Origin of the sequence: Halorubrum sp. AD140, from assembly GCF_034497445.1 — an archaeon.
Taxonomy (GTDB): Archaea; Halobacteriota; Halobacteria; order Halobacteriales; family Haloferacaceae; genus Halorubrum.
Genome location: NZ_JAXRUU010000027.1, coordinates 1 through 41,296 on the forward strand (window position 1 = coordinate 1; position 41,296 = coordinate 41,296).

45 protein-coding genes and 1 tRNA gene are annotated in these 41,296 nt (G+C 69.3%); 22 read left to right on the forward strand and 24 right to left on the reverse strand.

The window, feature by feature from the left end; genetic code table 11:
* Positions 1-588: MFS transporter (locus U4E84_RS08645; RefSeq protein WP_322531696.1), on the forward strand; the 588-nt coding region annotated here is incomplete at its 5' end.
* A gap of 1,255 nt (positions 589-1,843) precedes the next feature.
* Here the strand turns inward: U4E84_RS08645 and U4E84_RS08650 are convergent.
* From U4E84_RS08650 to U4E84_RS08665, 4 genes are all read right to left on the reverse strand, one after another.
* On the reverse strand, positions 1,844-3,007 hold the full coding sequence (locus U4E84_RS08650) for a hypothetical protein (protein ID WP_322531697.1): 1,164 nt from the start codon (positions 3,005-3,007) through the stop codon (positions 1,844-1,846).
* Between the two features lie 79 nt (positions 3,008-3,086).
* Entirely contained in the window at positions 3,087-3,779 is a 693-nt protein-coding gene (gene queC / locus U4E84_RS08655) for a 7-cyano-7-deazaguanine synthase QueC (protein WP_322531698.1), read from the reverse strand.
* 108 nt (positions 3,780-3,887) lie between these two features.
* Positions 3,888-4,664, reverse strand: a complete 777-nt coding sequence (locus U4E84_RS08660; protein ID WP_322531699.1) for a 7-carboxy-7-deazaguanine synthase QueE — start codon at positions 4,662-4,664, stop codon at positions 3,888-3,890.
* A complete protein-coding gene (locus U4E84_RS08665) occupies positions 4,664-5,125 on the reverse strand; it encodes a 6-pyruvoyl tetrahydropterin synthase family protein (protein ID WP_322531700.1) in 462 nt (153 codons plus the stop codon). The genes U4E84_RS08660 and U4E84_RS08665 overlap by 1 nt, the downstream gene beginning before the upstream one ends.
* Before the next feature lie 103 nt (positions 5,126-5,228).
* On the opposite strand from U4E84_RS08665, the gene U4E84_RS08670 reads away from it, so the two are divergent.
* Both U4E84_RS08670 and U4E84_RS08675 read left to right on the forward strand, forming a co-directional pair.
* Positions 5,229-5,912: a haloacid dehalogenase type II gene (locus tag U4E84_RS08670; protein WP_322531701.1), complete on the forward strand. Its 684-nt coding sequence runs from the start codon at positions 5,229-5,231 to the stop codon at positions 5,910-5,912.
* Positions 5,913-5,918: 6 nt separating this feature from the next.
* Positions 5,919-6,734, forward strand: a complete 816-nt coding sequence (locus U4E84_RS08675) for an SDR family NAD(P)-dependent oxidoreductase (protein WP_322531702.1) — start codon at positions 5,919-5,921, stop codon at positions 6,732-6,734.
* 65 nt (positions 6,735-6,799) lie between these two features.
* Here U4E84_RS08675 and U4E84_RS08680 read toward each other — a convergent pair.
* Positions 6,800-6,873: transfer RNA gene (locus tag U4E84_RS08680), tRNA-Val, on the reverse strand.
* Positions 6,874-6,934: 61 nt separating this feature from the next.
* Between U4E84_RS08680 and U4E84_RS08685 the strand changes: the two genes are divergently transcribed.
* The 3 genes from U4E84_RS08685 to U4E84_RS08695 all read left to right on the forward strand — a co-directional run bounded on the left by U4E84_RS08685 (position 6,935) and on the right by U4E84_RS08695 (position 8,637).
* A complete protein-coding gene (locus U4E84_RS08685; protein WP_322531703.1) occupies positions 6,935-7,414 on the forward strand; it encodes a DUF192 domain-containing protein in 480 nt (159 codons plus the stop codon).
* 104 nt (positions 7,415-7,518) lie between these two features.
* Entirely contained in the window at positions 7,519-7,935 is a 417-nt protein-coding gene (locus U4E84_RS08690; protein WP_322531704.1) for an SHOCT domain-containing protein, read from the forward strand.
* A gap of 42 nt (positions 7,936-7,977) precedes the next feature.
* Positions 7,978-8,637 (forward strand): DUF4013 domain-containing protein, encoded by a 660-nt coding sequence (locus tag U4E84_RS08695; RefSeq protein WP_322531705.1) that lies wholly within the window; start codon positions 7,978-7,980, stop codon positions 8,635-8,637.
* Between the two features lie 27 nt (positions 8,638-8,664).
* Here the strand turns inward: U4E84_RS08695 and U4E84_RS08700 are convergent, their stop codons facing one another.
* Genes U4E84_RS08700 through U4E84_RS08715 form a run of 4 tightly spaced genes read right to left on the reverse strand, consistent with a single transcriptional unit; the run spans position 8,665 to position 13,167 of the window.
* Positions 8,665-9,825, reverse strand: coding sequence for an ABC transporter ATP-binding protein (locus U4E84_RS08700; RefSeq protein ID WP_322531706.1), 1,161 nt, complete (start codon positions 9,823-9,825; stop codon positions 8,665-8,667).
* Entirely contained in the window at positions 9,825-10,709 is an 885-nt protein-coding gene (locus U4E84_RS08705; protein ID WP_322531707.1) for a carbohydrate ABC transporter permease, read from the reverse strand. Before U4E84_RS08705 ends, U4E84_RS08700 begins: the two co-directional genes overlap by 1 nt.
* On the reverse strand, positions 10,706-11,794 hold the full coding sequence (locus tag U4E84_RS08710; RefSeq protein ID WP_322531708.1) for a sugar ABC transporter permease: 1,089 nt from the start codon (positions 11,792-11,794) through the stop codon (positions 10,706-10,708). The genes U4E84_RS08705 and U4E84_RS08710 overlap by 4 nt, the downstream gene beginning before the upstream one ends.
* Before the next feature lie 5 nt (positions 11,795-11,799).
* Positions 11,800-13,167, reverse strand: coding sequence for an ABC transporter substrate-binding protein (locus tag U4E84_RS08715; RefSeq protein ID WP_322531709.1), 1,368 nt, complete (start codon positions 13,165-13,167; stop codon positions 11,800-11,802).
* A gap of 282 nt (positions 13,168-13,449) precedes the next feature.
* Here U4E84_RS08715 and U4E84_RS08720 point away from each other — a divergent pair, with 282 nt between their 5' ends.
* From U4E84_RS08720 to U4E84_RS08740, 5 genes are read left to right on the forward strand one after another with little or no spacing between them, the layout of a single operon-like run.
* Positions 13,450-14,499 (forward strand): AAA family ATPase, encoded by a 1,050-nt coding sequence (locus tag U4E84_RS08720; protein WP_322531710.1) that lies wholly within the window; start codon positions 13,450-13,452, stop codon positions 14,497-14,499.
* Positions 14,500-14,501: 2 nt separating this feature from the next.
* Positions 14,502-15,134 carry a protein sorting system archaetidylserine decarboxylase gene (locus U4E84_RS08725; protein ID WP_322531711.1) on the forward strand — a complete coding sequence of 211 codons (633 nt, stop codon included), beginning with the start codon at positions 14,502-14,504 and terminating at the stop codon, positions 15,132-15,134.
* A 52-nt stretch (positions 15,135-15,186) separates the two neighbouring features.
* The gene (locus U4E84_RS08730; protein ID WP_322531712.1) at positions 15,187-15,876 is read left to right on the forward strand and encodes an HVO_2922 family protein; all 690 of its coding nucleotides are present in this window, start codon (positions 15,187-15,189) and stop codon (positions 15,874-15,876) included.
* A gap of 7 nt (positions 15,877-15,883) precedes the next feature.
* Entirely contained in the window at positions 15,884-16,342 is a 459-nt protein-coding gene (locus U4E84_RS08735) for a DUF5518 domain-containing protein (protein WP_322531713.1), read from the forward strand.
* 54 nt (positions 16,343-16,396) lie between these two features.
* The gene (locus tag U4E84_RS08740) at positions 16,397-17,641 is read left to right on the forward strand and encodes a DNA primase (protein WP_322531714.1); all 1,245 of its coding nucleotides are present in this window, start codon (positions 16,397-16,399) and stop codon (positions 17,639-17,641) included.
* Positions 17,642-17,674: 33 nt separating this feature from the next.
* Here the strand turns inward: U4E84_RS08740 and U4E84_RS08745 are convergent, their stop codons facing one another.
* Positions 17,675-17,887, reverse strand: coding sequence for a hypothetical protein (locus U4E84_RS08745; RefSeq protein ID WP_322531715.1), 213 nt, complete (start codon positions 17,885-17,887; stop codon positions 17,675-17,677).
* Between the two features lie 169 nt (positions 17,888-18,056).
* On the opposite strand from U4E84_RS08745, the gene U4E84_RS08750 reads away from it, so the two are divergent.
* Positions 18,057-18,848, forward strand: a complete 792-nt coding sequence (locus tag U4E84_RS08750) for an SWIM zinc finger family protein (protein ID WP_322531716.1) — start codon at positions 18,057-18,059, stop codon at positions 18,846-18,848.
* A 39-nt stretch (positions 18,849-18,887) separates the two neighbouring features.
* Here U4E84_RS08750 and U4E84_RS08755 read toward each other — a convergent pair whose 3' ends face one another.
* The 4 genes from U4E84_RS08755 to U4E84_RS08770 all read right to left on the reverse strand — a co-directional run bounded on the left by U4E84_RS08755 (position 18,888) and on the right by U4E84_RS08770 (position 21,227).
* Positions 18,888-19,079 (reverse strand): hypothetical protein, encoded by a 192-nt coding sequence (locus tag U4E84_RS08755; protein ID WP_322531717.1) that lies wholly within the window; start codon positions 19,077-19,079, stop codon positions 18,888-18,890.
* 124 nt (positions 19,080-19,203) lie between these two features.
* On the reverse strand, positions 19,204-19,536 hold the full coding sequence (rpl12p, locus tag U4E84_RS08760; RefSeq protein WP_322531718.1) for a 50S ribosomal protein P1: 333 nt from the start codon (positions 19,534-19,536) through the stop codon (positions 19,204-19,206).
* Between the two features lie 18 nt (positions 19,537-19,554).
* Positions 19,555-20,592, reverse strand: a complete 1,038-nt coding sequence (locus U4E84_RS08765; RefSeq protein ID WP_322531719.1) for a 50S ribosomal protein L10 — start codon at positions 20,590-20,592, stop codon at positions 19,555-19,557.
* Complete coding sequence (locus U4E84_RS08770) at positions 20,589-21,227, reverse strand: 50S ribosomal protein L1 (RefSeq protein ID WP_008001601.1); 639 nt, start codon at positions 21,225-21,227, stop codon at positions 20,589-20,591. The genes U4E84_RS08765 and U4E84_RS08770 overlap by 4 nt, the downstream gene beginning before the upstream one ends.
* 291 nt (positions 21,228-21,518) lie before the next feature.
* Between U4E84_RS08770 and U4E84_RS08775 the strand changes: the two genes are divergently transcribed.
* Positions 21,519-23,063: an acyl-CoA carboxylase subunit beta gene (locus U4E84_RS08775; RefSeq protein WP_322531720.1), complete on the forward strand. Its 1,545-nt coding sequence runs from the start codon at positions 21,519-21,521 to the stop codon at positions 23,061-23,063.
* Positions 23,063-23,419: a hypothetical protein gene (locus U4E84_RS08780; RefSeq protein ID WP_322531721.1), complete on the forward strand. Its 357-nt coding sequence runs from the start codon at positions 23,063-23,065 to the stop codon at positions 23,417-23,419. Before U4E84_RS08775 ends, U4E84_RS08780 begins: the two co-directional genes overlap by 1 nt.
* A gap of 190 nt (positions 23,420-23,609) precedes the next feature.
* Here the strand turns inward: U4E84_RS08780 and U4E84_RS08785 are convergent, their stop codons facing one another.
* Positions 23,610-23,828, reverse strand: coding sequence for a hypothetical protein (locus U4E84_RS08785; protein ID WP_322531722.1), 219 nt, complete (start codon positions 23,826-23,828; stop codon positions 23,610-23,612).
* A 127-nt stretch (positions 23,829-23,955) separates the two neighbouring features.
* On the opposite strand from U4E84_RS08785, the gene U4E84_RS08790 reads away from it, so the two are divergent.
* Positions 23,956-25,830, forward strand: coding sequence for a biotin carboxylase N-terminal domain-containing protein (locus tag U4E84_RS08790; protein ID WP_322531723.1), 1,875 nt, complete (start codon positions 23,956-23,958; stop codon positions 25,828-25,830).
* 18 nt (positions 25,831-25,848) lie between these two features.
* Here the strand turns inward: U4E84_RS08790 and U4E84_RS08795 are convergent, their stop codons facing one another.
* Entirely contained in the window at positions 25,849-26,691 is an 843-nt protein-coding gene (locus tag U4E84_RS08795; protein ID WP_322531724.1) for a 3-keto-5-aminohexanoate cleavage protein, read from the reverse strand.
* A complete protein-coding gene (locus tag U4E84_RS08800) occupies positions 26,688-26,909 on the reverse strand; it encodes a hypothetical protein (RefSeq protein ID WP_322531725.1) in 222 nt (73 codons plus the stop codon). The genes U4E84_RS08795 and U4E84_RS08800 overlap by 4 nt, the downstream gene beginning before the upstream one ends.
* An 88-nt stretch (positions 26,910-26,997) precedes the next feature.
* On the opposite strand from U4E84_RS08800, the gene U4E84_RS08805 reads away from it, so the two are divergent.
* The 3 genes from U4E84_RS08805 (at position 26,998) to U4E84_RS08815 (ending at position 28,576) form a co-directional block, all read left to right on the forward strand.
* On the forward strand, positions 26,998-27,345 hold the full coding sequence (locus U4E84_RS08805; RefSeq protein WP_322531726.1) for a hypothetical protein: 348 nt from the start codon (positions 26,998-27,000) through the stop codon (positions 27,343-27,345).
* 125 nt (positions 27,346-27,470) lie between these two features.
* Positions 27,471-27,947: a TRAM domain-containing protein gene (locus U4E84_RS08810; RefSeq protein WP_322531727.1), complete on the forward strand. Its 477-nt coding sequence runs from the start codon at positions 27,471-27,473 to the stop codon at positions 27,945-27,947.
* Positions 27,948-28,072: 125 nt separating this feature from the next.
* Complete coding sequence (locus U4E84_RS08815) at positions 28,073-28,576, forward strand: Tfx family DNA-binding protein (protein WP_322531728.1); 504 nt, start codon at positions 28,073-28,075, stop codon at positions 28,574-28,576.
* Between the two features lie 36 nt (positions 28,577-28,612).
* Here the strand turns inward: U4E84_RS08815 and U4E84_RS08820 are convergent, their stop codons facing one another.
* Complete coding sequence (locus U4E84_RS08820; RefSeq protein WP_322531729.1) at positions 28,613-29,641, reverse strand: succinylglutamate desuccinylase/aspartoacylase family protein; 1,029 nt, start codon at positions 29,639-29,641, stop codon at positions 28,613-28,615.
* A 139-nt stretch (positions 29,642-29,780) separates the two neighbouring features.
* Here U4E84_RS08820 and U4E84_RS08825 point away from each other — a divergent pair, with 139 nt between their 5' ends.
* Positions 29,781-30,608, forward strand: a complete 828-nt coding sequence (locus tag U4E84_RS08825) for an MBL fold metallo-hydrolase (protein ID WP_322531739.1) — start codon at positions 29,781-29,783, stop codon at positions 30,606-30,608.
* A gap of 82 nt (positions 30,609-30,690) precedes the next feature.
* Entirely contained in the window at positions 30,691-31,812 is a 1,122-nt protein-coding gene (locus tag U4E84_RS08830; protein WP_322531730.1) for a molybdopterin-dependent oxidoreductase, read from the forward strand.
* 6 nt (positions 31,813-31,818) lie between these two features.
* Here U4E84_RS08830 and U4E84_RS08835 read toward each other — a convergent pair whose 3' ends face one another.
* The 3 genes from U4E84_RS08835 to U4E84_RS08845 all read right to left on the reverse strand — a co-directional run bounded on the left by U4E84_RS08835 (position 31,819) and on the right by U4E84_RS08845 (position 34,932).
* Positions 31,819-32,211, reverse strand: coding sequence for a PIN domain-containing protein (locus tag U4E84_RS08835; RefSeq protein WP_322531731.1), 393 nt, complete (start codon positions 32,209-32,211; stop codon positions 31,819-31,821).
* Positions 32,208-32,420 (reverse strand): antitoxin VapB family protein, encoded by a 213-nt coding sequence (locus tag U4E84_RS08840; RefSeq protein WP_322531732.1) that lies wholly within the window; start codon positions 32,418-32,420, stop codon positions 32,208-32,210. The genes U4E84_RS08835 and U4E84_RS08840 overlap by 4 nt, the downstream gene beginning before the upstream one ends.
* Positions 32,421-32,490: 70 nt before the next feature.
* Positions 32,491-34,932 (reverse strand): DEAD/DEAH box helicase, encoded by a 2,442-nt coding sequence (locus U4E84_RS08845; protein ID WP_322531733.1) that lies wholly within the window; start codon positions 34,930-34,932, stop codon positions 32,491-32,493.
* Between the two features lie 282 nt (positions 34,933-35,214).
* Here U4E84_RS08845 and U4E84_RS08850 point away from each other — a divergent pair, with 282 nt between their 5' ends.
* Positions 35,215-35,658, forward strand: a complete 444-nt coding sequence (locus U4E84_RS08850; RefSeq protein ID WP_322531734.1) for a DUF5807 family protein — start codon at positions 35,215-35,217, stop codon at positions 35,656-35,658.
* A gap of 29 nt (positions 35,659-35,687) precedes the next feature.
* On the opposite strand, the gene U4E84_RS08855 is transcribed toward U4E84_RS08850, so the two are convergent.
* From U4E84_RS08855 to U4E84_RS08865, 3 genes are all read right to left on the reverse strand, one after another.
* Positions 35,688-37,340, reverse strand: a complete 1,653-nt coding sequence (locus U4E84_RS08855; RefSeq protein ID WP_322531735.1) for a long-chain fatty acid--CoA ligase — start codon at positions 37,338-37,340, stop codon at positions 35,688-35,690.
* A 101-nt stretch (positions 37,341-37,441) separates the two neighbouring features.
* The gene (gene metX, locus U4E84_RS08860) at positions 37,442-38,725 is read right to left on the reverse strand and encodes a homoserine O-acetyltransferase (protein WP_322531736.1); all 1,284 of its coding nucleotides are present in this window, start codon (positions 38,723-38,725) and stop codon (positions 37,442-37,444) included.
* Entirely contained in the window at positions 38,722-40,020 is a 1,299-nt protein-coding gene (locus tag U4E84_RS08865; protein WP_322531737.1) for an O-acetylhomoserine aminocarboxypropyltransferase/cysteine synthase family protein, read from the reverse strand. The genes metX and U4E84_RS08865 overlap by 4 nt, the downstream gene beginning before the upstream one ends.
* A gap of 156 nt (positions 40,021-40,176) precedes the next feature.
* Between U4E84_RS08865 and U4E84_RS08870 the strand changes: the two genes are divergently transcribed.
* The coding region (locus U4E84_RS08870) for a DHH family phosphoesterase (RefSeq protein WP_322531738.1) at positions 40,177-41,296 on the forward strand (1,120 nt) is incomplete at its 3' end.

The following is a 41,296-nucleotide window of genomic DNA, read 5'->3' on the forward strand; positions in this document are numbered from 1 at the left end:
CGAGTACAGACTGGACTGGTAATCGAGTTGCTCACACGCCCCACGATCGCTTTCACAGTTGTCATCGCTGCCTCGGGTGCATTAGTCTGGCAGGGTGTCGCATCGTTTCTTCCAACGTTTCTCATCGAACACCGAGATCTGTCGGCAACGATGGCTGGCCTCGTATTCTCGTCGTACTTCGTGGTACAGGCTGTAACCAAACCGGTTCTCGGCGCTCTCTCAGACACCTATGAGCGAGATATCGGAATAGGCTTCAGCTTGATCACCAGCGTGACAGGGATGGCTCTCTTCGTGGTCGGTCCTGGTCTCGTCGGTATCGTCGCAGCGATCAGTTTGATCGGTACTGGCCTTGGGATGGCAGTGACAGTTGAACCTCGAATCGTCGACGAGCTTTCCGAGAGCGAACAGGGAGTGGGATTCGGCCTCGTTCGAACGGTCTATCTAGTTGTTAGCTCACTCGGGTCGGTGGTGACGGGGTTTCTCGCCGATACAGTTGGCTGGGCTGTCGCATTCCTGACTCTTTCCGGACTCCTAGCGGCCATCTTTGTTGTCCTCCTCGTAAATTACACTCTTAACCTAGGATACTGATCGAAGGTTCTGGCACCGCCCATTCCTCAATTGAGTCGGGCAACAGCAAGTTCCGCCCAAGGTTGGCGTGTTAAAACGACGGTCTCGGTCGATACCACCGTCTTCGTATGGGATGAGAAATCTGAACCACATTTGAGAGGTGTTACAGTTACCTTCGATGAAGATAGTACCTCACTTTTTGACCTATGTATCAATTTCTAATACTACATTAGTATTTGATGAGAAGGGATACAGTATTAGCTCTAATATGGTATGCTGAGTTCAGAAGGAGCATCCAGATCCGTCGGATGTAGGATCACGACGCATTCAAAGAGGTAGTGTAGAACAAACAATAACGGATGCAGATCTTCTTATCAGTAGGATTCTAGATCCAATGTCGTTTGTTGATTTTATACGTTTATATCTGCATAAATTTGTAATATAGGGTAGAACTACCTGTATTAGCAATAATAAGAAAATGAACTAGAGATATTTCAGATGTGTTCCGGCGTATAGACTAATCACTGTCAAAAAACGATTGTAATCGTTTACGTTTATACATGTCGGTCGAGTTATAAGATGAGTGGACGGGTTCTGGATACGTACGATAGATGCCAATTACTCAAGTAGAAATCCCAGAGACATGTACTGGCATTTTGTATAGGGTTCCAATATATAATTTGTAGTATGTATCTACGAACATCACGTTTCTCATATGTGTTTTCTATACTACGGTGAAACAGCCAAAAAATGGCCCGAGGTCGTCACCCTCTCCCACAGTTCACGGCGAGGTTACCGCGACCGAATTTTGAGTCGTCGCCTCTGCACGCATTTCCCCACGCGTTCTAATTCGACCACACAGAGAATTCGTTGTTCACGATGAGCACGGCATCGGACGCGAAACTGTCCAACCCGAAGCTTTCGGTGTGACGTTCCCGTAAGCGGTTCGAAGTGGTCCGTTGGTCTCGTCGTTGAACGGTGACGACGTCTTGAGCTTAGAGATGAGCTGGTCGCGAGCGTGCTTGTCGAGTGCGTCGAGTTGTCACTTCGACCGATCAATCCCACTCTTCGTTCAGCGGTCACACGCATATTACTGTCCGTACCCCGCATTCACCTCCTCACTGATCTGTGTTCGACCTTCTTGAATGTCGACCTCGCTCGCAGCGATTGTCTTGAGATCCTCACCAACTTTTCCGACTTGCCTTTTTCTCCCGTCGCGCCCGTCATAGTTTCTGACGACGAAACCGAGACGGTATCGCGGTTCGATGTCACGAACCTACCCGTCCTCGACGACGATCCAGGGCTTCTCGTCGGGATCGTACTCGCGTATCGGCCCGCTGTGGCTGCGCGTCTCCGGGGCGAGCACGCCGACGTGTTTCAGCTGCTGGACGAAATTGAAGAGGACGTTGGTACGGATCACGTCCCGCCACACCGACGAGTCCCGATAGAGCCGCTCGGTCTCGCCGCGCTCGATCAGCTTCCTGGCTCGCGTGGCGCCTCGGGTCGTACAGAACGCGCTCAAGAAGACGTTCGGATACTCGTGGACGAGACGGCGGAGGAGATCGAGGAAGTGGACGCGGGGGACTTCCTTGCGGAGCGCGTCGAGCAGCAGTCCGAACTCGGGATGTCTGGCGAACGAGTTGCGGAGGAGCACCGCGAGCGGCGGATGGACCTCGGCGACGGTACGCCGCGCGACGTCCGTTTTCGCCAGTCGGAGGTCGTCGAGGGACTCGATGCCGTATCCTCGCAGCACTGTCGCCGCCAGCTCGCCCTGCGACGTCAGCTCGCACGGCGATCCCGCCGCGAGCAGTCCGAGGGTGCGTGCGCTCGCGACGGCCTCGTCGCCGGCGCCGAAGCCGTACTCGTCGGCGATCGCGTCGACGAGCTCGTCGCGAGCGAGGGGGCCGTACCGGTCGAGCGCGACGACCGGCGCGAAGTAGTTGAGCGGCTGTGCGAGGCTCAAGGTCGTGATGTCGCCGCCGAACTCGTTCCCGCGGAGCCGGAGCGACAGCTGGCCTTCCGTGTCCGCGACCTCCTCGGTCGACTCCGCGCTCGGCGGTGCGCTCCACGACGAGATCCCGTCCGATTCGACCTCGATGACGCCGACGCCTTTCGATCGAAGGAGGTTCGCGTGCGGCGCGACGGCGTCGCCGTCGCCCGCCAGGTACGACACGTGGGCGCCCTGTTGGTACGTCAGTGCCTGTCCGATTCCCCGCAGGAGGTTCGTCGATCCCTTCACCTCGATCGCGAACACGCGGTTCGCGTCGGTGAATCCGATCACGTCGGGATACCGCCCCCGGATCGTGATCTCGTGGCGGCGGCACCGATCGAGGACGTCCGCGTACGCGTCGCCGTGCGCCTCGGGGACGTGGACCAGCGGCTCGTAGTTGCGCTCGTCGAGCGCCGTCAGGACGTGGTCGAACACCGCCGCCTCGTTCATGCGAGTGCGTGAGCGCGTCGGATAATAAGCGGTTCTCTCGCCGATCCGCCGTGTTCGAAGGTCGGTTCGAGGCTCGCGTTCACTCGAACGTCGGCCGCTCCGCGTACGCGATCGGGTCGCGAGAGCCGGCCCGTCGAAACGCCTCCAGCCGGAACGCACAGGCGTCACAGGTGCCACACGCCGGCTCCTCGTCGCGATAGCACGACCACGTCAGCTCGTACGGCACGCCGAGCTCTAGCCCGCGCTCTGCGATCTCCGTCTTCGACCACTCGGCGAACGGCGAGACCAGTTCGATCTCAGTCTCCGGCTTCGTGCCGGCGTCGATCACCGCCTGGAACGCCTCGAAGAAGGCCGGTCTGCAGTCGGGGTACCCCGAGAAGTCCTCGGAGTGCGCGCCGATGAAGATCGCCGAGCAGTCGGTGGCCTCGGCGTACGACGTCGCCATCGAGAGGAGGTTCGCGTTCCGGAACGGGACGTACGACGTCGGGATCTCCTCGCTGTCCATGTTCGCGTCCTCGACGGCCATCTCCTCGTCCGTCAGGCTGGACGCGCCGATCGCCGAGAGGTGGCCCGTCTCGACGCGGAGGAACTCCGTCGCGTCGACCTCGTCCGCGAGCGCCTCGGCGCACGCGTGCTCCTTGTCCTCGGTGCGCTGCCCGTACGAGGTGTGGAGGAAGTACGGCTCGTAGCCGCGCTCGATCGCCTCGTACACCGCCGTTGCGCTGTCCATGCCGCCCGATACCAGAATCGCCGCGCGGTCGTCTTTGCTCATGTAAATCGCTCGGAAACCGCCGTTGTCTTTCTGTACCACCGCTTCGCGTCGGTTCGACCGTCGATGACGGTGGATCGATGCATGTCGGGTTCAGGTGTTCGCCGCGTCTCAGGTTCCCTTCGAGTCGTTCCAGAGGTCGACGTGAAGCCGTGGCGTGTATCGGTAGCCGTACTGTATCGCAAGCTCGGCGACCTCGTTCCGGGTACGGTCCAGTCGCTCCCGCGTCATCCCCTCGGGCATGAGCAACACCTCGTCGTCGCGAACCCGCGTCGTCGACGCCTCGCGCACTCGGTCGACGAGGTCGGCGATCTCCGGAAGATCGTCGGCGTCGGTCACGACGAACTTCAGCTGGATCTCGTAGTCGTCGACCAGCGCCGCGAGCGCGTCCACGTCGACCCGGCGCTCCTCGTGTCGCTGCGCCCACTCGCCGTCGCCCTTCGGGTCGCGGTCGGGCGTCGGAACGCTGCTCGCCAGCTTGGGGCTGATGCTCGCCAGATCGATCGCGGCGTCCCGGTGAATCGTCCCGTTTGTCTCGACGGTGGTGTGATACCCGTAGTCCGCGAGTTCGTCGAGCAGCCGCACCGACGCCTCGTGTATCAGCGGCTCGCCGCCGGTGAGGACCACGTGATCGGCCTGTTCGTACGACCGCACCTCGTCGGCGATGGCCTCGACGTCGAGCCACGCGCCGCTCGGCTCCCACGAGGTGTGATACGAGTCGCAGAACCAACAGCGGAGGTTGCAGCCGGCCGTCCTGACGAACACCGACGGGACCCCTGCGAGGGTTCCTTCGCCCTGGAGCGAGCAGAACACCTCGTTGATCGGGAGGCCGCCGTCCGTCGCCTCGCCGTCCCGTGACAGCTCGTCGAGGTCGCTCGCGACCGGCATCAGTAGGTGGCACAGAGCTCGCCGGTCTCGCGGACGGTCACCGACACGTCCGAGACGGTCTCGGGAAACGAATCGAGCATGCGGGCCTCTAGCAGCACCCCCATCACTTCCGCCGTCGGCGGATGGTCGAGGACGACGAGCGAGTCGGCGTCGCCCGAGGCCTCGAACGCCTCGACGAGCGGATCCCCGTCTTCGACGAGAAAGCGGTGGTCCCACGCGTCGATGACGTCGGTCACGTCGCCTTTGTCGACGATCCACCCCTCGTCACCGAGCGTCCCCGTCACCTCGACGGTGATCTCGTAGTTGTGTCCGTGCGGCCGCGAGCACTTGCCGTCGTGGTGGCGGATGCGGTGGCCGGCGCTGATTCGGATCGGCCTATCGTCTCCGATCGTGAGTCGGCGCTCCCCGGAGGATGCGAGGAGAGACGTGTCGTAGTCTCCCTTGGATATGCCTCGAGCCATACCAAAAGAATACTCAGAGAATAGTTAAGCGTTGAGTTTTCGTGCGACGAGCCGATGATCGACCCCGGGGACTGATGACGAGGGCGGCCGAAGACCCACGCGAATGTCGTTCGACCCCGAGCGCGTCCAGACGGTGACGTTCGACTCGTACAGCACCCTCGTCGACGTCGAGGCGGCCGAGGCCGCGCTGGACGACCGGGTGACAGACCCCGAGCCGGTGTCGCGGCTCTGGCGGTCGCGGTCGCTGGCGTACACGTTCGTCGCGAACGCGATCGACGCCTACCAGCCGTTCTACGAGATGAACCGCGACGCGCTGACGTACGCCCTGGAGGCGCACGGCGTCGACCTCCAGCCGGGCGAGCGCGACGAGATCCTTGCGGTGTACCACGAGCTGGAGGTGTTCGACGACGTCCGATCGGGGATCGAGCGCCTGCGCGAGGGCGGGTACGAGACGTACGTGCTCTCGAACGGGAACCCGGAGATGCTCGAGTCGATGGTCGAACACGCCGATATCGGCGACCTGGTCGCCGACACGATAAGCGCCGACGAGGTGGAGACGTTCAAGCCGGCCGCGGCGCTGTACCGCCACGGCGCCGCCCGGACCGGCACGCCGATCGACGAGGTCGTCCACGTCACGGCCGGCTGGTTCGACGTGATGGGGGCCGCCCACGCGGGGATGCAGGCGGTGCGCGTGGACCGGAAGGGGACCCCCTGGGAGCCGTTCGACGGCGAGCCGGACGCCACGGTCGAGTCGATCCACGACCTCGCGGACGCGCTCGGGGTCTGAGCCGCGATGACCGAGAGCGACGCGGCCGCGAGCACACGCGACCGGTCCGGCTCGCCCGCCGACGCGCTCCCCGACCTCTCGGGGCGGGTCGCCGTCGTCACGGGCGGCGGCCGCGGGATCGGTCGGGCGGTCGCGCTCGGGATGGCGGCGGCCGGCGCGACGGTCGTCCCGGCGGCGCGGACGGCGTCCGAGGTCGAGGCGGTCGCCGCCGATATCCGCGAGCTCGGCGCCGAAGCGCGGGGGATCGCCGCGGACGTGACCGACGACGGCGACGTCGAGGCGCCCGTCGCGGAGACCGTCGACGCGTTCGGATCGCTTGACGTCCTCGTCAACAACGCGGGGTTCAACCCCGACGGCGCGCTCGGCGATCCCACGGAGGTCGACGCGGGCGCGGTCGACGACGTGCTCGACGTGAACCTGCGGGGTGCGTTCCGGACGCTCCGCGCGGCCGGCCCGCACCTGAAGGAGTCCGGGGGGAGCGTCGTCAACGTTGCCAGCGTCGCGGGCGAGGTCGGACTCCCGAGACAGCACCCGTACGTCGCCTCGAAGCACGGGCTCGTCGGGCTCACGAAGAGCGCCGCGATCGACTGGGCGCCCGAGGTGCGCGTGAACGCGGTCGCTCCGGGCTACGTCGCCACCGATCTCACCGAGGCGCTCCGGGAGAACGAGCGACTCCGGCGGTCGATCCTCGACCGGACGCCGCTCGACCGCTTCGCCGACCCGATCGAGGTCGCCGGACCGGTCGCGTTCCTGGCCAGCGACGCCGCGAGCTTCGTCACCGGCGAGACGCTGGCGGCCGACGGCGGCTGGACCGCGCGGTGAGGTCGAACCGCGCCCTCAAACACGCACGTTGCTGTCGCTCGCGACGGTGCTCGCGACAGCAACAGTGGGCTCGGGCGGGTTCGAACCGCCGATCTCAGCCTTGTAAAGGCCGCGTCATAACCAGCTAGACCACGAGCCCTCACCGGTTCGAACCCGCCGGGAGCGGAAAACGGTTTCTGTCTCCGGCGCGAGCCCCGACCGTGAACCGCCGACTCGTCGGGGTCGCCGCCGGCCTCGCGCTGCTCGTCCTCGTCGCGGTCGCGGCCGTCGCGACGAACCCGGCCCTCCTGATCGCCGGCTACGAGACGACGACCGTCGAGGCCGTCGACGGCGAGACCGGCGAGTCGCTCGCGACCGTCGAGGCGCGCGTCGCCGACGGGTATCTGAAACAGTACGTCGGGCTCTCCGCGACCGACGAGCTCGACGACGGCGAGGGGATGCTGTTCGTCCACGAAGACGACGGCGAGCGCGCCTACGTGATGCGGGACATGGCGTTCCCGATCGATATCGTCTTCGTCGCGTCGAACGGCACGGTGACGGAGGTCCACGAGGCGGAGCCGGAGTCGCGCCCCTTCACGCGGTACCGCGGCGCCGGGCGGTACGTGCTGGAAGTGCCGCGGGGGTGGAGCGAGCGCAACGACGTCGAGCCAGGCGACCGCCTCCTCGTCGACGTGAGGTGAGGTGAAGTGAGATGAGGTGAGCGACGCAGCGGGCGCGCGCCCCGCGAGTCCCGTCTCCGTCCCGCGACGAAACCGATTTCCGCCTCGCAGTCGTCGACCCGAGCATGACCGGGCTCCCCGCACGGATCGCGTGGAACCTCCGCCACCGCTGGCGACGGGTGTTCGCGCTCCTCGTCGTCGGCGGCGGGGTCGTCGCCCCGCTCGTCACCGGGCTCTGGTGGACCCTCCCGCTGGTCTGGTTCGTCGGACTGTTCGTCGTCCTCCCCGTACTCCACACGCTGACGCGGCCGCTGCCCGAGCGCGACGGGAGGGGCGACGCCGACGCGAGCGAGGCCGATCCCGCGCTCGACGCCCTCCGAGAGCGCTACGCCCGCGGCGAGATCGACGAGCGGGAGTTCGAGCGGAAGCTCGACCGCCTGCTGGAGACCGAAGACGCCGAGACCGTCGACCCTTCGGACGACGGCGTCGGCGACCGGGTCCGCGAGGGGATCCGGCGCGAGGTCGAACGGATCCGGGAGTGATCGGGCAGTGACTCGCGAACCGACCCGCGGAGTGGTCACCGCGTGATCCCGAGCCTCCTGGCGTATCCGGTCCGCGGGTCGCCGCGCCTCGACGCGCTCGTCGTGGGCGGCGGGCTCCACCTGCTCGCCGTCTGGCTCCCCCTCGCCCCGCTCGTCGCGGTCGCGGGCTACCTCGCGCGGGTGCTCGTCGCGACCGCGGCCGCGGAGCCGCACGAGACCGCCGAACGCCCCGACTGGCGACCGCTCGGTCCCCTGCTCCGGGACGGGCTCCGGCTGGCCGCGACGGTCGTCGGATATCTGACGATACCGGTCGCCCTCCTGACCGTGACGCTCGGCGGACCACTGGAGGGGATCGACCCGACCGGCGCGACCGACGGCCTCTTTTTCATCGTCGGCACGACCGTCTCGACGCTGCTGGCGTTCGCGCTCTGTTACCCGCTCCCGGCCGCACTCGTCGCCGTCGCCCGCGAGCGCTCGCTCCGCGCGGCGGTCGACGCGACGCTGGTCGGCGCGGCGACCCGCGACGCCGGCTACCTCGTCGCGGTGCTGCTCGCGGCCGGCGGGCTCGGGATGACGTTCGCGGCGTACGACGCGCTCAACGCCGTCGCTCTCGGGTTCTTCGTCGTCTTCTACGCGGAGGTCGTCGCCGCGGCCGCGGTGGGGACCGCGACCGGTCGAGCGTGGGAGCGTCGGGGGCTCTGACGGAAGCGTCGGAGGCTCTGATGGGAGCTACACCCGCGTCTCGTTCAGGTCGGCGGCGTCGAGCGAGCGGCTGTGGAGCGCGTCCCCGGACTCCCCGTCGAACACGTGGATCGCGCTCTCCGGGACGCGAACGACCACGTCAGCGCCGCTTTCGATCTGTCGGAGCCCGTCGACCGTCGCCACCAGCTCCGGCCCGTCCGCCAGCGTGAGGTGGACGACGTTCTCGTCGCCCATCGGCTCGACGACGTCGACGGTGGCGACGTAGGCGTGCTCGCCGACGGCCGCCGCGTCGTCTCCGTCGCCGCCGACACTTGCCTCGACGACGACGTCCTCGGGCCGGATCCCGAGCGTCACGGTCGCGCTGTCGGCGACCGCGGACGCGGCCTCGTCGGCGAGCGGGTAGCGGAACGCGCCGTCGACGAGCGAGGGCCCGTCGACCGTGCAGTCGACGAAGTTCATCGACGGCTCTCCGATGAAGCCGGCGACGAACCGGTTCGCCGGGCGGTGGTACGCCTCCAGCGGCGTCGCAACCTGCTGGAGCTCCCCGGCGTCGAGGATGGCGATCCGGTCGCCCATCGTCATCGCCTCCGTCTGGTCGTGAGTGACGTAGACGGTGGTCGTGTCCAGATCCGCCTGGAGCTGTTGGAGCTCCGTGCGCATCTGCGAGCGAAGCTTTGCGTCCAGGTTGCTGAGCGGCTCGTCCATCAGGAACGCCTTCGGCTCGCGCACGATGGCGCGGCCGAGCGCGACGCGCTGTCGCTGACCGCCCGAGAGCGCTCCGGGCTTGCGGTCGAGCAGCTCGGTGATGTCGAGCAGCGCGGCCGTCGCCTCGACGCGCTCGTCCATCACGTCCTCGTCGAGGTCGGTCGACTCCTCCAGTCCGAACCGCATGTTCTGCCGAACGGTCATGTGCGGGTAGAGCGCGTAGCTCTGGAACACCATCGCGATGTCCCGCTCGGCGGGCGCCTGCTCGTTCATCCGCTCGCCCGCGAGCCTGATCTCCCCGTCCGTGATCGATTCGAGCCCGGCGATCATCCGGAGGGTCGTGGACTTCCCGCAGCCGGAGGGGCCGACGAGGACGAGGAACTCCCCGTCCGCGATGTCGACGTCCACGTCGTCTACGGCGAGGACGGAGCCGTCCCCCTCGCCGAACCGTTTCGTCACCGAGTCGAGTTCGAGTTGTGCCATTATGAGTCACCTGCGACGCCTTTCGCGAACTGTTCTCCGAAGAGGACGTACACGACGAGCGTCGGTAACGCCGCGACGAACGCCCCCGCCATCTGGAGGTTGAACTGCTGGACGAACGACCCCTTGAGCTGGTTCAACGCGACCGTCACGACCTGGTTGGACGGGTCGCTGACCAGGACGATGGCGAACAGGAGGTCGTTCCAGATCTGCGTGAACTGGTAGATGAGCGTCACCGCGAAGATCGGCACCGACAGCGGCAACACGATGCGGCGGTAGATCGTCGCCGCCGAGGCGCCGTCCAGTCGCGCCGCCTCCAGCATCTCGCCGTCGATCGTCGCGTAGTACGACCGGAAGAGGACGGTGCAGATCGGGATCCCGTACGCGACGTGCGTGATGCTCAGGTTGATCAGCCCCTCGTAGTCGTCGACGGCGCCGAGCGGGATCCGCCCGGCGAGGTCGACGAACGACCAGAACTGCGTCAGCGGCACCAGCACCGCCTGGTACGGGATGAACACGCCGGCGACGAACAGCATCAGGACGCCGACCTGCCCGCGCCAGCTGAGGTTCGTCAGGCCGTAGGCCGCGAGCGATCCGAACAGCGCCGACAGCACCGTCGCCGGCACCGCCATCATCGCGCTGTTCAACAGTCCGGTCGAGAGCCGCTCGAACGCCGTCCCCCACGCGGAGAGGGTGAACTCCCCGATCGGCGGGAGCGCGAACGGCGTCGTCGTCCGGAAGCCCTCCGGGGTCTTGAACGCCGTCGTCAGCCCGGACTCGAGCGGCGCGAGGTAGAACGCGACCATCGCCAGCAGCACCGCGTACAGCGCGACCCGGGAGCGGTCGAGCTCCGAGGCCGTCGCGCGAAGTCGGTCTGTCGCGCTCATAGCTCACCCCGCCGGTACTGAACGAAGAGGTACGGGCCGATCACGCCGAGCGCCATGGCGAACAGCACCATCGCGACGGCGGAGCCGTACGCCCACTCGATCCTGTCGAAGGCGACCCGGTACATCATCACCGAGAGGATGTCCGCGGACCGGCCGGGGTTGACGCCGAACAACACGAACAGGAAGTCGAACGCCTTCAGCGCGAACACGACGAGGACGACCGCGGCCGACATCGTCGAGGCCCGGAGCTGCGGAACGATCACGCGCCAGTACAGCCGGAGCGTCGAGGCGCCGTCGATGCGCGCCGCCTCGTACTGTTCGTTCGGGATCGCGCGGAGCCCGGCGAGGTAGACGACCATGCAGTAGCCGGAGAACTGCCACATCAGCGCGAAGATGATCGCCGCCAGCTTGAACCGCGGATCCGAGATCCACGCCTGGGTGAACCCGTCGAGACCGACGCCCCGGAGCGCCACGTTGATCAGCCCGGTGCTCGGGTTGTACACCCACGACCAGAAGATCGCCGTGACGACGAACGAGAGGCTCATCGGCAGCAGGTAGATCGTCCGGAACGTGTTCTCGGCCCGGATGTCCTGGTCGACGAGGATCGCGAGGAGCAGCCCGAGGATCAGAGAGAGGATCGTGAACACGAACAGCAGCACGAGGGTGTTCCGGAACGCGGCGTGGAACGACCCGTCCGTGAGCAGCCGGACGTACATGTCGGCCGACAGTGACGAGTAGTCAGGGGTGCCGAGCCCCTCCCAGCTCGTCAGCGAGATGACGAAGTTCCACCCGATGGCGCCGTACACGAAGAACAGCACGAGCAGCCCCGGCGGCCCCCAGAACGGGAGCGACTCGAGGAACCGGTTCCGGCGGAGCCGGGTGAGAAGCGACGTGCCGGTCGCGTTTTCCGACGACGCGTCGTCGCCGTCAGCACCGACGACGGCGCCGCCATCGGTTCGCACCCGTGGCTGGCTGTCGGGCGCGGCCGTGGCGTCCGTCGCACCCCTCGCATCCGTCGCGTCCGGATCAGCCGCCGATGACCCGTCGGTGGTCCGCGTCAGCGCGTCGAAAATCCGCGAAGACATCGCGGTCAGAAGGCGTCGCGGATGCCCTCGTACGCCGCGTCGACGTCGGGGTCGCCGTTGAAGTTGGAGAACGTCTCGTCGAGCGCGGAGTGGATGCCCGGCGCGACCGCCGTGCCGTGGGCGATTGTCGGTGGCTGGTCGTCCGAGTCCTGGAAGTCCTCGAACTGCCGGGTGAGGAAGTCGCCGAACTCGTCCATCGGCACGTCGGTCCGCGGCGGGATCGACCCCTTGATCGGGTTGAACCGCTCCTGTGCGTCGACGGTGCCCGCGTAGTTGAGGAACTGCTCGGTCGCCTCCGGCGAGGGGTTGTTCGTCGGGTAGACGAACGAGTCGATGACCGAGTGGTACACCCCTTCGGTTCCCGGGAACGGAACCATGTCCCAGTCGTCGCCGAACTCGAAGTCGTCGGCGCCGCCGTACTGCCCGGCCGCCCAGTCGCCCTGGTGGAGGAACGCGGCGTCGCCGGCGATCAGGTCGTCGTTCCCCTGGTCCCAGCTGATCGAGCCGGCGTCCTCGGGGATGTACTCCAGGTAGTCGGCGAGCAGCTCAAGCGCGGAGCGAATCCCGTCTTCCAGCCCGGAGACGTCGCCGTCGATGAGGGTCTGGTAGTCGTCGACGCTCTGTTGACCGATGAAGATGTTCTCCCACAGCTGGAGGGACGACCACGGCGTCTGCGTCTGGTGGACGAGCGGCGTGGCGTCCGTCTCCGCGTCGACCGTCTCGAAGGCGTCGAGCAGTCCCGCCGGGTCCTCGATGTCGCTCGGGTCCACGCCCGCGTCCTCGACCACGGAGACGTTGTAAAACAGGTTGTTCAGCCGGTGGATGTTGATCGGGACCGCCACGAGGTTCCCGCCGGGCTGGGAGAGGTCGCGGATCCCGCCGCGGTAGGCGTCGCGCATCTCGTCGTCCCACACGGAGTCCCCGATGTCCTCTAAGAGGTCTTCGTCCGTGTACGGCGTGAGCGCCTGCCCGGGCCAGATCTGGAACGTGCTCGGCGGGTCGCCGTCGATGACGCGGTTCTGGATCACGGTGTCGATCGCGGAGCCGGCGCCGCCGGGCGCCGGGTTGTCGGTGATCTCCACGTCAGGATACTCCTCGCTGAAGCCGTCGAGGAGCGCGTTGTACGCCTCCTCCTCGCCGCCCGCGGTCCACCAGTGGACGATCTCCAGTCCGCTCCCGCCGTCGTCGCCGTCGGAGCCGTCCGAACCGTCGTCGCCGTCAGAGCCGTCCGAACCGTCGTCGCCGTCGGACCCGTCGCCGCCGTCGCCGCCGGAGCAGCCGGCGATACCCACGGTCGCGAGGGTGCCGGCGCCGGCCACGTAGTGGCGGCGGCTGAGTCGGTCCGCAGCGTCGTCCGTGTTGTCACGTGACATGTGTTCACGGGTTCGCGTGCCCCGTACTTAATCATTGATGTTTATTTACTCAAAAGATTGTTAAAAACACGGCGCCCTCGAGCCACCGCACGTGTCCTCTCCGTGCCGGAGAACAGCGAACGGACGGATCGAGGGCGCTTGTAGTGACTGACTTCTGAACTTTTTGTTCGGGAATGATCGTAAAGAAATGGCGGTTGCCTCGACGACGTCGGGGCGACGTTGAGCGCTCCATCGGGGCGGCGACCGACCGATTCTTGAGCGAGCGGCTCCGAATGGAAGCCAATGGAGGGACCGCTGTGGACCGACGCGCACGCTCCCGCGCTCGAAGAGATCCGGCAGGACGAAGCGCGCGAGCGGCTGGAGCGCGCGGTCGACGAGCCGATGAACCTCGTCGTGCAGGGGCCGCCCGGGGTCGGCAAGACGGCGGCGACGCGCGCGCTGACGCGAGCCGCCCACGAGAACCCGGAGAGCGACCTGATCGAGATCAACGTCGCCGACTTCTTCGGCCGGACCAAAAAGGAGATCCGGACGGACCCCCGCTTCGAGGGGTTCCTGCGGGGGCGGAGCCGGATGGCGAAACGCGACATGATAAACCGCGTGCTGAAGGAGTCGGCGTCGTACGCGCCGATGTCGGGCGAGTACAAGACGGTCTTACTCGACAACGCCGAGGCGATCCGCGAGGACTTCCAGCAGGCGCTCCGTCGGGTGATGGAACAGCACCACCGGACCACGCAGTTCGTGATCGCCACCCGCCAGCCGTCGAAGCTCATCGCGCCGATCCGGTCGCGCTGTTTCCCGGTCCGGGTGCGCGCACCGACGACCGACGAGACGATCGACGTGCTCGAGACGATCTGCGAGCGCGAGGGCGTCGACCACGACGACGACGGGCTGGAGTTCGTCGCCAGCGCGGCCGGCGGCGACCTCCGCGAGGCGATCCTCTCCGCGCAGGCGACCGCGGTCGAGGGCGGCGAGATCACCATGTCGACCGCCTACGAGACGCTCGGCGAGGTGGGCGACGACGACGCGATCCGCGAGGCGCTCGCCGACGCCCGCGCCGGCGACCTGAAGGACGCGCGGTCGACGCTCGACGACCTGCTCGACGAGGGCGGGTACGACGGCGGGGAGCTCCTCCGGGAGACGCTGCGGGTCGCCCGCGCCGGCTCCGAGTACGGCGGCGACGACCTCGCGCGGCTCCACGTGCTCGCCGGCGAGGCCGACCTCGACCTCACCGACGGGCTCGACGACAGGATCCACCTCACCCACCTGCTCGCGGCGTGGGCGGCCGGCCGCACCGAGCTCAGACCCGACCTCCGCGACCCGGCGGAGGCCTGACGATGGACCGGAACCCGCCGCTCGCTCGCTTCCTCCCGTTCCCCGTCGTCGACGAGGCGTGGCGGCTCGCGCTCGTCCCCGCCCTCGTCGGCGCCGCGACCCTCCCCCTCATCCCGCCGGTCGGCGGGGGTCTGCTCGCGCTCGCGCTCGGCGTCATCTGGTTCCACCGCGACCCCGACCGCGCGCCGCCGGACGCCGAGGGGATCGTCGTCGCGCCCGCCGACGGCACCGTGTCGGTCGTGCGCGAAGAGGGGAGGCGACTGCGGGTGGGCGTGTTCATGAACGTCACCGACGTGCACGTGAACCGCGCGCCGATCGCGGGGGAGGTCCGGGAGGTGCGCCACCGCCCCGGCGCGAACCGCCCCGCGTTCAGCAAGGAGTCCGACCGCAACGAGCAGGTCGCGATCGACTTCGGCGAGTACGAGCTGCTGGTCATCGCCGGCTGGTTCGCCCGCCGGATCCACCCGTCCGTCGAGCCCGGCGACGTCGTCGACCGCGGCGAGCGCGTCGGCCACGTCTCGTTCGGCTCGCGCGCGGACGTGGTGTTACCGGCCGACGTGAGCGAGGAGGACCTCCTCGTGAGCGAGGGCGACGCGGTCCGCGCCGGCGAGACGATCGTCGCCGAGCGGGAGTGAGCGGTCGCCCCGACCATAGCGTTTTGTGTGCCGCCTGCGAGGCGATACGTGCATGCCCGAAGAGACGATCCACGAGGCGAAGCGGTCGCGGAGTCGACAGGCACTGGCGACCTACTTCCGCCGCATCGCGGAGGCGCTCGGTCGCGGCGAGCCGGTCCCGATCGACGACGCCGGGACGGTGACGGTCGACCCCGCCGCCGAGTCCGACGTCGAGATCGAACTCGAGCGAGAGGACGGTGTCGTCCACTTCGAGGTCGGGGTGGAGTTCGACGAGGCGGACGGCGAGATCGACGTCGACGCGGCCGCGAGCAAGGCGACGTTTGAGCTGTACGCCGACAGCGCCGACCAGTGGCGCTGGCGGCTCCGCCACGACAACGGCAACATCGTCGCCGACGGCGGGGAGGGGTACGCGGACAAGCGGGACGCGAAGTCGGGGATCGAGAGCGTCCAGCGGAACGCGCCGGGCGCGCACGTGATCGACGTCGATCGCGGCGAGGAGGCCCCCGAAGACGGCGGAAGCGACGCGGCCTTCGAGCTGTTCCGGGACAGCGACGAGAGGTACCGCTGGCGGCTCCGCCACGACAACGGCAACATCATCGCCGACGGCGGGCAGGGGTACGCCTCGAAACAGAAGGCGAAACAGGGGCTCAACAGCGTGAAGTTCAACGCGCCGGGCGCGTCCGTCGAGGAGCTCGACGCCGACGAGCCGGCCGAAGACGAGCCGGCCGAAGACGAGGAGTGAGCCGACCGTGGTCCCCAACGATCCCTCCAGCGGCGGCGATGCGACGCCGATGCTCTCCACCGCCGATCGAGACGACCCGGACGCCGACTCGGACGGGTTCCTCTCCCCCGGCGACGATTCCCCGGCCGACCCGGTCGATCTCCTCCTCTACGGCGTGCTGGGCGGAATCGCCGGATCGGTGCTGTCGTTCGTCCCCTTCGCCACCGTGCTCGGCGGCGCGGTCGCCGGCTACCTCTGCGGCGGTCGGTCGAGCGACGCGCTCAAGACGGGTGCGGTCGCCGGCGTTGTCATGACGCTTCCGTTCGTCGCGATGGTCGCCTTCCTCCTCTTCTTCCTCGGGTTCGCCGGAGCGCCGGCGGAGTTCGGGATCCTCGCGCTCCTCGTGATCGGGCTCGGCGCCGCCTACACCCTCGGATCGGGCGTTCTCGGCGGCTACCTCGGGTACTCCCTCCGCGGTCGGCTGTAGCGCGGCCGCGGACCGCACCGCTTATTCGCCGCCCCTCGCAACCACGGACCGGACATGGACGCGCTCGACGCCAAGTACCCGTTCTTCGCGGCCGCCCGCGAGGCCGTCGCCGACGCCGCGGTGTCGCTCCCGGAGCTCGTCGCGGCCGACGCGCCCGCCGTCGAGCGCGGCCGCGAGCGCGTCGAGCGCGCCCTGCTGGACGGAACCGTCGAGTCCGAGAGCGGAGCGTTCCCGGAGGAGTCCGCGCACGACGTGCAGGCCGAGTTGCTCTCGTACCCCGTCGCGCGGATCCTCGTCTCGCTGCTCGACTCCGAGCCCGCCATAGAGAAGTACGCCGCCGCGGAGGCCGCGACCGCGATCGACCGGATCCGGGAGGACCTCGCGGCCGACGACGAGCTGCGGTCGGTGTCGACGCCGACCGTCGGCCTCGACGACGTGCTCGCCGAGTTCGACCTCGACGACGCCGTCCGCCCGGAGTCGCCGAGAGGCGGTCCGGCGGCCGGAGCGGGGGACGTCGGGACGGGCGCGCCCGGCGTCGAGGCTCCCGGCCGCGCCCCCGCCCACTACTGGATCGACGTCGGGCCGTACCTCCGACTCACGTCGCCGTCGTGGGGGGAGTCGTGGCGGCTCGTCAACCGCGCGCTCGCCGACGGGGCGGTGCGCGTCTCGCGCGACGAGCTGTTGGACGCGATCGAGGCCGCCGTCGAGGACCGAGTGCGCGAGGGGCTCCCGTTCGAGCTGGCTGCCGGCGAGGGGATCGCCGCGGAGCTCGAGGCGGGCGTCGCCGACCTCAAGCGGCTGCTCTCCGAGCGATCGTACGCGGGGCCGGTCGACGTCGTCGCTCCCGAGCTGTTCCCGCCATGTATGACGAACCTGATCGAGAAGGCCGAGCGCGACGCCGACCTCGCGCCGCCGGAGTCGTTCGCGCTGATGGCGTTCCTCGTCGGGATCGGGATGTCGCCGGACGAGGTGGTGGCGTTCTGTGCGGACACGAGCCTCGACGCCGAGGGGATCCGCTACCAGACGGAGTACCTCGCGGACGACCGCGGCACGCAGTACCCGCCGCCGACCTGCGAGACGCTGGCGAACTACGGGATCTGCCACAACGAGGAGGACCACATGCAGGTCGCCGCCGACCCCCTCGCGTACTACGAGAAGCGGGTCGCGGACGCCGAGGAGATCACCGACTGGCGGGACCGCGAGGGCGGGGAAGACGGAGGGAGCGACCGAGGAGACCGAGAGGGGAACGGAGTGAAACGGGACGCGGGCGAGATCGCTGACGCGGACGGAACGGAGTAGGCCTGTCTACGGACGGAACGGAGTGACGCCGGCCTACTCGTCTTTCGCGCGGATGAGGTACGCCCCGACGAGCGCCATTAACAAAACGAAGACGGCGAGCAGTCCGACGAGCGCGATCGCGCCGGACTCCGGAAGCTCGGACGACCCGCCGAACGTCACCCCGATCCCGACCAGCCCGGCGACGAAGACCGCGGCCGCCAGCAGCGAGACCGTGATCTGCCGACGGAGCTCCGCGTCGATTTCCATGCCCGCGAGTTTCCGTCGCCGCTAAAAAAGGACTTCGATGGGGGGCGGCCGAGCCCGACGGCTTCGGCGACCGAACCCGAACGGCGGAGGCTCGCCCCGTTCGACGGCGAATTTAACCGTTTACGGCGCCTATTTCCACGCGAAGCGAGGGCCACCCTCGCGGCCACCCATGACGCCCCCTGGACCCCTGCCCGCGTCGACCGCCGACGAACCGACCGCCGCCCGAGCCGTGGCCCCGGCGGATCGCCCCTCCGAGTCGCCCGATCGCTCCTCCGAGTGGCGATCCGATCGAGCCGGAGAGGGGAGCGATGCGGGCGGTCCGAGCGACGACGACGCCCTCATCGACGACCCGAGCGGCGACGACGCCCTCATCGACGACCCGAGCGGCGACGGTCCCGCGGACGACCGAGCGGCGCGCGCCGTCGCGGAGGAGATGACGGTGCGCCCCCTCCGGGACCGGCGGTACGTCGTCGAGACCGACGGCGGCACCTACGTCGTCGCGCTCGACGCCGGCACCTGCACCTGTCCGGACCACGCGATACGCGGCTCGCGGTGCAAGCACATCCGGCGCGTCGCGATGGAGGTGACCGCGGGATCGGTCCCGGCCCCGGACCAGCGCGTCGGCGCCTGCGCGGTCTGCGGAGTCGAGACGTTCGTCCCGATCGACGACCCGGGGTCGCACCTCTGTGACCGCCACGCGTTCGAGCCGGGCGACGTCGTTCGCGACCGCGAGACCGGCGAGCGGGTCGTCGTCGTCGCGGTCACGACCGAGCGCGCCGACGCCTACCGGACCGACGAGGGCCGGACCGTCGAGGAGTACGCCACGAACGCCGACTACGGCGCCCACGAGCCGGTCGTCGAGGCCGTGTACGCCGACTCGATCCGGCCGGGTCGCGGCGTGGGCGACTGCGAGCGGTACGGCTTCCCCGCGTCGCGGCTCGTCCGTCCGCGTCGAGAGTGAGGGACCGGGGGCGGCCGGCGCGTCGGCCGTGCGTGCGGCTCACCCCGCGAGGTGGCTGATGTCGCGCCGCAGCGTGTACCCCTTCGGGACCCCCACGGCGCCGAGACACGCCTCGCACAGCACCCGCTCGTAGTCGCGGTTCGTCTCCTTCTCCAGCAGCGAGACGGTCCCGATGGGGAACACCGACTCACAGCGGTCGCACTCGACCTTGTCGCCGTCGACGATCTTCATTGAACGGGCGCCGCTTCCGGCGATTGACATATAAACTCGCGCCCGGCGTTATCACTTCGAATAGCGAACGGCACCAAAAATCGGCGCGGTCGGAACGGCGGTCGGTCGCGGTGAGCGTCCGGGGTTAGCCGAAGAGCTCGCCGAGGCCCTCGCCGCCGTCGCCCTCGTCCTCGTCGTCGTCTTCCTCCTCGGCGGCGTCGGCCTCCTCAGCCTCGTCGTCGCCGTCGTCGGCCTCCTCGGCGTCCGCGGAGCCGCCCGCGGCGGCGCCGGCGGCGGGAGCCGCGGCGGCCGTCTCGATGGCCTCCTCGATGTCGACGTCCTCCAGCGCGGCGACGAGCGCCTTGACGCGGGACTCCTCGACGTCGACGCCGGCGGCTTCCAGCACGCCGGTGATGTTCTCTTCGTTGATCTCTTCGCCAGTCTCGTTCAGGATGAGCGCAGCGTAAACGTATTCCATTGGTGTGTCCTCGTAGTGTTATCCGAACATCGCGCCGAGACCCTCGCCGCCGTCGTCGCCGTCGTCGTCGGCGTCGTCGTCGGCCTCCTCGGCGTCGTCCGTGTCGTCGTTGTCCTCCGCCTGTTCCTCCTCGTCGGCGTCGCCCGTCTCCGGAGCCGGGGCGGCTTCGACCCCCTGTAGCTCCTCGGGAAGCGCCTCCTCGTCGTCGATCTGGGCCGCGAGCGCGCGCAGTTGGGCGTCGGCCTTCCCGATGAGGTCGGGCACGACGTCCGGGCTCTCGATCTCCGCGAACAGTCCGACCGACTTCGCCTCGCCGGACGCCTTCGCGAGAAGGCTGCCGACCGTGGCGGCCGTCGGGTACTCGGCGTTGATCGAGAGATTTCGCGCGGCTGCCGCGGCGGACTGGATGTCCGCGCGGTACTCGTCGACGTCGATGGCGAGCTCGTCCGGCTCGAACAGGACGCCCTCGGAGTAGACGCCCTTGAGGTCGAGCCCGACTTCCTTCGGCTCGATGCCGAGCTCGACTAGGACGTTCGCGAGGTCGTCGTCGACGACCTCGCCCTCCTCGAGGACCTTCGAGTCCTCGGTGACCACGATCGATCCGTCCTGGATGCGCGCGGCCGCGCCGATCGTCTGGAGCTCGCCGACGAACGGTCCGGGGTCGACGCCGGTGTCGCCCTCGGGGATGACGATGTCGTTGGGGGCGACCTCGCCCGCGCCGATCGGGGCGGGCGTCTTCGAGGCCTCCAGCTGCTTGAAGAGGCCGAACGGGTTGTCGTTCGTGCCGATGAGCGCGACCTGACCGGAGACGTACCCGGTCAGCTCCTCGACGCCCTCGTCGACCTCCTCCAGCGCGCGGACCGTGAGCGTGTTCCGGCTCACGCGGACGTCGGCCGAGCCGTGCAGCTCGCGGCGCATAGCCTGGAGCTGTCGGCTCGGGATGCCGCCGACGCCGACGATCCCGACGGAGTTGTACGAGTCGATGAACTCGACGAGCTCGTCGACCTCCTCGCGCTTCCACTGCGGGATCGTCTCGGTCTTGCGGACCGAGCTCATACGGGCACCTCCTTGGCGGGACCCATCGTGGTCTTCACGTAGATCCCGTCGATGTTGAGCGGCCCCTTCTCGAGGTTCGCTTCGAGTCGCCGGATGATGACGTCGATGTTGTCCGAGATCGCCTCGGCGCCCATGTCCTCGGCGCCGACGCGGGTGTGGAACGTGCGCCGGTCGCGGGACCGGAGCTGCACCGTGTTCTTCATCCGGTTGACGGTCTCGACGACGTCGTCGTCCGGCTGCAGTGGGGTAGGCATCTTCCCGCGCGGACCGAGGACGGTACCGAGGTACCGACCGATGTCCTGCATCAGGTTGGCCTCGGCGACGAAGAAGTCGGTCTCGTCGGCGAGGTCCTTTGCGCGGTCGTCGTCGTCTCCTAAGTCTTCGAGGTCGTCGCTGTCAAGCACTTGATCAGCGACGTCCGCGGCGCGGACGGCGGTTTCGCCCTCCGCGAAGACGACGATCTGTGTCTCCTGCCCCGTTCCAGCCGGCAGCACGACGGACTCGTCGATGCGGTTCGACGGATCGTTGAGGTCGAGGTCTCGCAGGTTGATCGCGATGTCCACCGTCTCACGGAAGTTCCGCTCGGGCGCATCGTCGAGTGCGAGGGTTACGGCCTCTTGTATTGTGTCTGCCATTTTCACCTCCGTAGTACGCAGGTCGCTCCTACGGGTCAGTGAAACAGGCGAAGCCTGTCTCACCGGAGAGTGGTCCATCGGAGGTTTAAAAGCGTCGAACCGCCCCTCCCCGTGGGAACCGACGACAGGGCTCGTGCGGACGGTGGCGGACGATCCCCGGAGGTGAGGAGACGGCGGTCGACCGGTCCCCGGGTTCGACGGGCGTCGAAGCCCGAAACGTCGGATAGGGGAACCCTTTTGACGCCGCTCGCCGACCCACGAGGTAATGATTCAGGGTGGTCCGGCGTGACGATGGACGACCGCATCGAGGACCTCCGCGAGCGCCGCGAGCGGGCGGCGAAGGGCGGCGGCGAGGAGCGGATCGAGTCCCAACACGAGAAGGGAAAGCTGACCGCGCGCGAGCGGATCGACTACTTCCTCGACGACGGGACGTTCCACGAGTTCGACCGGTTCCGCGCCCACCGGAACCACACGTTCGGCATGGAGGAGAACCGGATCCCGGGCGACGGCGTCGTCACGGGGTACGGCGAGGTGAACGGCCGGAAGACGTTCGTCTTCGCCCACGACTTCACCGTCTTCGGCGGCTCGCTTGGCGAGGTGTTCGCCGAGAAGGTGTGTAAGGTGATGGACAAGGCGATGGACGTGGGTGCGCCCGTCGTCGGCCTCAACGACTCCGCCGGCGCCCGCATTCAGGAGGGAGTGGCCTCGCTCGGCGGCTTCGCGGAGATCTTCCGGCGCAACACGGAGGCGTCCGGCGTCATCCCCCAGATTTCGGCGATCATGGGTCCCTGCGCCGGCGGCGCGGTGTACTCGCCCGCCATCACGGACTTCACGTTCATGGTGAAAGACACCTCGCACATGTTCATCACCGGTCCGGACGTCATCGAGACGGTGACGGGCGAGGAGGTGAGCTTCGAGGAGCTCGGCGGCGCCATCACCCACTCGTCGACCTCCGGCGTCGCCCACTTCGCCGAGGAGAGCGAGGAGGACGCCCTCGACGACATCGCGCGGCTGCTCTCGTATCTCCCGGCCAACAACGTCGAGGACCCTCCGCGCGTCGAGCCGTGGGACGACCCCGAGCGCGCCGACGAGGAACTGGCCGGCATCGTCCCGGACGCGCCGCGAAAGCCGTACGACATGAAGGACGTGATCGGCAGCGTCGTCGACGAGGGGTCGTTCTTCGAGGTGCAGGAGAACTTCGCGAAGAACGTCGTCGTCGGCTTCGCCCGCCTCGACGGCCACTCGATCGGAGTCGTCGCCAACAACCCCCGCGTGAACGCCGGCACGCTCGACATCGAGTCGAGCCAGAAGGGCGCGCGCTTCGTCCGGTTCTGTGACGCGTTCAACGTCCCCATCCTCACCTTCGAGGACGTCCCCGGGTTCATGCCCGGCACCGACCAGGAGCACAACGGGATCATCCGCCACGGGGCGAAGCTTTTGTACGCCTTCTCGGAGGCGACCGTCCCGCTGCTCACCGTGATCACCCGGAAGGCGTACGGCGGCGCCTACTGCGTGATGTCCTCGAAGCACATCGGCGGCGACGTCAACTACGCGTGGCCCACCGCCGAGATCGCGGTGATGGGACCGAAGGGCGCCGTCAACGTCCTCTACCGCGAGGAGCTGGCGGCGGCCGACGACCCCGACGCCCGCAGACAGGAGCTCATCGACGAGTACCGCGAGGAGTTCGCGAACCCGTACACCGCCGCCGACCGCGGGTTCATCGACGACGTCATCGAACCCGCCGAGACGCGCGCGCGGCTGATCGACGACCTCCAGATGCTGACGGGGAAGCGCTCGGACCAGCCCGAGAAGAAGCACGGCAACATCCCGATCTGATGGCGACGGACTCACCCGCGACGGAGGAGGACCCGTCCGCGGCGGAGAGCGACTCGCCCGCGGCGAACGACGCGGAGCCGAGTGAGTCGGCGTTCCTCGCCGCCCTCGACGGCCTGACGATCCCCGACGACGCCGACGACGCGGAGGCCGCCGCCATCGCCGCCGCGGTCGCGGCACATCTCCGCGACGGGGAGCTGGCCGCGGCGGCGGCTGCGGAGGCGGAAGCGCCCGGCTGGGACGGCGAGCGGTGGTCGTTCGCCGGCCGGATCGACCGGCTCAGCGGTCGGTCGGTGCGGGTGCCCGCAGGCGCGCCGACCGACCCGTGGACCGCGGCCGGACGCGCCGGCCGGTTCTGACGGGCCAACTGTGCTGACGGGGACGCTCCGGGACTGAGCCACCGCTGGCGTCGGCTCTGAACACATATCCCCGGACGCGAGAGCGCCCGAGTGCGTGCATTCCCCCGGCGAGGCACCGACCTTCGCCTCGCCACGCGAACCCTTCGCAGGGTGCGTTCGGAGATTGGTTCGATAGTTTATATATCTGTGGTCACGCCTCTGGCGGCTCCTCGGCGCTCTCCCCGGCCGCGGCATCCGCGGTCGAGGCGCCGAGAATCCGGTTGAGGACGACGGGAACGACGCCCGCGAGGAACGCGAGCAGGGCGATCCGGAGGAGGACGGAGGCGTCGGTCAGCAGCGTCACGGCGAGGTACGCGCCCGCCGCGACCAACACCGATGGCAACACGTACGGATTACCGGGCGAGAGCATGATCGGATCTGCCGCGCGGATCCCCTTAATCGTCTCGGGCGGGCGGTTCTCGCGGCCGACCGCACCGGACCCCGATCGTTGCGGACCGATAGAATGAGGTGGGTCTTGGTGGAAGGGAGGTGCAAGAATGTTCGACAAGGTTCTCGTCGCGAACCGCGGGGAGATCGCGGTTCGGGTGATGCGCGCCTGTGCGGAGTTGGGTGTCGACACCGTCGCCGTGTACAGCGACGCGGACAAACACGGGGGCCACGTCCGGTACGCGGACGAGGCGTACAACGTCGGGCCCGCGCGCGCCGCCGACTCCTACCTCGACGGCGAGGCGGTCGTCGAGGCCGCGCGCGCCGCCGACGCCGACGCGATTCACCCGGGCTACGGGTTCCTCGCGGAGAACGCCGACTTCGCCGCGCGCGTCGAGGCCGCCGACGGGATCACCTGGGTCGGCCCCGCCAGCGACGCGATGGACCGGCTCGGCGAGAAGACCCACGCCCGCCGGGTGATGGCCGACGCCGACGTCCCCATCGTCCCGGGGACGACCGAGCCCGTCACCGAGGTCGAGGCGGTGACGGAGTTCGGCGACGAGCACGGCTACCCGATCGCGATCAAGGCCGAGGGTGGCGGCGGCGGCCGCGGGATGAAGGTGGTCGAGAGCGCCGACGAGGCCGCGGACGCCCTCGAGTCGGCCAAGCGCGAGGGAAAGGCCTACTTCTCGAACGACTCCGTCTACCTGGAGCGTTACCTCGAGAACCCCCGCCACGTCGAGGTGCAGATCGTCGCGGAGGCGGGCGAGGACGGCGAGGGGCCCGCGGACGAGTCGGACGTCGTCCACCTCGGCGAGCGCGACTGCTCGCTCCAGCGCCGTCACCAGAAGGTGATCGAGGAGGGGCCCTCCCCCGCGCTCTCCGACGAGCTCCGCGAGCGGATCGGCGAGGCCGCCCGCCGCGGCGTCGCCGCCGCCGACTACACCAACGCCGGCACCGTCGAGTTCCTCGTCGAGGAGGACCTCGACCGCGACCCGTCGGAGCCGCTCGGTCCGGACACGCCGTTCTACTTCCTCGAGGTCAACACGCGCATCCAGGTCGAACACACCGTCACCGAGGAGCTGACGGGGATCGACATCGTCAAAGAGCAGCTCCGGGTCGCCGCCGGCGAGGGGCTGTCCGTCTCGCAGGACGACGTGGAGCTGGAGGGCCACGCCATCGAGTTCCGGATCAACGCCGAGAACGCCGCGAAGGAGTTCCAGCCGGCCAACGAGGGGCGGCTCGACACGTACGACCCGCCGGGCGGGATCGGCGTCCGCGTCGACGACGCGCTCCGGCAGGGCGACGAGTTGGTCACCGACTACGACTCGATGATCGCGAAGCTGATCGTGTGGGGCGGCGACCGCGAGGAGTGTCTCGCCCGGTCGAAGCGCGCGCTCGCGGAGTACGACGTAGAGGGCGTCGTCACCGTCATTCCGTTCCACCGGCTCATGCTCGACGACGAGCGGTTCGTCGCGGGCACCCACACCACGAAGTACCTCGACGAGGAGCTCGACCGGGAGCTGGTCGCCGAGGCTCAGGAGAAGTGGGGGACCGAGTCGGCAGCGGGCGGCGACGAGGAGGTGACCGAGCGCGAGTTCACCGTCGAGGTGAACGGCAAGCGCTTCGACGTGGAGCTGGAGGAGCGCGGCGCGCCGCCGATCCCGACGCCCGCGGGCGGTGGGAGGAGCGACGCGGGAGGCCGGACGCAGCGACCGCCGCAGGCGACGAGCGACGACGGGGGCGACGACGGCGTCGACGTCGCCGAGGGCGGCGAGGCGATCGCGGCGGAGATGCAGGGGACGATCCTCTCGGTCGACGTGGCCGAGGGCGACGAGGTGTCCGCGGGCGACGTGGTCTGCGTCCTCGAGGCGATGAAGATGGAGAACGACGTGGTCGCGGAGCGCGGCGGCACGGTCGCGAGCGTCCACGTCGGCGAGGGCGAGGGCGTCGATATGGGTGACGTGCTGGTCGTGCTGGAGTAGCGCCGAGCGCTCCGGACCCTACCGCCCCCGTAAGCCCAGCATCTCCCGCGCCTGATCGGGCGTCGCCACGGGCCGACCGAGCTCCTCCGAAATTCGCGCCGCCCGCGCCACCAGCTCCTCGTTCGTCGCCAGCTCGCCCCGTCTATAATACCGATTGTCCTCCAGTCCGACCCGAACGTGCCCGCCGAGGAGGATCGACTGCGTCGTCAGCGGGAGCTGGTGCCGGCCGAACCCGATCACGTTGAACTCGACCCCGTCCGGCAGCGCCTCAACTCGGTTCATCAGGTTCCGGGGGTGCGGCGGCGACGTGGTGCCGCCGCCGAACAGGAAGTTGAGGTACGGCGGGTCGTCCAGCTCGTCGAGGATCGCCAGCGACTCGTTGAGGTGCCCGTCGTTGAACACCTCCAGCTCTGGCTTGATTCCCCGCTCTCGCATCTCCGCGTGCAGCGACGCGACCAGCTCGCGGGTGTTCTCCGAGGTGAGCCGGTCGTAGCGGTTGAGCGGCCCCATGTCGAGCGACGCCATCTCGGGGGCGGGGTCGGTACGGAGCGGCTCGTGTCGGAGGTCGTCCGGCGCCGCCGTTCCCCCGGTCGAGTGCTGGAGGACGGCGTCGTCGGTGGCCGCGCGGACCGCGTCGGCGACCGCCTGGAAGCGTTCGGCCGAGAAGGCGCGCTCCCCGTCGTCGCGGCGCGCGTGGAGGTGGAGCACGCTGGCGCCCGCGTCCTCGCAGGCGGCCGCCGCGGCGGCGATCTCCTCGGGCGTCTCCGGGAGGTCCGGGTGCGCCTCCTTGCCGTGGACGCCGCCGGTGAGCGCCGCGGTGATGATCGCCGGTTTCCCGTCGAGGTAGTCGTCGTAGGTCATCGGCCGGCGTCGACCTCGTCACGATCGCCCCGACCCGGTTCCGGCTCCTCGTAGAACTCGCAGTCCCGCGCGGGGTCGAGCCCGTATCGGGCGTTGCAGATGTCGGCTCGCATCGGCTGGACGAACGACCCCGTCACGGTGCAGAAGGCGCGGGCGGTCTCGAACGACTTCCCGTCGCCCTCCTCGCGGTACGCCAGGTGCGGACACGTCTCGGCCATGGCCGACGGAGGCGAGGGAGCGGCTTGAAACCACGCGTCCGCGACCCTGACCGACGCTATTTAACCGACCGCCCGAGAACGGGGCGGTATGGAGCCGGTCGACGACTGGCGCGCGGCGCTCGCGGAGGCCGGGGAGTTCACCGGGCCGATCGCCGCCGCGATCGTCGACGAGCACGGCGACCGGGGCAAGCGCGCGATCGAGGCGGTCGGGGAGGGACGAGTGAAGCGGTACCGCGATTTCACCGTCGTCGTGGGCCACGAGGACGAGTACGTCGTCGAGGAGGGCGAGTGCACCTGCGCGGACGCCACGTACAACCTCGACGCCGAGGATCCGAGCGAGCGCTGCTGGCACGCGATCGCGGTCGACGTCGCCGACGCGGTGAACGCGATCGACCACCACGACATGTGGTACTCGGAGGTCCGCGAGTTCCTGTGAGCCGGCCCTGAGCGGAACACGGACATTCGGACCAGCCGCCGTCTACAGCATTAAAACGCCGAATTTCCGGATTCTCCGGCCGCTCAGTCGAAAACGTTTCAACAACGGCCGGTCTCCCGTACGGTATGGCGGACTGTCCACTCGCCGACGAATGCCCCAGTTTCGACGAACGAATCGAGGGGATGGGGTGTCAACACTACGGCAACAAGGGCGGCGCGGAGTGGTGTAACCACTACGACATGCCCATCTACGAGCTGAAACAGCAGCCGGTCCAGCCCGGCGAGGAGGTCGTCGTCGAGGTCGACGACATCCACGAGAGCGGCGCGGGCGTGGGCCGCACCGGCGACGGTTTCATCGTCCTCGTCGACGGGCTCCTCCCGCCGGCGCGCGCGGAGGTGCGGATCCACCGCGTGAAGTCGAGCCACGCGACCGCACGGGACGTCGTCGAGCGGCTCCCCGAGGACCCGGAGGAGGGCGACGAGGGCGACGACGCGGCGGAGGCGGCGGACGGGGACGACGCGGACGACGAAGACGGCGACCGCCGCCGCGACCGCCCCGACCGCGAACGGCTCGGCAGCCGCGAGAACTTCTGGGGCAAGTGAGCGCGTCCCGGGGTGGCCCCACCCCACGGACAGTCCGGACGCCGCCGATCCGCCGACCGATCGCCGCGACCGACCAGGGTCGCTGACACCACCGTTTTTTGAGCGCGCGTCTCCTCGCGACGGGTATGGTCGCAGACGACGGTCCAACCGACGCCGGTGACGCCGCCGACACCGACGACGTCGACGCCGCCGAGCTGCTGGAGCGGGCCGGATTCGACGCCGACGAGAGCGTTCTCACGCACCGGCAGGCGGAGGTGCTCGCGCTCCGCGAGCGCGGACTCCGCCAGTCCGACATCGCCGACCGGCTCGGCACGTCGCGGGCGAACGTCTCCAGCGTCGAGGCCAGCGCCCGTGACAACGTCGATCGGGCCCGCGAGACGGTCGCGTTCGCGGAGGCGCTCGCCGCGCCCGTCCGCGTGGAGATCGAGGTCGGGACCGACCTCTACGACGCCCCGAAACGCGTGTACGACGCCTGCGACGAGGCGGGCGTGAAGGTGAACCAGACCGCCCCGAGCCTGATGAAGACGATCGGCGAGCGCGCCGGCGACGCGGTCCACGGCCGCGAGGTGCGGAGCCGCCTGTTCGTCACCGTGGACGCCGACGGGAAGATCCGGGTACGGAAGCCGTGAGCGTTCTCAGGTCGTGAACTCGACGCGGACCGACGCTCACTCCTCCAGCCGTTCCGCGACGCCGACGAGCGTCGAGCCCGCGGTGACCGTCGCCTCGCGGGCGATCGAGTAGACGATCCCGTCGCGGTCGGCCGTCGCGGTCTGGAGCGGCTCGAACGCTGTCGGGTCGTGGACGACGCCGAGCCGCTCTCCCTCCACCACCGCGTCGCCGACGTCGAGGTCCCGCTCCGGGGTGAACAGCCCCGACTCGGCGGCGTTCACCCGACCGAGGTGGTTGCGCGCGACCGTCCCGTTCCACGGCTCGGGCTCGCCGGGGAGCAGTCCCTCGTGGCGGAGAACGTCGAGCGTCCCTCTCAGTCCCTCCTCGACCGCCTCGGCGACGACCTCGCGGCTGTGCGCGAGCTCCGGCGTGATCGTGGGGATCCCCTCGCGCGTGGCGGCGACGCGGAGCTTCCCCGCGAACCCGCGCTCGCTCCACTCCGCGTCCGCCTCGTCGCCCGCCGCCTCCGCGAGCAGGAGGTCCGTCCCGAACGCCTCCGCGAGCGACCGACAGACCTCGTCGCCGCGCAGGTACACCGTGTGCGTGAGCATCGCTGGCGAGCCCGTGTGGAGGTCGACGACCGCGTCGGCCGCGCTCGCGAACGCCCAGAGGCGGGCCGCCATCCGCTCGTGGAGCGTCCCCGCGTCGTCGCCGGGCCAGCAGCGGTTCATGTTCGAGTGGACCGAGTCGAGCGACTCCGGCGCGGTGTACGAGACGCGGTCGAACGTGAGCGGGTCGGCGACGGGGACCGTCACGAGCGTTCCGTCGAGGTCACTTGCGTCCGCGGTCGTCGCCTCCCCGTCGGTCAGCCGCTCGTGGAGCCGCCGGAGGACCGCGGTGCCGTTCACCTCCCGGCCGTGCTGTGCCGCCTGGACGTAGATCACGGGCCCGCCGTCGACCGGCACGTCGAGCTCGGGGCCGTCGTCGCCGTCGACGAGTCGGCCCTCGCCGTAGACGTGGACGGTCGTGCGGACAGGGACGCCCGAGGGGAGCCGCGCGAGGACGAGTTCGCTGGCGTCGTGCATACCGGAAGGTCGGCCCTGCGGGACATATACCTCGGGGAGGGTGCGTCGCCGGCCTGCAATCGGGGCGGTCCGACGGGCTCGCCGGACGGACCGGTCGACCACGGACGCTAAGTCGGTGGGTCGCCGAGACGGATCCGAGATGCGGGTCACCCTCCTCGGCACCGGCGACACGACCGGGACGCCGACGGTCGGCTGCGACTGCGACACCTGCGCCGCGGCACGAGAGCGCGGGGTGTCGCGGTCGCGGTTCTCGGTCCACGTCGAAAACGAGCGCGCGGACGAGTCGCTGCTCGTCGACTTCAGCCCCGACTTCAGACAGCAGTTCCTCGCGGCCGACGTCTCGCTCCCGGACGCGGGAATCGTGACGCACATTCACTTCGACCACCTCGACGGGCTCGGCAACGTCTACCGGCTGGTCGACGGACTGCCCGTCCACGCGCCGAGCGAGACCGACCCCGCCACCGACGAGAGCGTCGCCGAGACGATCCGGGCGAAGTACGACTACCTGGAGGACCGCATCGGCGTCCACGCCCGCGAGCCGTTCGAGCCCTTCGAGACGTGCGGGTTCGAGGTCCGATTCGTCCCCGTCGACCACCCGCCGCTTCTGTGTTACGGCGTCGCCATCGAGGACCCGGAGACGGGCGCGAAGCTCTCGCTGACGGGCGACACGAGCTACGACGTCCCGGAGCGCTCCCGCGCGGCGCTCGCCGACGCCGACCTCCTACTGGCCGACGCCATCGTCCCCGCCTCGCTCTGCGAGCACCACCCGATGGGCGGGCGCCACGAGGGACCCGACGGCGTCCCGCGCACGTTCGGCTCGAAGCACATGACCCGGGAGGGGGCGCTCGCGCTCGCCGACGAGCTGGACGCCGACCGGACTCGGCTCGTCCACCTCGCGCACTACTATCCGCCCGACGAGGCGTTCGAGGAGCCGCTCGCGGTCGACGGCGAGGTGTACGAGCTCTGAGCGGGGCGCGTTGCGGCCGCCGTGACGCACGAGGCCGCCGCGCCCGCATCGTTTTGTCTCGCTAGCACGTACCACGGTCGAGATGGGAGCGAGAGCCCGGCTTCGCGACGTCGCCGAGCGGCTGGAGCCGCCGCCCCGCGCGGTGGACTGGTCGCTGTTCGCGTTCGTGGCCGCGGAGGTCGCCACCGGGCTCGTCTCGTTCACCGTCGGCGTCCCGGAGGGGTGGCCGCTGTTCTGGCTCCACCGGGCGCTGGGGCTCGCGATTATCGCCCTGCTCGCGTGGAAGCTCGCACGCGTCCGCCGGCGGCTCACGGACCCGAGCCGGTGGCGGCGGTCGACCGCGCTGTCGGTCCTGACCCTGGTCGCCGCCCTCGGCGCGCTCTCGACCGGGATCGTCTGGGTCGTCGGGCTCGACGTCCGGATCTCCCACTGGACCCTGCTGTCCGTCCACGTCGGGTTCGGGCTCGCGCTCCTCCCGCTCGTGGCCGCGCACGCCGCGACCAGATTCAGGCTCCCGCGGCGGGTCGACTTCGAGCGACGCCGGACTGCGGTGCGGTACGCCGTCCTGCTGGCCGCGGGCGCGGCGACGTATCGGCTCCAGCAGGGCGTCGGCGACCTCCTCGACACGGGAGGCGCGGACCGGCGGTTCACCGGGTCACAGCCCCGCGAGGGGGACGGGAACGGCGCGTTCCCGATCACCTCGTGGGTCGCCGACGACCCCGACCCGATCGACCGCGACGGCTACCGGCTGCGCGTCGACGGGCTCGTGAGCGATCCAGTCGAGCTGACCGCCGAGGAACTCGACGCGGGTCACGAGCGGGAGGCGCTGCTCGACTGCACCAGCGGCTGGTACACGGTCCAGGAGTGGGGCGGGATCCGCATCGGCGACCTGCTCGACGCGGCCGGCGGAGTCGACGCCGGCGGCTCCGGGGACGCCGGCGACTCGGACCGCGACCCCGCCTACGTCCGGTTCACCTCCGTCACCGGCTACCGCTGGAGTCTCCCGCTCGACGAGGCCGAAGACGCCCTGCTCGCGACGCACGTCGGCGGCGAGCGACTGAGCCACGGTCACGGCGCTCCCGCCCGGCTCGTCGCCCCAGATCGGCGGGGGTTCCAGTGGGTGAAGTGGGTGACGCGCGTGGAGGTCCGATCGGAGTACGACGTCGGCCAGTGGGTCGTGACGCTCGTGAGCGGGTTCGACTGACCCGTCTCAGACGAAGTCGACGTCGAGTCGATCGGTGATCCCGTCCACGTCGAAGTCGGCGTCGGCCACCGCGAGCCGCTCGTCCCGAAGCGCGGCGACTCCGGCGATGTACGCGTCGCGTGCGGCGAGCGGCTCGCCCTCCGCCCGCAGTTCGTCCTGAAGGGTCGCCGCCGCCCGGGCGCTCGACGCCGACGACTCGACCACGTCGACCCAGGTCAGCGCCTCGTCGACCGCCTCGAGATCCGTCGCGTCCGTTTTGAACACCTCGCCCTGATACACCTCGAACAGCACCAACGGGGGCGCGGTCGCCCGGTCGTCAACGCATGACGCGACGTACTCGACCGCCGCGTCTCGTCCCGCGAGGTAGTCGATGAGGACGCTGCTGTCGTACAGCGTCACCGCGAGTCGACCCCGCGTTTCATCTCTCGACGCTTCGCTCTCGCGTGGTCTGCCGCGTCGGTCCCCTCCCACAGACCGGCACCCGCGCGGACGTTCTCCCGCCGCTCGCGGAGCAGTCGAGTCAACAGCTCGTCGAACGTCTCGTCGTCCCCCTTGAGCGACGCGAGCGCGGCGTGTGTGTCATCGTCGACGCGGATACTCTTGCTCACACTGGCCCGTATACGATTCCGTATACAATTCTCTTTCGCTCGATGAGTTCGGTCGGGCGTTTCACCGAGGTCACTCGTACTCGCTCCCGACGACCTCGCGGATGCGCTCGGCGGTCACCGGACCGACGCCCTCGACCGCCAGCAGATCGTCCTCGGGCGCGGTCATCACGGCCTCGACCGTGCCGAAGTGCTCGAGGAGGGTCCGGGCCGTGACGGGGCCGATGTCCGCGATGGAGGAGACGACGTACTCCTGCTGTTCCGCGCGGGTCTTGGTCGTCTTCTCCCCGTGGACGCTCACCTCGCGGTCGCGCGTCTCCTGTTCGCGTTTGGCGATCGTCGCGAGCAGCTCCGTGGTGTCCGTCTCGCTCTCGGTTCGGAGGACGCTCACGTCGAAGTCGACCGCCAGCGACGCGAGCGCGCCGCGGATCGCGTTGGGGTCGATGTCGCGCTGGCCGTAGAGGTTCGTCCCCTCGACGACCATCACGGGGCGGGCGTACGCCCGCGAGAGCTCGCCGACCTGCTCGAACATCGACCGGTCGGCGTCGAGCATCGAGTCGACGAAGTCCGCCGCCGACTTCCGCTCGACCGCCACGCGGTCCGAGAGCACGTAGTCGCCGACGGCGAGCGTCTCCAGCCGGGTGACGAGCCCGTCGCGCGTCGAGAGGTCCTTCGCGATGGAGGAGTCGAGCTCGCGCTGGTCGACGACGATCTCCACGCCGTCGTCGACCCCGGCCGTCGCGACGACGCCGCCGTTGCTCTCCCCCGTTTCCGCCTCGTCGCTCAGCTCGGTCTCCCGCGCCTCCGCGGCGAAGTCGGTGAGTCCGGCGTCGGCGTCGGCGGGCTCGTCGCCCGCGTCGGTGCCTCTGTCGCTCCCACCCGCGCCGTCGTCGGCGTCGGTGTCGGCGTCCTCGCCTTCGGATCCCCCCGCGAACGCGTCGAGGTCGGCCTGTCCGTCGTCGCCCACGGTCTCCTCGATGTCGTCGGTGGCCTCCTTCAGCTCGGCGAGCTGGGTGGCCATCTTCTTCTCGCGGCGCCGCGAGATCCAGAAGAACGCCTCGTCGCGGGTGTCCTCGGCCATGAGGACGACCACCTTCCCCTCCGCCTGCCGGCCGGTCCGACCCTTGCGCTGGATCGAGCGGATCGCGGTGGGAACCGGCTCGTAGAAGCAGACGAGATCGACCTCGGGGACGTCGAGGCCCTCCTCGGCGACCGACGTGGAGACGAGCACCTCGAACTCCCCGTTCTTGAACTCGTCGAGCGTCTCCTGTTGCTGTTTCTGGCTCATCCCGTCGGAGCCCTGCTTGTCGCCCTGGCCGACGAACTTCCGGACGTCGAAGCTCGCGGAGAGGAACTCCACGAGCGCCTCGGCGGTGTCGCGGGACTCGGTGAAGAGGATGGCCCGCTCGCCGTCGTTGATCCCGAGCGTCTCCGCGAGGAGGATCCGGGCCTTCGAGAACTTCGGGTGAAGCCCGTCGAACGACTCCGCCTTCCGCATCGCCTCTCGCACCTTGGGGTCCGCGACCATCCGCTGGCTCGCCTTCGAGGCGCCCGACGACCGGGCGGCCTCGCGCTGACGCTCGAAGTAGCGGCGGACGGACTCGACCGACTGCGTCTCGACCAGCTCGGTCGCGCGCCGGAGCTTCATCACCTCGGCGTGGGTGCTCATCCCCTTGTAGCCGTCCGACTGGTCGTTGTCCATCATCCGCTTCAGCTTCCCGCGCATCTCGTTGAGGTCGCGCTGGGAGAGGTCGGGGCTCGTCGTGTTCGTCACGCCGAGCGACTTCAGCTTCTCCAACCGATCGGTGATCACCTCGTTGAGCGCGTCGCGGATCTCGAGGACCTCGTCGGGGAGCGTCACCCGCTCCCACTGCACGTCGGTGTCGTGGGTGTACTCGTCGACGTCGGCGTCCGCCTCGGTCATCACCTCCACGTTGACGAGCCCGAGGTTCTCACAGACCGTCTCGATCTCCTCGGTGTCGCCGCCCGGCGAGGCCGACATCCCGGTGACGAGCGGGTCCGCCGCGTCGGCGTGGTACCGCTCCGCGATGTAGACGTACGCGTAGTCGCCGGTCGCGCGGTGACACTCGTCGAAGGTGCAGTGGGTCACCTCGCGCAGCGAGATCCGGTTGCCGACCAGGTCGTTCTCGACGACCTGCGGGGTCGCGATCGCGATCCGGGCGTCCTCCCAGAGCGCGGCGCGGTCGTCCGGCTTCACGTCGCCGGTGAACACGACGATCTCGTCGTCCGGAATCGAGAGCGCCTCGCGATAGAAGTCGGCGTGCTGCTGGACGAGGGGTTTGGTGGGGGCCAAAAAGAGTGCCTTCCCGCCGACCGCGTCGAGTCGTTCGGCGGTGACGAGCAGGCTGACCGTCGTCTTGCCGAGGCCGGTCGGGAGACAGACGAGGGTGTGGTCGGCGGCCGCGGACTCCGCAAGCCGGAGCTGGTAGCGGCGCCGCTGGAGGAAGTCGTCGACGAGCAGGGGTCTGTCGATGCCGGCGGCCTCGGTCGCCATCGGCGGGCCTACGCCGCCTCCGGCCTAAAGCCTTCGCGAAGCGTGGTGAAAGTTATCCGTCGGTCGAGCGCTCCTCTCGGAGCTCCTCGGGTACGTCCTCGTCGACCAGCTCCGCCCACTCGACGAGCCGGTCTCCGGATGGTGTTCGCGCGCTCATCAGGGGACGGATCGCCGTGATGCGTATTAACAGTTACCCCGATCCCACGCGAGCTGGCGTCGGACGGCTCGCCGCGACTCGTCGCGACTCGCACGCCTTTTACCGTTCACGCGCCTCCGGCCCGCATGAGCAAACTCGAGGAGTTCCTCGCCGGCGAGCGACTCGACGAGGTCGTCTTCTACCTGAGCGACGCGTACCTCGACGACGACTCCCGACTCCGCGACGTCGGGACCGAGACGGACGACGGCGTGCGGCTGATCCTCGACGGCGAGACCGGCCGGTCCGCGTTCGAGGCCGGCACGGGCACGGGCGCGATGGAGTTCGCGAAGACGGCGATGGGCGCCGAGGGGACGATCGCCCGGTCGCTCGACGGCGGGGAGTGCCCGTTCGCCGAGGAAGCGCCCGACGAAGACCACGACGTGCGGTTCGTCTTCGCGTTCGCGGAGGCGCAGAACGAGGAGGTCGGCGGCCTCTACGCCGAGGGCGACGTGGTCCACGCGTACGCCCACTGCACCTGTGGCGAGAGCTACTCGCACAAGTGGATCGTCGGCGAGCGCGACGCCGAGTAGGACAGTCGGCGAGCGCGCTCGGTCCGGTTCTACTCCTGCTCGGGCGCGTCCTCCTCCGGCACCGACCCCTCGACGAGCGACTGGTCGGCGTACCGCTCGCGGAGGTCCTTCTTCGAGAACTTCCCGGTGGCCGTCTTGGGCACCTCGTCGATGAACTCCACGGCGTCCGGCACCCACCACTTGGGGTACTGCTCTCGCAGGCCGGCCTCGATCTCGTCGACGAGCGCCTCGCGGTCGACGCCGTCGGTCGCGACGACGAACGCGACCGGTCGCTCCTGCCAGCGCTCGTGGGGGACGCCGATCACGGTCGCCTCGCTCACGCCGTCGTAGGCCATGATCGCGTTCTCCAACTCGACGCTGGAGATCCACTCGCCGCCCGACTTGATCACGTCCTTCGTGCGGTCGACGAGCTGGATGTAGCCGTCCCCGTCGACGGTGACCACGTCGCCGGTCTTCAGCCAGCCGTCGACGAAGTCCTCCTCGCTGGCGTCGGGACGAGCGAAGTACTCCTTGGTGACCCAGGGCCCGCGGACCCGGAGCTCGCCGAACGCCTCCCCGTCCCACGGGATCTCCTCGCCGTTCTCGTCGATCACCTCGAACTCCAGCCCGGGGACGACGAGGCCCTGCTTCGACCGCTTGTCGACCTGCGTCTCGTAGTCGGCGTCGCGGAGGTCGTCGGTGAGGTGCGAGACGGTGCCGATCGGCGACATCTCGGTCATCCCCCACGCGTGGAGCACCTCGACGTCGCGGTCGTCGTACCACTCGATCAGCGCCCGGGGGGCGGCCGCGCCGCCGACGATCACGGTGTCGAGCGTCGAGAGGTCGACGTCGTTCCCCTCCGCGATGTACTCCCGAAGCCCCAGCCACACCGTCGGGACGCCGGCGGAGACCGTCACGCCCTCCTCTTCGATCAGCGCCGCGAGGTCGGCCGGCGTCGGCGACGGCCCGGGGTAGACGTGTTTCGCGCCCGCCGCGGTCGCGGTGAACGGCATCCCCCACGCGTTGACGTGGAACATGGGGACGACTGGCATGATCACGTCGGAGTCCTCCATCGGGATCCCCTGCGGCGTCTGGGAGGCCATGGTGTGGCTCCACAGCATCGAGTGGGTGTACTCGACGCCCTTCGGCCTGCCCGTCGTGCCGGAGGTGTAACAGAGACCGGCGGGCCGGTCGCCGCCGAGCTCGGGCCAGTCGTACTCGGTCGGCTGGCCCGCGACGAACTCCTCGTAGGGGGTGGCGTCCAGCTCGTCGATCTCGTCGGATCCCATGACGACGAAGTCGACGCCGGCGAACTCCTCGGCGCCGTCGGCCGCGGCGGCGAGTTTCGGGGCGAGCGACGGGTCGACGAAGACGATCTCGTCTTCGGCGTCGTCGACGATGTACCGGATGTGCTCGTCCGGCAGCAGGGGGTTGATCGTGTGGAGTTGCGCGCCCGTGTTCGGGACGCCGAAGTACGTCTCGAAGTGGCGGGTGTGGTTCCAGCAGAACGTGGCGATCCTGTCGCCGCGCTCGATCCCGCGCTCGTCGAGCGCGTTCGCGAGTTGGGCCGTCCGGTCGGCGTACTCGGCGTACGTGTGCCGCGTCCGTCCCTCGTGCGTCCGGGAGACGATCTCGGTGTCGGGGTACAGTTTTTCCGCGCGCCACAGGAACGGTCGGAGCGTCTGGGAGTGTCCACCGGGCATACCTCACACACCACGGAGCCGGGAACTATGAACATTTGCATGATTGATAGTGAATGTTCGGCGGCGCGGCGATCGCCCTCAGGAGATGTGATGGGAGCGCGCTATCCCCGGAAGAGGCTCGCGTGCACGGGCGCGTGGTCCGATTCGGGACGCGCGGACTCGTCGCCCTCGCCGCCGTCGTCGGAGACCGCCCGGCCCTCGACCCCCTCCGCGAGGAAGTCGCGGAGCGGCGGCCCGACGTGCTCGGGCTCGACGAGGAACGCGTCGTGGCCGTGGTCGGAGTCGATCACGTGGTGGGCGACGGGGACGTCGCGGTCGCGGAAGGCGTCCGCCAGCGACGACGACTGCTCGACGGTGAAGTGCCAGTCGGCGGTGAAGCTCATCAGGAGCGCCTCGCCCTCGAACGCCGCCAGCGCGTCGGCGTCGGTGCCGTGACCCGCCGAGAGGTCGTACTCGTCCATCGCGCGAGTGAGGTAGAGGTAGCTGTTGGCGTCGAAGCGCTCGCTGAACCCCTCCGCCTGGTAGTCGAGGTACGACTCCACCTCCCGGTACGGGAAGAACGCCGCCGTCGGCTCCGGCGGGAGCCCGAGGTCACTGTCCTCGCGGGTCAGCGAGTCGCGACCCGCCGAGCGGCGGCCGAACTTCCGCTCCATCGAGGCCTTCGAGAGGTACATGATGTGACCGATCTGGCGGGCTAACGCGAGCCCCTCGTCCGGCGAGGGGCGGTCCTCGCCGTAGTAGTCGCCGCCGTTCCAGTGCCGGTCCGCGCGGATCGCGCGGCGGGCGACCGCGTCGAGCGCGAGGCACTGCGCGTCGAGCCGCCCGGCGGTCGCGATGGCGACGACCCGGTCGACGTCGTCCGGGTACCGCTTCGCCCACTCCAGGACGTTCATCCCGCCGACGCTGCCGCCGACGACGGCGCGCAGCCGCCCCACGCCGAGGTGGTCGAGCAGGCGCCGCTGCGCGCGCGCCCAGTCCTCGACCTGCACCGGCGGGAAGGCGGTCCCCCACCGGTCGTGGTCGGGCTCGTCGGAGAGGTCGAGGTCGGCCGGGCGCTCGCTCGTCGGGCCGGTCGTGCCGTAACAGGAGCCCGGGACGTTCGCGCAGACGACGAAGTACTCCGTCGTGTCGATCGCCTTCCCGGGTCCCACGATGTCGTCCCACCAGGCGCGGGCCTGTCCCGCCTGCCCGGCGTCCCGCTCCGGCGACGGCGAGCGCGCGACGTTCTGGCTGCCGGTGAGCGCGTGACAGACTAACACGACGTTGTCGCCGTCGAACTCGCCGTGGGTCTCGTAGGCGACCTCGAGGTCGGGGACCGACTGGCCGCACTCGAAGACGAACTCGCCGAGCGAGGCGACCCCCTCGTCGGAGGGCGTCGTGCTCATCGGTCCTCACCCGCGGCGGCGCGCTCGCCCGCCGCCAGCCCGCGGTCGAGGTCGGCGATCACGTCGTCCGGGTCCTCGATGCCGACGGAGAGCCGGAGCATGTCGGGGAAGACGCCCGCGAGCCGCTGTTGGGTCTCGTCCATCTGCGCGTGCGTGGTGGAGGCCGGGTGGATGACGAGCGTCTTCGCGTCGCCGACGTTCGCGAGGAAGCTCGTCAGGTCGACGGCCTCGCAGAACGTCTTGGCGGCCTCGTAGCCGCCGTCGACGCCGAACGTGACCATCCCGCCGAAGCCGTCGAGGTACTCCGCGGCGTTGTCGTGGCTCTGGTGGTCCTCGAAGCCGGGGTACGCCACCCAGCCCACCCGGTCGTCGTCGCGGAGAAACTCGGCGACGGTCCGGGCGTTCTCGCAGTGTCGCTCCATCCGGAGCGGGAGCGTGTTGAGCCCCTGGATCGTTTGCCACGCGTCGAACGGGGACTGCTGGCCGCCAGTCGGGCGCACCCCGCGCTGGCGGGCGACGTTCGCGAAGGCGGCGTCGCCGAACCGCTCGACGAAGTCGATCGGAAACGCCGGCGACTGCCCGTCGAGCTCGTCGTAGTCGGCGTCCGGGTGGTCCCAGGGGAACTGCCCGCCGTCGACGACGATCCCGCCGACGGTGGTGCCGTTACCCGTGATCCACTTCGTCGTCGACTCCCAGACGATGTCGGCGCCGTGCTCGAACGGCCGACAGAGGTACGGGCTCGCGAACGTGTTGTCGACGACGAGCGGGGCCGCGTGCTCGTGGGCGATCTCGGCGAGTCGCTCGAAGTCGGGAGTGACGAGCGAGGGGTTCGCGACCGTCTCCACGTGGACGAAGGCGGTGTCCTCGTCGATCACGTCCGCGTACGCCTCGTAGTCGAGCGTGTCGACGAGCCGGGCCTCCACGCCCCGACGGTCCGCGATGCCGGTGAGGTACGCGGCCGTGCCGCCGTACATCTCGGAGCTGGCGACGACGTTGTCGCCCGCGCTCGCGAGCACGGTCGTGATCGCGTCGAAGGCGGCCATCCCCGAACCGGTCGCGACCGCGTCCGTCCCGCCCGACAAGTCTGCGATCCGGTCTTCGAGGACGCCCACGGTCGGGTTGGAGAGCCGGGAGTAGATGTGGCCCTCCGCCCGGAGCGCGTACAGCTCCGCCGCCGTGTCCGCGTCGTCGAAGACGAACGAGGTCGTCTGGTGGATCGGGGTCGCGCGCGACCCGGTCGCCGGGTCGACCGCGGCGCCGGCGTGGAGACTCCGGGTGTTGAACCCACGTGTCATGTGTGTAGTGCATATATCTCGAGATATCTATAACCGTCAGTTACGGCAAGTGATGCCTCGGCCGGCGGCGAGGCGGCGGTGACGCTCCGGCGGGCAGGACTCCGCCGTTGCCACCGAAGCGTGAGTTTATCCCCGATCGCGAGCCAACGGGAGGTAATGGCAGCCGCCGACTCACCCGTGCCGGACCTCGCCGGACGCGCGAGCGCCTGCGCCGACCGCCTCCGCGCCGCCGACCGGGTGCTGCTCGCCTCCCACATCGACGCCGACGGGCTGACGAGCGCCGCGATCGCGTCGGCGGCGCTCGCGCGCGCCGGGATCGACCACGAGGTCGTCTTCGAGAAACAGCTGGACGCCGACTCGATCGCGGGGATCGCGGCCCGTGAGTTCGACGTCGTGCTGTTCACCGACTTCGGCTCCGGCCAGCTCGACGTCATCGCCGACCACGAGACCCGCGGCGCGTTCGTCCCCGTGATCGCCGACCACCACCAGCCGGCCGACCGCGACACGGAGTTCCACCTCAACCCCCTGCTGGAGGGACTCGACGGCGCGAGCGAGCTGTCGGGCGCGGGCGCGAGCTACGTGCTCGCCCGGGCGCTGGAGGGCCCGGACGGCGACAACCGCGACCTCGCCGCGCTCGCGGTCGTCGGCGCGGTCGGCGACATGCAGGACTCCGACGGCGGGCTCGTCGGCGCCAACGAGTCGATCGTCGCCGACGGCGTCGACGCCGGCGTCATCGAGACGCGCACCGACCTGGACCTGTACGGCAGACAGACCCGTCCGCTTCCGAAGCTGCTCGAGTACGCCTCCGACGTGACGATCCCCGGCGTCTCAAACGACGAGGCGGGGGCGATCGCCTTCCTGACCGACCTCGACGTCGACGTGAGACGCGACGGGGAGTGGCGCCGCTGGGTCGACCTCGACGGCGAGGAGCGACAGATCCTCGCGTCCGCACTGATGCGGCGCGCCGTCGCCTCCGGCGTGCCGGCCGACCGGATCGAGGCGCTCGTCGGCACCTCCTACACGCTCGTCGACGAGGAGCCCGGCACGGAGCTACGGGACGTCAGCGAGTTCTCCACCCTGCTCAACGCCACCGCCAGGTACGATCGCGCCGACGTCGGCCTCGCGGTGTGTCTCGGCGACCGCGACGACGCGCTCGCCGAGGCGCGGCGGCTCCTCCGGAACCACCGACGGAACCTCCCGGAGGGGCTCCAGTGGGTGAAGACGGAGGGCGTCACCGACGCGGAGCACCCCCAGTGGTTCGACGCCGGCCCGCGGA

Coding starts and splice junctions, on each gene's coding strand:
- U4E84_RS08705 (WP_322531707.1), bottom strand. CDS start 10,709: ATGAGCGCGACAGACCGACTTCGCGCGACGGCCTCGGAGCTCGACCGC.
- U4E84_RS08745 (WP_322531715.1), bottom strand. CDS start 17,887: ATGGAAATCGACGCGGAGCTCCGTCGGCAGATCACGGTCTCGCTGCTG.
- U4E84_RS08795 (WP_322531724.1), bottom strand. CDS start 26,691: ATGACCTACGACGACTACCTCGACGGGAAACCGGCGATCATCACCGCG.
- rpl12p (WP_322531718.1), bottom strand. CDS start 19,536: ATGGAATACGTTTACGCTGCGCTCATCCTGAACGAGACTGGCGAAGAG.
- U4E84_RS08845 (WP_322531733.1), bottom strand. CDS start 34,932: ATGGCGACCGAGGCCGCCGGCATCGACAGACCCCTGCTCGTCGACGAC.
- U4E84_RS08825 (WP_322531739.1), top strand. CDS start 29,781: ATGCGGGTCACCCTCCTCGGCACCGGCGACACGACCGGGACGCCGACG.
- U4E84_RS08740 (WP_322531714.1), top strand. CDS start 16,397: ATGGACGCGCTCGACGCCAAGTACCCGTTCTTCGCGGCCGCCCGCGAG.
- U4E84_RS08810 (WP_322531727.1), top strand. CDS start 27,471: ATGGCGGACTGTCCACTCGCCGACGAATGCCCCAGTTTCGACGAACGA.
- U4E84_RS08765 (WP_322531719.1), bottom strand. CDS start 20,592: ATGAGCTCGGTCCGCAAGACCGAGACGATCCCGCAGTGGAAGCGCGAG.
- U4E84_RS08785 (WP_322531722.1), bottom strand. CDS start 23,828: ATGCTCTCGCCCGGTAATCCGTACGTGTTGCCATCGGTGTTGGTCGCG.
- U4E84_RS08710 (WP_322531708.1), bottom strand. CDS start 11,794: ATGTCTTCGCGGATTTTCGACGCGCTGACGCGGACCACCGACGGGTCA.
- U4E84_RS08720 (WP_322531710.1), top strand. CDS start 13,450: ATGGAGGGACCGCTGTGGACCGACGCGCACGCTCCCGCGCTCGAAGAG.
- U4E84_RS08830 (WP_322531730.1), top strand. CDS start 30,691: ATGGGAGCGAGAGCCCGGCTTCGCGACGTCGCCGAGCGGCTGGAGCCG.
- U4E84_RS08855 (WP_322531735.1), bottom strand. CDS start 37,340: ATGCCCGGTGGACACTCCCAGACGCTCCGACCGTTCCTGTGGCGCGCG.
- U4E84_RS08790 (WP_322531723.1), top strand. CDS start 23,956: ATGTTCGACAAGGTTCTCGTCGCGAACCGCGGGGAGATCGCGGTTCGG.
- U4E84_RS08730 (WP_322531712.1), top strand. CDS start 15,187: ATGCCCGAAGAGACGATCCACGAGGCGAAGCGGTCGCGGAGTCGACAG.
- U4E84_RS08820 (WP_322531729.1), bottom strand. CDS start 29,641: ATGCACGACGCCAGCGAACTCGTCCTCGCGCGGCTCCCCTCGGGCGTC.
- U4E84_RS08675 (WP_322531702.1), top strand. CDS start 5,919: ATGACCGAGAGCGACGCGGCCGCGAGCACACGCGACCGGTCCGGCTCG.
- U4E84_RS08805 (WP_322531726.1), top strand. CDS start 26,998: ATGGAGCCGGTCGACGACTGGCGCGCGGCGCTCGCGGAGGCCGGGGAG.
- U4E84_RS08725 (WP_322531711.1), top strand. CDS start 14,502: ATGGACCGGAACCCGCCGCTCGCTCGCTTCCTCCCGTTCCCCGTCGTC.
- queC (WP_322531698.1), bottom strand. CDS start 3,779: ATGAGCAAAGACGACCGCGCGGCGATTCTGGTATCGGGCGGCATGGAC.
- U4E84_RS08665 (WP_322531700.1), bottom strand. CDS start 5,125: ATGGCTCGAGGCATATCCAAGGGAGACTACGACACGTCTCTCCTCGCA.
- U4E84_RS08660 (WP_322531699.1), bottom strand. CDS start 4,664: ATGCCGGTCGCGAGCGACCTCGACGAGCTGTCACGGGACGGCGAGGCG.
- U4E84_RS08650 (WP_322531697.1), bottom strand. CDS start 3,007: ATGAACGAGGCGGCGGTGTTCGACCACGTCCTGACGGCGCTCGACGAG.
- U4E84_RS08770 (WP_008001601.1), bottom strand. CDS start 21,227: ATGGCAGACACAATACAAGAGGCCGTAACCCTCGCACTCGACGATGCG.
- U4E84_RS08690 (WP_322531704.1), top strand. CDS start 7,519: ATGACCGGGCTCCCCGCACGGATCGCGTGGAACCTCCGCCACCGCTGG.
- U4E84_RS08715 (WP_322531709.1), bottom strand. CDS start 13,167: ATGTCACGTGACAACACGGACGACGCTGCGGACCGACTCAGCCGCCGC.
- U4E84_RS08755 (WP_322531717.1), bottom strand. CDS start 19,079: ATGAAGATCGTCGACGGCGACAAGGTCGAGTGCGACCGCTGTGAGTCG.
- U4E84_RS08815 (WP_322531728.1), top strand. CDS start 28,073: ATGGTCGCAGACGACGGTCCAACCGACGCCGGTGACGCCGCCGACACC.
- U4E84_RS08670 (WP_322531701.1), top strand. CDS start 5,229: ATGTCGTTCGACCCCGAGCGCGTCCAGACGGTGACGTTCGACTCGTAC.
- U4E84_RS08775 (WP_322531720.1), top strand. CDS start 21,519: ATGGACGACCGCATCGAGGACCTCCGCGAGCGCCGCGAGCGGGCGGCG.
- U4E84_RS08700 (WP_322531706.1), bottom strand. CDS start 9,825: ATGGCACAACTCGAACTCGACTCGGTGACGAAACGGTTCGGCGAGGGG.
- U4E84_RS08780 (WP_322531721.1), top strand. CDS start 23,063: ATGGCGACGGACTCACCCGCGACGGAGGAGGACCCGTCCGCGGCGGAG.
- U4E84_RS08850 (WP_322531734.1), top strand. CDS start 35,215: ATGAGCAAACTCGAGGAGTTCCTCGCCGGCGAGCGACTCGACGAGGTC.
- metX (WP_322531736.1), bottom strand. CDS start 38,725: ATGAGCACGACGCCCTCCGACGAGGGGGTCGCCTCGCTCGGCGAGTTC.
- U4E84_RS08750 (WP_322531716.1), top strand. CDS start 18,057: ATGACGCCCCCTGGACCCCTGCCCGCGTCGACCGCCGACGAACCGACC.
- U4E84_RS08865 (WP_322531737.1), bottom strand. CDS start 40,020: ATGACACGTGGGTTCAACACCCGGAGTCTCCACGCCGGCGCCGCGGTC.
- U4E84_RS08800 (WP_322531725.1), bottom strand. CDS start 26,909: ATGGCCGAGACGTGTCCGCACCTGGCGTACCGCGAGGAGGGCGACGGG.